Annotated in this window: 29 protein-coding genes (2 of these 29 cut by a window edge); 5 read left to right on the top strand and 24 right to left on the bottom strand. The window is 34.6% G+C overall.

Annotated elements, in window-relative coordinates:
* The 9 genes from BLV35_RS15335 to BLV35_RS19555 all read right to left on the bottom strand — a co-directional run.
* A protein-coding gene (locus BLV35_RS15335; RefSeq protein WP_091092233.1) for a glycoside hydrolase family 2 TIM barrel-domain containing protein crosses the window boundary here: on the bottom strand, positions 1-3118 show its 5' portion. The gene continues 122 nt to the left of window position 1, outside the view; only the first 3118 of its 3240 coding nucleotides appear in the window; its start codon is at positions 3116-3118; the stop codon falls past the left edge of the window.
* A gap of 335 nt (positions 3119-3453) precedes the next feature.
* Entirely contained in the window at positions 3454-4914 is a 1461-nt protein-coding gene (locus BLV35_RS15340) for a discoidin domain-containing protein (RefSeq protein WP_176980633.1), read from the bottom strand.
* Positions 4915-5454: 540 nt separating this feature from the next.
* A complete protein-coding gene (locus BLV35_RS15345; protein WP_091092237.1) occupies positions 5455-7635 on the bottom strand; it encodes a M1 family metallopeptidase in 2181 nt (726 codons plus the stop codon).
* Between the two features lie 281 nt (positions 7636-7916).
* Complete coding sequence (locus tag BLV35_RS15350) at positions 7917-10925, bottom strand: glycoside hydrolase domain-containing protein (protein WP_091092239.1); 3009 nt, start codon at positions 10923-10925, stop codon at positions 7917-7919.
* 735 nt (positions 10926-11660) lie between these two features.
* Positions 11661-12662, bottom strand: a complete 1002-nt coding sequence (locus BLV35_RS15355) for a c-type cytochrome (RefSeq protein ID WP_091092241.1) — start codon at positions 12660-12662, stop codon at positions 11661-11663.
* An 82-nt stretch (positions 12663-12744) separates the two neighbouring features.
* Positions 12745-14160, bottom strand: a complete 1416-nt coding sequence (locus BLV35_RS15360; RefSeq protein WP_091092244.1) for an aryl-sulfate sulfotransferase — start codon at positions 14158-14160, stop codon at positions 12745-12747.
* 538 nt (positions 14161-14698) lie between these two features.
* Positions 14699-16387, bottom strand: a complete 1689-nt coding sequence (locus tag BLV35_RS15365; protein WP_091092247.1) for a RagB/SusD family nutrient uptake outer membrane protein — start codon at positions 16385-16387, stop codon at positions 14699-14701.
* Positions 16388-16406: 19 nt separating this feature from the next.
* Positions 16407-19562: a SusC/RagA family TonB-linked outer membrane protein gene (locus tag BLV35_RS15370; protein WP_091092380.1), complete on the bottom strand. Its 3156-nt coding sequence runs from the start codon at positions 19560-19562 to the stop codon at positions 16407-16409.
* 1521 nt (positions 19563-21083) lie between these two features.
* Positions 21084-21302, bottom strand: a complete 219-nt coding sequence (locus tag BLV35_RS19555) for a GntR family transcriptional regulator (RefSeq protein WP_245712083.1) — start codon at positions 21300-21302, stop codon at positions 21084-21086.
* A gap of 102 nt (positions 21303-21404) precedes the next feature.
* Between BLV35_RS19555 and BLV35_RS15380 the strand changes: the two genes are divergently transcribed.
* The 5 genes from BLV35_RS15380 (at position 21405) to BLV35_RS15400 (ending at position 27641) form a co-directional block, all read left to right on the top strand.
* Entirely contained in the window at positions 21405-21728 is a 324-nt protein-coding gene (locus BLV35_RS15380; RefSeq protein WP_091092250.1) for an aldose epimerase family protein, read from the top strand.
* Between the two features lie 234 nt (positions 21729-21962).
* The gene (locus tag BLV35_RS15385) at positions 21963-22529 is read left to right on the top strand and encodes a hypothetical protein (protein WP_091092252.1); all 567 of its coding nucleotides are present in this window, start codon (positions 21963-21965) and stop codon (positions 22527-22529) included.
* Positions 22530-22626: 97 nt separating this feature from the next.
* Positions 22627-23970: an alpha-L-fucosidase gene (locus tag BLV35_RS15390; protein ID WP_091092255.1), complete on the top strand. Its 1344-nt coding sequence runs from the start codon at positions 22627-22629 to the stop codon at positions 23968-23970.
* Positions 23970-24977 (top strand): UDP-glucose 4-epimerase GalE, encoded by a 1008-nt coding sequence (gene galE, locus BLV35_RS15395; RefSeq protein WP_091092258.1) that lies wholly within the window; start codon positions 23970-23972, stop codon positions 24975-24977. The genes BLV35_RS15390 and galE overlap by 1 nt, the downstream gene beginning before the upstream one ends.
* Before the next feature lie 153 nt (positions 24978-25130).
* Positions 25131-27641, top strand: a complete 2511-nt coding sequence (locus tag BLV35_RS15400; protein ID WP_091092260.1) for a glycosyl hydrolase — start codon at positions 25131-25133, stop codon at positions 27639-27641.
* A 461-nt stretch (positions 27642-28102) separates the two neighbouring features.
* On the opposite strand, the gene BLV35_RS15405 is transcribed toward BLV35_RS15400, so the two are convergent.
* From BLV35_RS15405 to BLV35_RS15480, 15 genes are all read right to left on the bottom strand, one after another.
* A complete protein-coding gene (locus tag BLV35_RS15405; protein ID WP_091092263.1) occupies positions 28103-30130 on the bottom strand; it encodes an alpha-L-arabinofuranosidase C-terminal domain-containing protein in 2028 nt (675 codons plus the stop codon).
* Between the two features lie 128 nt (positions 30131-30258).
* A complete protein-coding gene (locus tag BLV35_RS15410) occupies positions 30259-32868 on the bottom strand; it encodes a GH116 family glycosyl-hydrolase (RefSeq protein WP_091092266.1) in 2610 nt (869 codons plus the stop codon).
* 213 nt (positions 32869-33081) lie between these two features.
* Complete coding sequence (locus BLV35_RS15415; protein WP_091092269.1) at positions 33082-33660, bottom strand: DDE-type integrase/transposase/recombinase; 579 nt, start codon at positions 33658-33660, stop codon at positions 33082-33084.
* Positions 33661-34080: 420 nt separating this feature from the next.
* Positions 34081-35076 carry a DUF3078 domain-containing protein gene (locus BLV35_RS15420; RefSeq protein ID WP_317040181.1) on the bottom strand — a complete coding sequence of 332 codons (996 nt, stop codon included), beginning with the start codon at positions 35074-35076 and terminating at the stop codon, positions 34081-34083.
* Between the two features lie 501 nt (positions 35077-35577).
* Positions 35578-37521, bottom strand: coding sequence for a sialate O-acetylesterase (locus BLV35_RS15425; protein ID WP_091092271.1), 1944 nt, complete (start codon positions 37519-37521; stop codon positions 35578-35580).
* Positions 37522-37578: 57 nt separating this feature from the next.
* Complete coding sequence (locus BLV35_RS15430) at positions 37579-38598, bottom strand: SGNH/GDSL hydrolase family protein (protein ID WP_091092273.1); 1020 nt, start codon at positions 38596-38598, stop codon at positions 37579-37581.
* 818 nt (positions 38599-39416) lie between these two features.
* On the bottom strand, positions 39417-42614 hold the full coding sequence (locus tag BLV35_RS15435) for a beta-galactosidase, LacZ type (RefSeq protein ID WP_091092276.1): 3198 nt from the start codon (positions 42612-42614) through the stop codon (positions 39417-39419).
* A 49-nt stretch (positions 42615-42663) separates the two neighbouring features.
* Positions 42664-44985, bottom strand: a complete 2322-nt coding sequence (locus BLV35_RS15440; protein WP_091092279.1) for a glycosyl hydrolase family 95 catalytic domain-containing protein — start codon at positions 44983-44985, stop codon at positions 42664-42666.
* Positions 44986-45091: 106 nt separating this feature from the next.
* Positions 45092-47581: a glycoside hydrolase family 2 TIM barrel-domain containing protein gene (locus BLV35_RS15445; protein ID WP_245712085.1), complete on the bottom strand. Its 2490-nt coding sequence runs from the start codon at positions 47579-47581 to the stop codon at positions 45092-45094.
* 154 nt (positions 47582-47735) lie between these two features.
* Positions 47736-48422 (bottom strand): SGNH/GDSL hydrolase family protein, encoded by a 687-nt coding sequence (locus BLV35_RS15450; protein ID WP_091092281.1) that lies wholly within the window; start codon positions 48420-48422, stop codon positions 47736-47738.
* A gap of 183 nt (positions 48423-48605) precedes the next feature.
* Entirely contained in the window at positions 48606-50213 is a 1608-nt protein-coding gene (locus BLV35_RS15460; protein ID WP_245712086.1) for a sulfatase, read from the bottom strand.
* Between the two features lie 201 nt (positions 50214-50414).
* Positions 50415-52058, bottom strand: a complete 1644-nt coding sequence (locus BLV35_RS15465; RefSeq protein ID WP_091092287.1) for a glycoside hydrolase — start codon at positions 52056-52058, stop codon at positions 50415-50417.
* Positions 52059-52091: 33 nt separating this feature from the next.
* On the bottom strand, positions 52092-53714 hold the full coding sequence (locus BLV35_RS15470; RefSeq protein WP_176980634.1) for a RagB/SusD family nutrient uptake outer membrane protein: 1623 nt from the start codon (positions 53712-53714) through the stop codon (positions 52092-52094).
* Positions 53715-53724: 10 nt separating this feature from the next.
* Complete coding sequence (locus BLV35_RS15475; protein WP_091092294.1) at positions 53725-56736, bottom strand: SusC/RagA family TonB-linked outer membrane protein; 3012 nt, start codon at positions 56734-56736, stop codon at positions 53725-53727.
* Between the two features lie 17 nt (positions 56737-56753).
* Positions 56754-57671 carry the 3' portion of a hypothetical protein gene (locus BLV35_RS15480; protein WP_143031868.1) on the bottom strand. The gene runs 420 nt beyond the window's last position, so only the last 918 of its 1338 coding nucleotides appear in the window; its start codon lies off the right edge, out of view — the gene reads right to left on this strand; it ends in the stop codon at positions 56754-56756.

Genomic DNA, 57671 nt, shown 5'->3' on the forward strand with positions numbered 1-57671 from the left:
GATAGATTTCGTTTCTTTTGTTCAGTTCGCCGCTATGGTATTGTTTCTTTTGGGCTTCGGGATCCAAATCATCCAGATTATATGGTAAAGCCGAAAAGCTCAATAGACTGTCAGCAAATGCAAAACGTATTTTTTTTCCTTTTGCATTAGTAAAAGTGACCCAACGCACTTCAGTTTTATTACCACTTTCCTGAGGCCTGGCGTAAGGAAAATATTGTTCTTCTACTGACTGCTGGAACTGTCCGATCAAAGTGTTTGTTTTTCTGTCCCAGTAGTTCTCGCCGGGACCGCGACCATACCAATTGATAGTATTGAAGTTTTTGTTGATTACCAAGTCATTTCCAGCTCTCAACATTAAAGGATGATTTCCTTTGATTGCAGTGAATTCATTGTCAACCTTTATACTTCCGTCTCCATAAACGGTGAAGGTTTGCTGGTGAGCCGCATCTCCGTCTAGCAATTTTGTCGTGAATTTTATTTGAATCGAACCATCATTATTTTTGGAAACAACAGCTTTCAATTCACTTCCATTATCGTACGCATTGCGCCAATATCTCAATTTGGTATTAAACCCAGCTCCAATATCATTATCTGTCGGGGCTCTCCAGAAAGAAGGCTTGGGTCCTTGCTCAATATACTGTTCCCCTTTGACCTTATACCCAGATAGAATTCCTTTTTTCAAATCGAAAACAACTTCAAAGTTATTACCTGAAACGGTGCATTGTTCCTTTGTTTCTTTTAATTGCAAAGTCTTTTTTGAACTTGGTGTAAAAACGGTTGCAGGTATCGTTTTCAATAAAAACTGATCAAAGGCAATTTCATATCCTTTAGGCAAGAAAGGCTCTTCTGTTTTTAAGTCAAAGTACACATTTAACTGGTATTCTTTATCAGCTAGCTGCTTGGTTTTGATGGCCAGTTTAAAATTATTTTCGGCTTGGGGCTGTAAAGAAATCGTATTAATCGCACCATTCTCTTTTGCAACACCATTCTCTTGAAGTACCCAACGCATCCTCACATTATCCAGATTCTTAAAGAAGAAACCGTTTTTAATGGAGAGACTGTTGTTACCCAGCCATTTTGCTTTGATGTTTTGGTACACTTTTTTCACTTCCAAAGCCATTGGAGTGAGTTCGCGGTAGGCTGTAACCACCCCTTTTACAGAAAAATTATTGTCGCTTAGATTCTCGTCAACCGGGCCTTCCAACGGGAAATCACCACCATAGGCCTTAATGCGTTTTCCGATCTTAAGGGTATCTATTGACTGATCAATCCATTCCCAAATGAACCCCCCCTGCAGTTTAGGATTGTTTTCTATTATATCCCAATAATCTTGAAAATTCCCTAAGCTGTTCCCCATAATATGGGCATACTCACTTTGGATATTAGGTAATTTGGCATCGCTTTTAGAATAACTCAACAAATCTTCGGGAGACATGTATTGCGGACAAAAAATTTCCGAAAAATGGGTGTCATTCGGTTTCTCGTAATCAATATCTCTTTCGTATTGAATTGGTAAAGTGGTTTGTCCTCTCAACCAATCATAAGCCGCATAAAAATTAGAACCGTCACCAGCCTCGTTCCCTAGGGACCAAGTAATAACCGAGGTATGGTTCTTATCCCTTTCATACATGCGCTGTATGCGTTGCATGTGCGATTCTTTCCAAAGCGATTTATTAGCCAAAGTCACATCTAAATCATAACCCAATCCATGCGATTCGATATTAGCCTCATCAACAACATACAAACCAAATTCGTCACAAAGCTCCATCCAATACGGGTCTGGAGGATAATGGGAATGACGAACGGCATTAATATTCAGTTTTTTCATCATCTCCATATCCTTGCGCATGTCTTCCTTGGTCAATGCGTGGCCTGTTTTTGGATGATGTTCATGGCGGTTAACTCCTTTCAGGAAAATCCTTTTGCCGTTTACAAAAAAATCAGCCCCTTTAATTTCTACTTTTTTGAAGCCAATACGAAGAGGAACCACTTCTTGAACCACCCCTTTTACGTCTTTTAGAGTAAGGTACAGTCGATACAAATAAGGCGTTTCTGCCGACCATTTTTGCACATTTTTTATGGTTGTTTGGAAATGGACATTGGTCTTATATTTCCCTAAAACGGTTGGATATCCATCGGTTTTATCCTGATATACCAAATTACCATTGGCATCCTCTAAACGTACTTCAACCGTCAGACTGTCTTTTTTACTGAGCATTCCATGTTCAGTCTTATAATTATTAATTTCGGCATTGATTGAAAGTAATCCGTTGGAATAACTCTCATCCAATGTGCTAATGATTTTGGTGTCGCGTACATTGAGTTTATTCGTTGTATACAAAAACACATCTCTTTCGATTCCCGAAAAACGGAACATATCCTGGCATTCCAGATAACTACCATCACTCCAACGATATACCTGAAAAGCGATTAGATTTTCTCCTTCTTTTAGAAAATTAGTGATGTCAAATTCGGCTGCCAGCTTACTGTCTTCACTATAGCCCACCTTTTTTCCGTTTACCCAAACGAACAAACAGGACTTGGCGTTGCCCACATGAATAAAAACTTGTTTTCCCTTCCAGTTGGCAGGCAAATTTATTTTTTTTCTGTAAGAACCCACAGGATTATTGTTCTCTGGAATATCAAATGGCGGATTCATTTTTTCATAACGCAGGTTGTGACCGGCAAAATCATAGGGCTGATTCACATAAATGGGCAAACCATAACCGTTTACTTCCCAACTTGCAGGAATACGAAAGTCAGTCCATTGGGTGTCATCATAAGTAAGTTCATAAAAATTTTGAGGACGTTGGTTAGGGTCTTTTACCCAATTAAATTTCCAACTGCCGTTCAATGAAAAAAAGTTGACCGACTTTTCTCTGTCATATTGCTTTGCCTTTTCCATATTTTCAAAACCGAAAGCACTGTTGCGCATGGGCATACGGTTTAGGGAAATTATTTCGGGGTTTAGCAACTCGGCAGGCAATTGTGCAAAAGCTGCAGTAGATAATAGCAACACCACCGTTGCTACTACTACTTTTTTAAGCAACCCAAATTTAGTAATTGTACCAAGTCTTTGTTGTACAGCACTCTTGCGCTGATTTGCTTTTTTAATCATTACTTCTATAGTGTTTTTAGTTTTGGTTAATCAGTTAATGCGATGGTAATTTGCTTCGTTTTTGAGAATTTGAAATTCAAAAATAAAGAAGCCATCTAAAAATTAATTCTCTGTTTCAAGGTAAATAGTTATTAATCCACTAAATCCAAGATAATATTGTAGCTTCTGGATTTCAAATATGCTCTTTCAATATTTTATCATTCAGATCTTTGCGATTAGCGAACCACTTTTATTATCTCTTCCGCAATCAGATGCTTCACTGCAAATGTATATCCCAATAATTTTGCAATGGACTGAACCAATTGCAGCAAACCAAATTTCAGAAGCCCCTTCAATTAATACATTCCTATTTCAGCAAGAGATGCAAATTGTTCTCCATCCCACGAAGAGTTAGCAATAAACTTAAAATACTTGAGTGAAACTGGTACAACAAAATCGAAATATTGTAATCCATATCTGTTTTCAAGATTAAAATAATTTATTTTTGTGAAATTAATACCATCTATACTAACCCACAGATCAAAAGTTTTTATAGCACGCTGTAGATTTACTCTTTGCGAAACGGACAGACCATTTACTGTTTTAACACTACCCATATTAATTACAAATTCATGAGGAAAAATTGCCTTCACTCCTACTGACCAATTGGAGTGCCAGTAAGTATCGAGTTTTCCATCAATAACATTTGCAACAGGTCCATTAGGTGTCGGTTCTCCAGAAGTTTCCTGTGAGCTGAAAGATGCAATAGTCCAATCCTGTTTATTTAGTTCAATACGGGTATTAAAATTAAATACAGGTAGACCGTTGAGAAAGGTATAATAGTAAATGGTTTCAGATATCGTTCCATTATCATGCACCAGAGCAACCTTTAATTCATAAGGTATATTATCCTCTTTATGTTCCAAGTCAGAAATTTCCTCTTCAATATAAAAACTGTTAACACCATTAGGTTTAGCTGACCATGCAACAGCATTATAATCACGATTTACACCTACTCCTTCATTGTTTACATTCGGATCATTAAAATATACCACATCTGTAACAGGGGTATCGGTGCTAAACGTACCTGAAACTATAATAGCTCCTTTAGCAGTATCATACTTTGCTTGGATTGTTTTTATTGATGCATTTACAGTCCCATAATACTTTTTAGTATCCACATTAAACACCTCATTTGTATTTAACTTTGCACAATCTGCTAAAGATAAGAAAGTTGGGCTTTGCCCAAAAGTATAATTTCCGGCACCCATTAATACCGTACCTAAGGTACCTACTTCACTCACTTTTGCTTGGTTGTGACTCAAATTTAACCCATGCCCCAATTCATGGGTCAAACCGCCGAACCATTTGATAAACCGTTTTCCTAATGTAGTAGTTTGTCCAATATATTTCAGATCGAAATCCGCATAATCTAATGCAAAACAAGATCTTCCATAACCAAAAAACGGACCTCCGCTAGGTTCACTTGAAGCACCATCTACATAAGTAGGAATGATTATTAAATTATGATCACTTGTTTGGTCAGCTTGATGATCGGCAAAATAGCTGTCAACCTCTTTCTGGACTGCCTCGACGCCTCCATTGTAAGGATAACTACTTTTTGGCAACTTAGCACGTATCGTGATGATCTTTACACGTTTTGTCGCAGCATTGGTAAATAATCCAAATGTTTTTTCTCCAAAACCAATTCTTTGCATTTCTGTCTTATACCAATTCTGGTCATAAAGCAATATTTCACTTAAGCGTCGCTTATAGCCTTTAATCGTATCCAGATCACTGGGTATAAAATAGATCACGTTCAAATTGTGCGTCCGGTCAGAAGTAAAGTTAACAACTGCGGGTAAAACTGGAGCTGGTCCAGGTGTTACATCCGTCGTTGAACAGGATAAAACACCAAATAATAACATTAAATAGCAAAAGCTAAGATTTTTTTTCATAATAACGAGTTCAGATTAGTTGTATTAAAAATACATATGCTTTTATTTGCTTTGGCGTGAATATTAGCTCCACCTGCATGTTGTCCCTTTTCATCGATTGCCCTTACCAACATTATTATTTTTTTAAGAATTTCCAATTTTCTAATTCCTTACTTTGACTGCAGCAAAAAGAAAGACCAATCTTAAGCATCTCTTTTGGATTATATACAGAACATCTATATATCCTAAATAAAACAACTCTTTAATATTCCAAAACTTTACACTTCTCATAGTACCCAAATTATTAGTTATCAATGTGTTATCTGATTTTTTCCTAAGCCCAAAACACGCTTTAGCATTCTCTATGATCTTTGATTATTTATAGATTCTATTTGATCCTAAAAACAAAATTTTCACTACCTATTTTTGATTATTAAATTTTTTGATTAGCGGCATTACATGTTTTTTAGTGTCTTCATCTAATGATGTAACTACTTTATCTGCGGCAACAGGATCAAATTTTGTTAATCCACATAAACCGGCTGCAATTACATTATAAGATTGATTTTTAACACTTTCTCGCATTAATTCTTTATAATTAGTATCGCCTGTAGATGCCAATTTTACAATTGCAGCGGCTCTAGCAATCGTCTTTCTATCATTTTTAGCTATGTTCAGTATCCTTTTTAATGCAGACTCTTTTATTTGACTATCCTCTAAATCAATTGCTTTAATACTAAGTGTTCGCAAATCGTATTGCTGATCTTCTAAGCCAGCTAATAAAATAAGTTGCCCATCATGACTTTTATCGTTAGCTGCAAATTTTATTGCTTCAATTCGGTTGTAATAGGATGGCGCATTTTTGTATTGATAAAGATAATCCGACACTTTTTTGTTATCTATAATTTGACCAACTAAAATTTTATCTGGATCCATATCTATAAAGTCTGGTTGAGCAGCTACATCAAAACTGAAATTTTGTTCTCTTTTATCAATTAAAATATCCTTTCTTATTTTAGTTCCATTAACATAAAAATCGACTTTTAGCGGGAGGCTAAAAGTTTGCACCGAACTTTCTTGTACTTGTTTTACAACAATTGTGACTTTTCCATTCGCATAACCATAATCAATATTTAAAATTGGATTACCTCCTTGATAATACCATTGGTTAAAGTAAGGACTCCAATCTTTTCCAGTTATCTCCTCCATGGCTAATCGTAACTGGTGAGTTTCTCCATTTTTAAGTGCATTAGTAGTCAAATAACGATTTAACGATTTAAAAAAGGCTGCGTCGCCCATTTGATTTTTTAAAGCATATAAAATTATGGAGCCTTTGGAGTAACTAATATTATCAAACATATCATCTCCTTTCTTATAATGAAAACGTGCTAAAATCGGGCTATCCCCATTTTTTTGAGAACGCAAATAATTTTGTAATTTTTCATAACGGGATCGATCCTCAGCATCTTGTCCAGCATCATGTCCATGCCAAAGAACTTCTCCAAAAGTGGCAAAAGATTCATTCATGGTCAAATTTGACCAGGATTCAGCCGTTACATAATCACCAAACCATTGATGGAAAAGTTCATGAGCAATTGTACTTTCTTGATTATCGTCAAGCAACTCTCTTTCGGTTTTCTGTACATACTCGCCATGTAAAGTAGCCGAAGTATTTTCCATTGCACCAGCAACGAAATCTCTCGCAACAATTTGAGCATACTTCACCCACGGATATTCCATTCCTAACATATTGCTATAAAAATTCATCATATCAGGCGTTTTTCCAAAAATTTGTTTGGCGTATGGCGCATACTTCGGCTCTAGGTAATAATTAACTTCTTTTCCTTTGTATGAGTCTTTAAATACTTTAAAATCTCCTACGGCCATCATAAATAAATAAGGCGAATGAGGCAAGTCCATTTTCCAGGTATCCGTACGAGTCCCGTTTTTGTTGGTTTTTTGTGCAATTAATTTCCCATTTGATAAGGTAGTATATTTAGCATCTACTGTCATTGCAATTTCAGAAGTTGTTTTTTGATTTGGTGAATCGATAGTAGGAAACCAAACAGAGGATGATTCCGTTTCCCCTTGTGTCCAAATTTGAATTGGCTTATCCTCCTTGCCTTCAGGATTTATAAAATACAATCCTTTTGTATCAGTAATAGCAGTGCCCTCTTTTGATTTTAATTCATCCGGTTTTGCTGTATAATTAATAAAAACAGTATAGTTCTCTGTGCTTTTATACTTTCTATTTAAGGTAATAAAAAGTTGCTCATTGTTATAGGTATATTTTAAAGGAATACTTTTCTTCCCTACGACTATAGAAATTTCTTTAATATCCATTCCTTTGGCATCTAAAGTAAGTGTATCCGTTTCGTAAAAATGAGGCTTTAAAGTCACCCATCCTTTCCCGTATAAGTATCGCTTACCATAATCAAATGATACTTCAAGTTTTGTATGCACTAAATCATTAACTTTTAAAGCAGTAACTCTATAAGCTGATAATTCATTTTTATTTTGGTCAATATTTTGTGCTTCTATTTTTTGGCATGCTAATAAGACAAAGCTAAAAATGGTGTATTTTAAAAAGAGATTCTTCATTTTGTTTTATTTATAATGATTGTATTTTGATAGAATTACAGCAAATTATTACGTTGTTCAAATACTTCTTTTAAAGCTTTTCTATAATTCGAACTTCATCGTCTTTTTCATCCGCAGTTAAACATTTTCCAATAATTTTGGCATTCACAAAAAAGCTTCCAAAGAGCAAAATGAACACTAATGGGTTAAGTTTTATATGGAACGATTTATCGTTTTTATTATAGTGTAGTTTGACTGCCTTTTAATTCAACTAAAAAGCAGCCAACTATATCATATTGACGTTATTCCTTAACGATAAGCAACCATCCTTTCCCTTTTGTCACAGCTACTTCATCCGTAACAAAAAAGGTTTGCGAAGGTTGAAAGTTAGTAATCGCAGGAGCGGTTATCGTAGCTTTGGCAGGATCTATTCCCAACTTCTTCCAGTCGATGTTGAGTTTTACTTTTACATCAGTATCAGCCCAACTTGCAATAGCAATTAAGGCAGTACCGTTCTTTTTATAAACAGTGGCTAACACTTTATCATTGCTTGTTTTTACAGGACAATTTTCACTCCAATATCCAATCATTTCGGTTCCTTTCATTCCAAAATCATCCCAAACTTTCCAGATCGGACGTGGATCGGCATTATCGCTCCATGGCATTCTATTAGTCATTCCATAAATCATTCCACGCCAAGGATTTCCTCCATCTTGCAACATTTCCCCCATTAACCCATAAGGAATTCCACTAACTTCGGTCAGGAAGAAATCAGGATTACTTTTTTCATAATCGAAATATTCTCCAAACCATAGCCTGTTTAGATATGGGAAATGCTCCATGTACAAATTGGCACTGTTATTAAACCCATCACTTTTGTTGTATTGGTTAGCCGAGTGTAAATCAATAATTCCGGGATGGCCATTTTGCGTAAGCACTCTTTTGATACGCTTCATGGTGATGCGATCAAAAGCTACATCGTCAAGATAAATACCATCGATACCCACTTCTTTTGTTAACCAATTCATCCCTTCTACATAATAATTATGCCAACGACTCATACCACTATTTACAATGGCTGCATCTTTTATTTCAGGAACAAACCAAGCGGCAAGATAATCATCGCCGATATGCTCTTGTAACCAACTGAAACCTCCACCTTTTCCCGGAGAATATATTTCATGACCCAAACTTCTCATTGCGAATGTTTCATAAGCCTTATTCGAAAGTTCCCTTACGGTATTATAAATCTTAACCTTTAACCCTTTACTGTGTGCCTCATCAATAAAGGTTTTCATTTTTACATGCTCTATAAAAGGATAATTGATGTACGGATTAATAGGCGTTGCATGGTGAATATTAGCTACCGTAGCTCCTGTAGCTTTGATACTGTCTATAGCATTATAACTGTGATAAAAACGAGTTTCCCACTGAAAATCAGTATCGATTGCATGGAAAGGAGTTATTAACAAGGTAAAATTATAATACAACACCTCTCCTTTTTTCATACCGCGACTACCACTATAGGCGTTCACTAAAACCGCTTTTCCTTTTTGAGAAACATTAATTCCTCCTTTATTATCATTACCCCAAGAAGTAGGCAACAACAACGGTTTTTGCAAATAGAAATTCGTATTCAACGGACGGCTGTATTTTTCATCACGAAGTGAAAATTGCAATCCTGCATTCACATTCCCAATCCAAGCTCCATCTTGATTTTTATTGGCCACATCCCATTTCCATTGTAAATTTTCAGGGCGATTCCCTCCTTTTTGCCCAAGCCCCATCAGGTACTTTGCGGCAGTAGGCTGCATGGGTAAATGAAAATTAATGTCACTAAAAACAACATCTTCAAGTGCAGTTATTTTTACAGTATACGATAAAAACCCGTCAAATTCTAAAGCCGCATTTACATCCATTTGTACAGCGTCAGAAGTACTGCTGCTTTCCCAAGCCACAGTTCCAGCATCTTTTTTCAAGAATTTTACACCGCTAATTTTCCATTTTTGACATTCTTTTCCAGAACTATCCAAAAATTTAAAATGAGCTGGTTCTATAAGAAGGTCATTTGCTTTTGTTCCAATTGAAGTCATTTCTGGAGTAAAGAATGTTTGAATTTGTTTAGGAAATCCATCTTCATTCAGTTCCATTTTTCTACCTAATAAACTTATAGTATTCTTATCTACTTCTAATGGAATGTACGGTGCAATTACAGTGTTTTCCTGTGCCAATGACGAATTCAACCATTTTAAGCGGGTTTGTTTCCAAGGCTCGCTTATACCTCCGTCAGCAGCTAATTTATCCGTTATTTTTAAATTAATTTGAATGGTTCTAGATTTTTGTCCATCGGCAGTCACCGTAGCTTGTCCTATGTAATCTCCAGCTTTGACATCCTGAGGCACATCAATACCACACCACAATGGCTGTACATCATCTTTTATTACATCTACTATTTTCTTAAACGGCTTATCATCATACGTAGTACCATCAGTGTTAATGCAAGCTATTCTTGAAACGGGAATAGTTTCCCCTGAAACTGCAGTTAATTTACTGAATATTACTTTTACATTTTTCAAGTTCTGCAAAGCATAAACTCCTAACTGATAAGCATAGTATTCTCCTTTATTTGCCTCTCCGGTAAACGACGAAGGGATTGGTTTGTTCATCCACTTCATAGGTAAATCATGTTTCATTCGTATGGAGAACATTCTATCTTCGGGTATTACAACAAAGCCAGAAGATGCTTCATTAGAAAGAAAAGTAGCCTTCTCTTTTACAGTAGCAATAAAATCCATTGGATAAAAACTGTTAAAATCATCTACCGATTGATATTCTGTCATTTGCGCTTCAGCATATGTTTTAGATGATGAAACCTGCTTCAACCAATCTGCAGACGCAGTCTCCACGGATTTTAAATAAACTCCCTTTGGGTAATTAGCACTTCCTTCATTTCTGTATAACAAATAGTACACATAATAATTTCCTGCTCCAGAAACTGGCTCAAAAAGTAATTCACCAAGTTCCCTGTTGCTATTTTGTAGAGTAACGTTTGTTATTTTTTTATTCGTTTTGGCATCAATAACTACAAGCGCTTTTGCTTCCGGATTTGTATCTTTTCTTCTCCATGGAATTATTACGTGGCTGACATTTTTGTTTTTAACCAAAGCTTGTGTCGAAACGTTTATTATAAATCGATGGTTCCCCAATACATCAGGATCCCAACCGTTATTCCCCGAAGTATAATTAATTTGTTGGCCAAAAACAGAATGCAACAAAAGAAAAAATGGCAGTATTAGAATTATTTTTTTCATAAATTATTATTATTAAAATAAATATAAATTTTTGAATGACAAGCAACTTAATCCTTTAGAAACTTCATTATTTTCAAATGAAACTATAGCTATAAAGATTTTATATCCACTTTATCTCTAAAATGTCTAAAACACTTTTTTGCTGTAATTTAATTAAATTAAATTTCTCTAAAAGACTGATTTTGTTTTAACAACACCAGCAATCCAATCATTTCAATCACGAAATTATCGATTTAAATTTTATAAAACAAGAAAATAGCAATAAAATGTGCTCGAACACAATTAATTTGCATTTTAAACAGAATTAAAAAAGACATAACTCATTTTTATAGAAAAAAAACAAAATTTAAACAAAATAGAAAGGACAATAATACCTCATCAAAATGACTAATTTACAATAGTCGAGTAAAATAAGAATAACCTTCAAAAAAAAACTTAATTCCTAAAACAACACCCTATTTCTTATCTTCAACATGAAATGAAAAATCAATAGCAACCTTTAAATCACTAAAACTCTTTCTTAATCTCAAAAAAAGCTAATAATGATATTATATGCAAAGAAATTAACATCTTCAATATTTTTTAGAAACAAATAAAAGAGAGCGTTTCTACCAGAACATCAAAAATTGAATTATAAATCATTCTCGGTCTCATTGTCAACCATGACAAAATTTAAAACTAAAAACCCCACTCTTAATACGAAAGTGGGGCTAATTGTCAATAATAAATAATAATCTAATAAACTGGCTTCCAACCTTGCTTTTTCCAATAACCAATAATTGGTTGGTAGGGTCCGTATTTATGTTGAGTCTCTGAGAAAATGTCGACAAAAGGTCCTTTGTCATAATCAATAGACTTATCCTTATTATCTGGATATACAATATCATGAGTTTTAGCGTTCGGTCTCTCGTGAATTGAATCATCATTAACATAAGCAGCTATATCCAATGCCTCTGTATCTGTAAGATATGGTTTACCAAGGGTTACTTTATCATAAGGCATATTTGCTTTTAACCATCTTGCTTGCTTGATAATTCTATGCATACTCGAACCCGGTTGATAACCAAATTCTCCCCATAGAGGTGGGTAAACATATCCTGATTTGTCAGCATTATATTGGCCTTGCCCGTCGATACCATGACAGCGAACACAATTTTCTATAAAAAGCGCTTTTCCACGCTCTGGACTTGCAGCAATATCTGGAAATGAAATCTCAATACTTTTTGCTCCATTGAACAGGCTGTCTTTTGAAACAAAACTATTTATCCATTTATAATAAGAGAGAAAAGCAACCATTTCCTTACTGTCAAGTGGTAGTGGCCTACCATTATGTGGATGCATCACACAGTTGTTTACCCTTTCTGCAAGAGTAAGTACTTTTCCTTCTCGACCTCTAAATTGAGGATAGTTGTCATTCGTAGTTATCAAATTGAATGAATAAGGCTTGGTACCCGCATCTTGATGACAATTAGTACAATTCATTTTATTTCCCAAATATTTCCCATTAATCCCATTTGGTCCAATATAATAAGCTGTCCTAAGCATTAATTCTCTTCCATAACGTACTGATTCTCCAAATTTATCATTGGGGATTTTTGAAGCATCAATAGTAATATAATAATCTGCATCAGTTGCTTGCGCAGACGCTTCAACTGACTTCGCATTAGAAGAATTACAAGAATTTAAAATAAAGATGATCAATACTGCAATCAAACTAATAATACTATTTTTTTTCATATCTCAAGTTAATTAGATCGGATTAGAAATAAATAGCACAATTAAAATATCCTATAACCCAAATCCTAAATTTTATTTTTTTTTAATTTAACAGAAACGGCTTGAGTTTCTCTTTAGGAATAAATTGAACCCGATATGGAGGGAAATTTGATTCCAATGTCCATAGAATTGTCCCTTCAGTATCAACCAAAACGGTCTTGTTTTTTTTAGAACAACAAGCCAAAATGGCACTATCCCCTATCATATAAGCACTTCCCATCCTTTCATTATATATCTTAACAGGCAATTTAATATGCAAATCTAATTTAGCCTTTTGATTTTTTTCATCAATGTTTAATGCAAAAACGGAGGATTGATGTTTATCAACACCATTATCAAAAAACATTAAATTACCTTTTGAATTAATGTGCACTGCGTGTGCTTGCGAAAAATTACAATCGGCAGGCATAGCTATTGTACCGCCTTTACCTATTTTCCAAATGACTTTTCCGTTATGGGAATCCACTTTCCAAATTTGTCCATTATTATAAAAAGAGATAATAAAATTTCCATCTTTATCATAATTTAAACTGTTCGCATGCATCCAGTCCTTTTTTGTTTTAAGTAAGTGTGGGTCTTTCATGGGATCCATCACATCAAAGACACTCCATTTCCAAAGTTTTTTTCCTTTTCTATCCAAGATAAGGATTCCATCACCTTTTATGGTATCTTTTTCTTTTCCTCCAATGGATCTTAAATCTATTATCTTTTCATCAACATATAAAGTTACTATTTCCTCCTTGCTCTTTTTAATAATTTCATGATGTATTACTTGCTGAAGATCTCCTTCTCCTTTCTTAAGATGGGTTAAAGTATCTCCTAGCAAATTAATTTCCAAAATTTCACTACCATAGCTGGCAGGATCGTCATTATTTCCAAGTATCGAAATAATACTTTGATCATCAGTAAAACGAGAAACTTTAAATCCTGTTTTATCCACGGCATGATACCATCTTAAATTACCTCTATAATCAATAATATATGCTACACCAGGTGTTTCTCTTTTGCTTAAAAGCATAAATCCTTCTTTGAACTCTTGAGGCAGTAATTTAGAATCTTTAAAGCTTACTTCAAATTGTTTTTGTATCCATTCAAGAAATTTTCCGGATTTAAAGTTATAGATTTTACTTGTCTTTTTAATACCATCTTGATAGGTAACAAGTTGATAACTATAATTTGTTAAAGGAGTAATATTAGTAATAACTATAGAGTGAGCCAATCCATTGTTAGAAATTAAAGAAGCCATTTTTCCTTTAATCCCAATACGATCTGGCCAATATTCAGCAAAAACTTCGGCCTTCTTACTTGTAACTACATCAATCTGAATTTGCAATTGATTACTACCATGTGTTCCAATACTTATTGTCTCTATGATATTGCCATCATTTCCAGAGCAACCTACTACGAGGTATATCCCAAAAATCACTGTCATTTTCTTTATTAAATTATGGATCGTCATACGTATATTATTTATTTTGAGAAATTTTTATTGGTGCGGTTGCTCCAACTCTTAGATGGTATGCATTTACAAGAACAACATATTTGTTCATCCTGATTAAATATGAACGGCGTTTTCCTTCATAGAAAAGTTCCATTATATTAGCTATTTCTATGGTTAAAAAAAAACATGAATAAAACATATTGTAAAAGCCTTAACATCACGAAATTATTGATTTAATTCCAATAAAACAAGAAAATCAATAAATAATGTGTTCGAGCACATGGAGGCAATTTTTTATATCAAGCTTTATACAATTTATACGAAATGAAAACTTCTGAAAACAATAACTATATTGAAACTTATTAAACACCTTAATACATTTTTTTTAGTTTCTCTTATACCTTTCTTTAACAATTATTAAGAAAATTTCTTTCTACATAGTTAATATGTGGGAAGGCAATTAATAAACGGATTTTTAATTTACATATATAAAACTAAAAAGCCCCATCTACAATTGTAAATGAGGCTTTTTCTACAAAAAACAAACCAAATATTGTTAATATCCTTTAGCTGCTTGTGCATCTTTTAAATTAGGATTGTGATCAATAGCACTTTGAGGATAAGGCATTTTAATAAATTTATCTTCCCAAGTTCGTTCCTGAGCCTTTCCGTTAGTAATATCATAGATTGTTTTCATAACACTACTGGCAATATTCCAACGACGAATGTCGTGAAAACGTTGTCCTTCACCTGCTAATTCAATACGCCTTTCATTGCGTATCAATTCACGTAGCTTGACTTTTGTACCATACACGATCGGATCAACTGCAGGCATTCCAGCACGGTCTCTAATGTCATTTAATGCCGCATAAATAGTAGCGTCTGGACCAGATGCTTCATTTTTAGCTTCAGCGTAAGTAAGTAAAATTTCCGCATAGCGAATAAGTTGAATATCCTGTGCACCATCCCAAGTATTACTTAAAGAAGCAGGGTCAACTACTTTCCTAAAGTTATAACCAGTTTTACTGTTGTTATTACCTCCTTTACCCCATTGAAACACATAACCTGAGTCAAAGTTATCCCAAGGATTTGACGGAAATAAAATACTAGCATATAAACGAGTATCTCTATTTTTAAACTCATCATAATATGCTGCATTAGGCGCTCCATTATTGTAATTTGAAGCACGTTGTGCCGCAGTAGGTGGAGTAAAAGGATTACCGTTTTTATCCCAGTACGCATTCACTAGCTCAACAGTTGGGGTGATAGAGCTCCATCCTCCTGTATCGTTTGGCAGAAATAAAGTATTTAATGAATTTCCAAATTCATAAGAAGAATTAGTTATTTTTTGTACAGCCAAAACAACTTCGCTGTTGTTTTCATTATTCGCCCAAAATTGTTGCTCATAACTAGCCATTCCTTTGTAGAATTTTTCTTTCTCCGCTACATTTGCAAAAGTTAAAAAATTTGAATAGTCACTTTCAACGTCTTTTGCTGATAAAGCTGAAACTCTGAATAAATTATAACCCATTCCCATCACATGTTTAGCACTGGCAGCAGCTTCAGAGTATTTTCCATATTGCAATTCTACTCTTGCTTTGATTGCCCATGCAGCACCAGTTGTAATTCGGCCTGTTTCATTATTTTTTCCACCCGCATAGTTCACTGGAAGCTGATCAGCAACACTTGTCAATTCTGACAATACAAATGCAATTACATCAGCTTCAGGTGTAGGTATTACCGCTGTTTCTATAGGGTCTGAATATAAATTTTTAAGCAAAGGTACTGCTCCAAAATTTCTCGCTAATTCAAAATAAGTCATTGCTCTTAAAACTTTTGCTTCAGCAATAAATCTTTTCTTAAGATCCTCATTCATAGGAGTCTTACCTACATTGTCCAAAAAATAATTAAACTGTCGTATTGCGGTATATCTTACTTTATATCCACGCTCTAATGATGCATTAATATTACCCGCCCCTAAATCAGTTGCAGGGCCCTCCCAAGGGTATTGAGCATAGGCATTATCAGAAGCAGCATCATCATAGGCAGTGTCATAATAGAGCGATATGCTCAAATCTATATATTTGTAGCATGCTGTCAAAGCTAAACGAGCTTCCGTTTCATTTGTCCAGAAAGTACTACTTGATATTTGATCCTGCGGTAGTTTATCTAGCGAAGCGTCAGAACATCCGCTTAGAGCTGTTATTGCTAAAATAGCAACTATTTTATATGATATATATTTCATGAAATTTAAATTTAAATTGTTATAGAGACACGTTTAATCCAAAAGAAAAGGTTTTAAGCTGTGGATAGGAAGATCTAAATGAAGCCATTTCAGGATCAAAATCTTTCATTCTTTTATCTCCTCTTATAGTGAATGGATTGTTACTCGATGCATATACTCTTATTCCTTGAACATTGATTTTTGAGGTTAAAGTCTTAGGCAAACTGTACCCAATCGATACGCTTTTAACTCTAAAATAAGACGCATTAAATAACCAAAAACTAGATTGTTGGAGATTGTGGGTGTTATCCGCTGAATTTAGTATACGAGGATAAGAAGCATTCGGATTCGGGTTATCTACAGTCCATCTGTCAAGCACATATTCTTTAGCACCCGCACCATTAAAAAAGGCTTGAGATGCTTCTTTATCAAGATATACTTTTACATCAGTAACTCCTTGTCCTAATAAAGAAAAGTCGAAATTTTTATAATTAGCTGTAATATTTAGACCATAAGTAATATAAGGCACATCGCCTCCCGTGACTACACGGTCATCCCCATCGATCTTATTATCCCCATTTTGGTCTATGTATTTGATATCCCCTGCTTTAGTTTTATTTGATTGATAAGCATGAGCAGCAACATCATCGTTAGAAGCAAATAGTCCATCAGCTTCCAACATATAAAAAGAACCTATCGGCTGTCCAACTCGGTTAATCCAATTACCGTTTATTTGATCGCCTTGATCTCCAAGATCAATAACTTTATTCCAGATTCTACTGAAATTTCCACCTACTGAAAAATTAAAATCACCAATATGATTGTTGTGTGTCAGCGACAATTCAATTCCTTTATTTTGCACTTTGGCTAAATTTACTGAAGGACTAGCTGAACTATCTAAACCGGCTTCATCTGGTAAGGATGGATTTGTTAACAATATTCCATTAGTCATTCTTTCGTATGCATCTAGCTGCAAATTCAATTTATTTCTCCATAAACTTAAATCCAGACCAACATTAGTCATATTCACTTTTTCCCAAGTAAGATTAGGATTACCTAATTTTCCTAAGAAAATCCCAGTTTGCTTGGTACCATCTAAAATAGCACCAACACCAGGACTTAGCCCATCATAGAAATCATAATCACCTACATTGCTTACACTACCAAGTTTACCCCAAGAAGCACGGATCTTAAATTCTGACACCCAGTCAACCGACTTCATGAATTCTTCTTGAGAAATACGCCAAGCTCCTGATAAAGAAGGAAAAACCCCTTTTCGATGTCCTGGAGAAAATCTTGAAGACTCATCAACTCTTAAACTAGATTCAAACAAATATTTATTGTCATAAGCATAATTAAAGCGTCCAAAAACAGATTTGAAGGAATTTCCATTAATATTACCTGTAGCAGTTGTATTCAAAGGGTCTACTGAACCCGCATTGATTGCATCCAAATTATTATTAACAAACGACTTACGATCTACCTGTATAAATCTACCTGTGTTATCTTCAAAAGATGTTCCTACTAAAATTTTACCATAATGTTTGTTTATGTTCCTCTCATAACTGGTAAGAAGTTGTGCTAGCAAATTACTTGAATTTTTCCAATTCTCAGAAAGACTATTAGGACCTACTCTCGTACTACTAATTTCTGCTCCAGTAAGAAAATTTAATACTGGATCAATCGTGTTAACAAAGTTGCTCTTGAAACTATTGTAGTAATTATAAGAAAATTGCCCAGTAATATCAAGTCCTTTTATAGGTGTCAAAGTAGCATTTACGGAACCTAAAAATCTGTTGGTATTGTATTCGGATCTACCACCCTCTTCTAATGTACGTAATGGATTTTGTCCAGCTAAAGTAGGATCTACTAAACCTCCATTAATACTTCCCCAATTGCCATCGGACTGTCGTACCGCCAATGTTGGCACCATTCTATTTAAAGCTGTAAAGTTTATATCTCCCTTACTATTATCAAAACCATCACGAATGAAAGAAAGATTAGTTCCTATTTTGAATTTATCGGATATTTTAGATTCTAGATTAGAACGGAAGGAAAAACGTTTAAGGTCTTTACCAGGAAGAAGTGAGTTTTGTTCAAAAATAGATCCACTCAAGAAATAACGAGTATCTCCACCACCAGAAACGCTTAATTGATGCTCGGACATAGATGCAGAAGCTCTCAAAACTGCCGCATACCAATCTGTATCAGCGAATAAATCAAGATTAGACTTGTCTTTTATTGTTTGCAGATCCGAAGGAGAAAACCTTAAGGACTTTCCGGCATTTGAAGCTGCCTCATTACGCAATGTGGCATAATCATAAGCTCCCAACCATTTTGGTAACACGATAGCTGACTGAGCAGCATAGTAAGTATTATAATTGATTGCCATTTTTCCTTCTTTACCTCTTTTAGTGGTTACAAGGATAACACCATAAGCAGCGCGAGAACCATAAATAGCTGAAGCTGAAGCATCTTTTAACACTGAAATACTTTCAACATCATTTGGATTGATTCTTGAAAAATCTGCAGAACCTACAAGCACACCATCCACTACATACAAAGCTTCTGAAGCACCTAGATTCCCTCTTCCTCTAAGATTAATAGACCCTAGATCAGATCCCACATCCCCAGGACGTCCAAGAATATTCACTCCTGGCACAACACCTTGCAACGCATTAGTCAAAGAAGTTACAGGACGATTAACCAATACTTTACTACTGACCGTATTTACGGCCCCCGAAAGATTCACTTTCTTTTGTTTAGCATAACCTACAACAACAATTTCATCTAGTTTTTGGCCTAGCTGCTTTAAAACAATAGTAAGTGGAGCATTACCTATAGTAACTTCTTTTGATTCCATCCCAGTGAAACTAATAACCAATTTGGTACTATTTGCTGGCATGTCTATCGCAAAGTTACCATCAAAATCGGTTAGAACAGCAACTTTAGTTCCTTTCGCCATAACAATTGCCCCTGGTAAAGGGCCTCCATTTTCGTCAACTACTTTTCCTTTAATAATTTTTTGCGCAAATTTCCAATTCTCTATTTTAGGAAAACTATCCTTTTTAGAGATTTCCGAGGCACTAACATTTAGCGTCACATTAATTAACAAAAGAGTTGTTAATTTAACAAGACTTCCAGATAAAGCATAGCACTTTAAATTTCTGGGTTTGTTTTTAGTTAATAATTTCATAGTCATTTTATAGTTTGGTTAATAATAATCCTCTTCTTTATTAAATATATTTTTCAAATAATATTATTTTTTTTGTCTGCCTTATTTTAAAATTCACAACTAATTATTTAAATAAACTTAATTGAGTTCTATATAAAAAATAAGTCTTTATGTCAACTTTAACCTTTTAAGCTTAGTCTAAAAAACAAGTATTTAACTCTTAAGAATGGCTAAACTATATATTAAATTTTAATAAAACAAGGAAAGGTAATACAAATGTGTTCGAACACATAAAATTAGTGTTGTCGAGCACATAAAAACAAGTCGAAATATTCTTTAAGTTAAAATTTAAGCTATTACAAAAAAAAAACTAAATCACTTTATTGATTAAGTATTGAACCTCAGAAACCATGAATCCAATTTAAATTAAAAATGGTTTGTCCCAAATTGGCTTATTATTTACGATTAACTCAATAGTGTTCGTTTTTTTTAACAATCGAAGAAATTTTAAAGTTTGTAAACTACAGAGCTAGACATTATGGAGGTTGAGTTTAGACGAATTAACTTCATATTACTTTGGACTCATTAATTAACAGGTCCTTTTACCTATTAAATATGACTTTATTTAGAATATAATTATATACACAATTTAAAACATCCATCTCTAGATCATATAATGGTTCCCCTTCCCTTAGCAATTTCATTGTCTCGCCAACATCTCGGTAAATAAGTATTAATCTAAACTTGAATTAAACTGCCTATTGTGTCACAAAATTTTTAATAAAAACCATCTTTAGGATTCTTAATTTGTAAAGCTTTAAAATTGCAATAACAATTCTTTTTACATTTAGGAATATCGTGGTTTTATATTAGAGTAAATTCCTAAGTATTAACACACAGTTTTTATCTATTTGCTCCTCTTTGTTTTTTAAAATCATTAGTGCCAGCATACCCCTCATTGTTTCAAAATTAGTAGAAATAGTAGTAATTCTGTTTTCAACAACTTTTTTAAGAGGCGAATCATTGTAAGAGATAATTTCCCTTTTCAATAATTTCGTTATTAGTTGTAGCGTAAGTAAAAATCAGTAGAAAACTTTTCAAATCCTTCTCGCATGCTCTATTCTATTCTAAACCAAAGAAAAATCATAATTAATTCCTTTTTTTCAAAAGTTCAGGTTTTACTTTTATTAGAGCTTCTTAGATATCGTTTGGGTATTTCTTGGTACACTGGATAAATACGTTTTTAGTTTAGGGTTTGTTTGATCTAATATTTACACTTCTTTAACTGGTAGGGTTTTTATAATTGATGAAGCTTCAGATAAATTTGTTGGCATGATGCTATATTTGATATAATTTCCATTTAAATTATTTATCACTTTCTCAAAAGTTCAATATTGGAATGACGAATAAAACATCAACCTGAACTCCTGAACATTTGCTCGTCAAAAAGGAATTGTATATAACTTCATTGAAGATCTTTAACCATCAAATAAAAAAATATTTTGTTTTATGGTAGTTTCATTACTTTTTATATAATATCCCTTACCAGGAATAGCATAGATAATTACTCCTTTTTTTAAATTCGTCATACGCCTGAAGCACAGTGTCTCTAGACAAGGACTGTTCCATACACACCTTGTTTACTGATGGTAATTTTTCTCCTTTTTTAAGATTTTCTTCCTCAATTGCCTTTTCTACTGAGTGAATAATTTGTTTGTATTTTGGAATACCCAAATTATTTTGAATCGAAATTATTTTCATAATACAGGGAATTTTATCGCAAGACACATAAACCGGTAGGTGCTGGTATGTTAAAATGTATTTTTGTTTTACTTTTGATTTTCAGCATTTAATAAAAAAAGAATGAAAACAAAACACATATCACATTTAATATCTAATTATTTAGTGAAATTCTTCGGTTTATTAGCTAACGGAGATAGCGTTCGCTCTTGTGAATTAACAAATAAAAAAGGCATGTCGCTACAGCTAATTGATTTAGGTGCTGCAGTTTCATCATTAAAAATACCTTTAAAGAATGGAGAAGTTATTGATGTCGTTTTGGGATTTGACACATTAGATGATTATGTAGCATCTTATAATTTACAAAGCGCACCTTACTTTAGTGCTACTGTAGGACGGTTTGCAGGCCGCATCAATAAAGGCCGATTTGTTTTGAATGGCAAATAAACACAATTAAATATAAACAACGGAGAGCATTCCCTTCATGGCGGCCCTAATAGCTACCCAACGCTTTTGTACAATGCCATGATAAGTCCATTGATTCCTTATGCTTTTCAAGGGGTTTTATGGTATCAAGGTGAATCGAATACGGATAGAGCATTTCAGTATAGAAAAGCATTTCCTTTAATGATTTCAGACTGGAGACAAAAATGAAATCAAGGTGATTTTCCTTTTTACTTTGTGCAGTTAGCTAGTTTTAATGCGTCCAATGGCAACAGCACCAAAGGAAGTAAGTGGGCGGAATTGCGTGAAGCGCAAACAGCAACGTTGCAATTCCCTAATACAGGTATGGCAGTAACTACTGATATTGGAAATCCTATGGACATTCATCCAACAAACAAACAGGATGTAGGGAGCCGTTTATCAGCCATTGCATTAAATACTATTTATAATAAAAAGAGAGTTTTTAGCGGACCAGTTTATAAGTCCATGAAAACAGAAGGAAATCAAGCTACATTAACCTTTGAAAATATTGGAAGTGGGTTGTCTACAAGAGATAAATACGGATTTGTTAAAGGTTTTGAAGTTGCAGGAGCAGATAAAATATTTTATTATGCCACCGCTTATATTAAGAACAACAAGGTAATTGTTTTTAGTGATAAAGTTAAAAACCCTATTGCTGTTCGTTTTGGCTGGGCAGATGATGCAAGAGATGATAATCTTTATAACAAAGAAGAGTTCCCTGCGGGACCTTTCAGAACAGATGATTGGGAAATAATAATATCAAGTGAAAAATTTAGATTGTAAGTTATAATTTGAATTGCTAGATCCTTTTACAAAGTTTCGTAACACTTGAAGTAAATTTAAAAAGGTCAACCTATATCAGTATAATACAAATTAATAAATGAATCAAGTAATCAAACTAGTCTTTATTTTCTGTTGTGCATTCCTTTCGGTTTTGCAAACACGCGCTCAAAAAAGTGAGAATAATGGGAAAGCCAGTCCTTTATATCAAAACAACCCAAAACTGGATTGGTTTCGCGATGCCAAGCTGGGCTTGTTTATGCACTGGGGACCATCCAGTGTAAAAGGAACTGAAATAAGCTGGTCGAGGCAGGATCATCCTTTCGATCATCCTGGAGAAGGACCATTTGTACCTAATGACGAATATGACAACCTATATAAAAGTTTTAATCCGCTAAAATTTGATGCTGATGAATGGATGAAACTGGCGAAAAAAGCAGGTTTTAGATACGTTGTTTTTACGACAAAACACCACGATGGATTTTCAAACTGGCACACCAAACTCAGGGATTATAACATTGCAAATACCCCATTTAAACGCGATATCTGCAAAGAGCTTTCCGATGCTGCTCATAAATATGGTTTGAAACTGGGATGGTACTATTCAACCCGAGACTGGTCGCATCCCGATTACCTGGTGGGTGATAATAAAAAATATAACGATTTTTATGAAGGACAGGTGCGTGAGCTGCTAACCAATTACGGGAAAGTAGATATTGTTTGGTTCGATCATGTGGCCGGCAACTGGGGCGATTACACCTTTCAGCAATTGTTCGATATGATGTATTCGCTTCAAGGGAAAACCCTTTTGGTAAATGACCGTGGAGCCAGATTTGTGAAAGGAGCGAAGGATGCTCCCCCAAGTGAAGAACTTCAGAAACTGGTAGAGGGCGATTTTGATACACCTGAGCAAAAAATCGGTAAGTTCCAAACCGATCAGGCATGGGAGTCGTGCATGACCATGACCAAATGTGTTGATGGGGGCGGCTGGTCGTACCGTCCTGATGGAAAAACCATGCCGTTCAAAGAAGTCATTCAAACGCTGGTTCAAACAGTAACTGGCGATGGGAACCTGCTACTCAATGTGGGTCCGCTCCCAACCGGAGAATTTCCTGCCGACCAAATTGCTATTCTTAAAAAAATAGGGAAATGGCTTCTAAAGAACGGAGAAAGCATTTATGGAACACGTGGTGGCCCGATTGCTAATGGAGAATGGGGAGGAATGACTTTCAAGGGAAATAAAATTTACTTGCATATTTTGAAATGGCCTGAAGATGGTTCGCCACTCGTATTACCAACACTTGATAAAAAAATAGTTAGCAGTAAAGGATTAAATGTGAAGAATCCTGTTGTTAAACAAACTTCAAAAGGAACTGAAATTGATTTGCATGCGAACAAGAGGGATGAAATTGATTCAATAATTGTTTTGGAAATAAATAAATAATGAAAATATTAGTAACGGGAGGCTTAGGCTTTATAGGCTCGCATGTTGTTGCAGAGCTTCAGAATGAAGGCTTTGAAGTGGTTATTATAGATAATCTTTCAAATTCAACAATAGATGTTTTAGAAGGTATAATTGCTATAACGGGTATTGAACTTGTTTTTGAAAAAATTGACTTAAGAGATAAATCATTGGTAGTCGATTTTTTTAAAAGACATCATGATATTAACGGCGTGATTCACTTTGCGGCTTCAAAAGCTGTTGGAGAAAGTGTTGAACTGCCTTTATTGTATTATGAAAACAATCTTAACACCTTGATTTATTTGCTGCAGGAACTCCAAAAGAAAGAATCTGCAAATTTCATTTTTAGTTCTTCCTGTACAGTATATGGACAGGCAGATTCGCTTCCAATAACAGAATCAGCACCCATAAAAAAAGCAGCATCGCCTTATGGAAATACAAAACAAATAGGGGAAGAAATTATTTTGGATACATGTAAAGTTGTCCCTAACTTAAATGCGATTGCTTTGCGGTATTTTAATCCGATTGGAGCTCATGAATCTATAAGAATTGGAGAGCTGCCATTGGGTACACCTCAAAACTTAGTACCATTTATTACACAGACAGCCATCGGTAAAAGAACGCAGTTATCTGTTTTTGGAGATGATTATCCGACTGAGGATGGCACCTGTGTTAGAGACTATATCCATGTAGTAGATTTAGCTAAGGCACATGTGATGGCTCTTACACGATTGATTAATGGTTCTAATAAAGACAATTTTGAAGTATTTAATATTGGGACAGGTAAAGGGAGTTCTGTACTTGAAGTAATCCATACTTTTGAAGAGGTTTCAGGTAAAAAACTGAATTACAAGATCGTTGGGCGACGAGAAGGCGATGTGATTTCAGCTTATGCCGATACCCATAAAGCAAATACTATTTTGAAATGGAATGCCAAGTTGAATTTAAAAGACGCATTGTTATCTGCCTGGAAGTGGGAGAATAAATAACATGTAAAGAAACTAAAAACTAGTTGTATTTTTTATTACTAATCAACATATACCAGTATAATACAGAAATCAAAAAACTAAAATACTTTGTTGCGTTAGAACGTTGAATCCAAGTACTCAAATACAAAACGAAGAATTATAAATAAATATCCTATGAGAAAAATTACTTTTATTATCACTTGTTTTACTGTTTTAATAGTTACTTCACTTCATGCACAAGGTTTTAATGATAGCCTTACGAGAACTATAACTGATCCGGCCAAGGCTTTTCTAAATCCACCTGAAAGCGCAAAACCAGGAGTTTTATGGATGTGGATGGGATCAAATTTGAGCAAAGAAGGCATTACGAAAGACTTGGAGGCATTGAAAAAAGCAGGATTTAACAGAACCACCATGTTTAGTCTTGCTGATATAACAACTCCATGGGCTGGCGAAATTAAAAATAGCCCAACTCCTGAATTTATTTCATGGACTGAACCCTGGTGGAAACTCGTTCGGTATGCAGCCGAAGAATCAAAGCGCTTAGGCATGGACTTTGGTATGTTCAATGGCCCGGGCTATGAATCAAGTGGTGGCCCCTGGATATCACCTGAATTATCGATGCAGGAAATTTGTTTCAGCGAAACAAAAATAACGGGCAATACTAACACTAGGATACAATTGAAAAAACCTGAAGTAAATCCAATAGGTCATACTCCTTATCCCATCTACAATGGTGACAATGGTTTGGTAGAAATTCCGGAAGTAGCGGCCAGGAAAACTTTCTATAAAGATATTTGTGTGTTGGCACTTCCTGCAACAGGCATTGTGCCTTTGGAAAGTGTTATAGATATTTCAAAATTTATGCTACCCAATGGTGAATTGGATTGGACTGCACCCCCTGGCGAATGGATTATCTATAGGTTTGGGCATACTACTACAGGCACTTATATACAACCTGCTCAATGGAAAGCCACTGGCTTGGAATGTGATAAAATGAGTGAAGCTGCAGTTTCTTTTCATATCAATCATGTTATTACAGAGATAAAAAAACATTTGGGGGATTTAATCGGCACTGGATTTACGCATGTGCATTTTGATAGTTATGAAGCAGGCGATCCTTCCTGGACGCCCAAAATGAGTGAAGAATTTTCAGAACGAAGAGGTTACAACCTTCTTCCATATCTACCCATATTTGCTGGTCGTACGATTAACAGCCATGAAGACTCAGTAAAACTCAAAGATGATTTTAATGCAACTATAAAAGACTTACATAAAGACATCTACTTTACCACGCTATCAAAAAAATTAAAAGAAAATGGCCTTACATTTTTATGTGAACCATACGGTGGCCCTTGGCGACAGAACGAAATAATGCCTTTGATACATAATGTGATGACCGAATTTTGGACAAATGATGGAGAGTACGCCCCTTATGAACTTGATCCAACCGTGGCTGCATTAAGAAAATCCGGGCAAAATATTATTGAAGCTGAAGCATTTACAGGCCAACCCAGTGATAGCAAATGGAATGAAACGCCTGAATGGCTAAAACCCATTGGTGATGCAGCCTTTTGTGCGGGCGTAAACAATTTGGTTTTACACCGCTTTGTTCATCAGGCATGGGACGATAAATACAAACCTGCAGCTACAATGGGTCGTTGGGGAACACACTTTGATCGCACTCAAACCTGGTGGGAGCCTGGTAAGGCAATGGTAAAATATTGGCAGCGGTGTCAGGCATTGTTGCAATGGGGGAGAATAGCTAAACCTGTTGAAAATGATCTGATAATTAGTACTAAGGATAGTATCACCGTAAATTCTATTCATCGGAAGGAAGGCAATACTAATATTTATTTCATTGCCAATACTTCAAGAAATACTGGAACAGCAACATGTACTTTCAAAGTGTCAGGGATGCAACCAGAACTGTGGAATCCTGTAACAGCAACCATGAAAGACCTTTTTCAATTTGTTGATAAAAATGGCTCAACTTCAGTGACAATACCATTTGATAAAGCACAAAGTTTTTTTATTGTTTTTCGAAAAAAACAGACTAGCTCTGTTTTAAGTAAAAAAAATGACTTCCCTTCAACTACACTATTAACCACATTAGAAGGAGCCTGGCAAGTGCAATTTGACAGTGCATGGGGTGGCCCAGCAAAACAAGTAGTATTTGATGATTTACAAGATTGGATAAATAATCATAACAAAGGCATTAAATATTATAGTGGAACAGCTGTTTATACCAAAACTTTCGACCTAACCGCTAAAGAATTTAAACAAACAGTTTTCCCAATATTTCTTGATTTAGGCGTTGTTAAAAATATCGCCCGTGTAATCTTGAATGGAAAAGATTTAGGAGTTGTGTGGACTGCCCCCTGGCAAATTCAACTACCGCATGAAATATTAAAAAATTCGCATAATAAATTAGTTATTGAAGTCACCAATGTATGGGCAAACCGTCTAATTGGAGATGAACAAGAGCCATCTGATTCTAATTGGTTGCCGGGTCATATTGACAATGGAAAATATTTAAAAGAATTTCCTGAATGGTTTTTAAAAAAACAACCCCGCCCATCAAAAAACAGGTATTGTTTTACAACCTGGAATTATTTTACTAAAGAATCTGAGCTGTCAAGTTCTGGTCTGTTAGGTCCGGTGCAGATAATTATGGAGGAATGAATTCAAATGAAATAAAAACTGTGTCCAACATGGCATAAATTTAATTGCGGCAGAAGCACTAATTTTAAAGGGTTGTACTTAAATTAAAAGGCGGTACGGCTTGAAAGGAAAGTGCTTCGGAATCCCCAACTAAACTCATGCATATCATTAGGCAACATTAGAAAGACTGTACTTTCCTGAAATAGGTTGACTAAAAATTATAGCTTATAAAACCCCTAAAGAAATAATGCAACATGAACTAAAAATTGTAACTTAGTAAAATCAACAAACTAAAACACTTTGTTGCGTTAGAACGTTGAATCCAATTTGTTTAAAAACTAATTTGTAAATACATCGCTCGTTTTAATAACTGTAGAAAATATAAAAAAATGATTTGGATTTATTACTAAACCAAATCATTTTTTAATACTTACACCGTTTTTGGTACAATGTCGGTTTCAATATAAGTTTTATGGTGAAACTTATATTTTTACTTTTATAACATTCATAGATTGACTTGGTAATTCAATCTTTATTTCTCCTCCTTTAATTTCAAAGTCTATTGTTTTTAACCCAATATTCTGAGGATTATCAAAAGAATTTTCTGAAGCTAAATCATCATTTTTTAAAGATGTAATAATTCCTTTTCTATTTATAGAAGCTCCTTTTAATGAAATAACTAAAGTCTGTTTTCCTTTACTTGTATTTACGGCTTTGATGATGAGTTCATTTGTATTTATATCTTTTACAGCTGATGCATATAAATCATGCTGCCCTGTTAAGGGTTTACCATCCTCGGTTATTGCTAACAAATCGGTTCCTGGATTATTTGCATATAATTTTTGAACATAATAACTTGGTGTTCCGTAAGACTGTAAATTATTAAACCAAATTAAATCTGGTGTCCATTGCCAACCATCAGCATGTGCCATTAAAGGCGCATAAGATGTTAACGTTACCACTTCTGCATTACGTTCTAAGCCTGTCATAAATGCCGCCTCAGACAAAGCACATTCCCAGTTGTTTTTATTCTCTGGGCTTGTGGTTCCTATACTTTGCGCCGCATATTCTCCAGCAAAAACTTTTGGTCCTTTTCTATCATAATTGTCATATCTAGTGGCATTTTCTCTAAACCAATTTGGTGCTGCATAGTAATGCTCATCAACAATTTCTACATTTAATTTCTTTAGTTCTTCCCAGCCATAATCAAAATAGTCACCTTCTGGGAATGGTCCACTTCCGGAAACAATTACAATTTCTGGATATCTAGACTTAATTGATTTTTCAAAAACTTTGTATCGCTCTATATAGGCTGGCCCCCATTGCTCGTTTCCAATCCCTATATATTTCATGTTAAAAGGCTCTGGGTGTCCCATACCTGCTCTTATTTTACCCCATTGACTTGTAACACTCCCGTTAGCAAATTCAATTAAATCAAGAGCGTCTTGTACATAAGGTTCTAATTGATCCAATGGGACTAATTCGCCCGTGATGAATTGACAAGCTACTCCACAACTTAGAATTGGCAAAGGAGTTGCACCTAGATCTTCAGATAATTGAAAATATTCAAAGAAACCGATACCGAAACTTTGGTAATAATCAGGAGCTGGTCTGTGTTTAAAATTGGTATTCCATAGGTTTATCAATAGTTCTCTATCTTCAATATTTCCAATTGTTTTTTTCCATTGGTATCGTTTATCCAACGCTGTACCTTCTACGATACAACCGCCCGGAAACCTTAAAAACCCTGGATTCATTCCATCCAATAACTCAACAATATCTTTACGGAGTCCTTTCTTTCTACCTTTCCAGGTGTCTTCAGGAAATAACGAAATCATATCTAAATTAATTACACCCGAGCCCTCAAAGGTAATTTTCAGTTTTGCTTTCAAAACCGTTTTTGTTGCAATTAATTGTGCTTGGTAGTTTTTCCAGCCACTATGATCTACTGAGATTGATGTTTCACCAACTACAGCTCCTGTTTCTTCTATAAATTGGAATTTTATTTTTTTAATGTTTCCACGCTGTTTTGCAGCATCTATAGTCAAGTTGTATTTGGCATCTATTTTTATACCCATACTTCTAAACCCTTCGTTAATTAACTCATATTTAGAACCATTAACTTTTACACTTGCATAGTTATGATTGCTATTCTCCTCTGAATTTTTTACAATGCTCAAAATTCCAGACTCTTTATTAAACTTATGGATGTCGCTATTTGGTTGTAGCCATCCTGTTTTTGGTTGCGGGAACTCGAATGAACGGTTCTTTATCATTTCGGCGTACAAACCACCATCAGCGGCAAAATTGATGTCCTCAAAGAATATTCCATACATAGTTGGCTGAATTTTAACTCCTGTTTCTTTAAAATCCACTACCAAACTTCTGGATTCGTTGGGTGTTAAAGCTGTTTCAGAAATTGAACTATCCTCGCCTTTATCTTTACAACTAAATAACCCAACTATAAGTAAAGCTGTTACAAGGATAAGTTTTAAATTTGATTTTCTCATTTATTTAATTAATTAATTTATTTTACAATGTCGGCTCATATATCAAAATATTTTTAATAATGACTATGCTGTACATATTAGGATGCTAATAAATAACGCTACTACGGTTACAGTTAATTTAAAATTTTTCATTTGTTCATAATTTTATACTTAAACGCTGCACTTACACCTTCACCAATTAAATTGGTCTTTTTGAAAGTATGCACTTTATACTTTCCTAATTGAAATGTATTTAATGCTACTTGTCCATGAAGCACTTCAAGGGTGACCTTATAATCATCTCCATCTTTCGTTATCTCACACATCCCCCAGGCGCTGCCATTTGACCAAAAATAGTTACCGGGTTTATCGGTGAATTTGATGGATCTATCCACTGCTGAATAAAGGAATCCACTTTCTGCAATAATCCCTGCCCAAGAAGCCATGGCACGTGCATAATGATGACCACATTCAGCTTCGTCAAAAGGATTTCTACGTTGTCCATCATAGCGATCTCTTATGTTTTTTATAGTTTCTAAACCTTTCTGTTCCATACCCTCATATAGCATACCTATTCCTGCTGTGTATTCAAAACCCGTCATAACTTCTGACCAGTACGGAAATGGGATTTTCGGGCGCCCTCCATTCGGCCAGCTGGCCATTAGCAAAGCCTTTTCATCTCCCATAGCATAGGAACGCATATTGTTAAAATGCTCAAACATGCTTTCTCTTTTGTTGTATTTTAGAATACTTTGTAAGGCAGTTTTTACGTTTTCTTCTTTTACCAAATACCCCAAGCCTAATACATGAGCCATGTATTGTCCCACTAACTGATCTACTAAGCAACCCGTTTCCAATTGGTAGTAGGGATCTTCTAAATCAAGATGTTTTAAACGATCATCTCCCACCAAGCCTTTTGCGATTGCATCTTTGCTTTCGGGTACTTGTATTTTATGTACGTAGTATTCTCCGTTAAATAGATTGGCATCTGTCCATTCAGATCCATACTCAAATAATTTTTTACATTTCTTAGCGAAGGATTTATCATTCATGTGTAAGGCCATTTTTTCAGCCGCTTTTAGGGCGCCCAAATACCACAGTTGCATTTGTGGATTTGGCCCATAATATTCCACGTCCATGGTGTTATGCTGCACACCTTCCATCACACCATCTACATTACCATCCCAACCATTTTCTATCCAGGCATAAGCCAATACAGCTTTTATTTTTGTCCAATGTTTCTTTAAGAATTCTGAATCACCCGACAATTGCCAATCACGATAAAATTTCATGATAGTTCCCATTTGTCCGTCTGCAGCAGCCAATTCAATCCCTGACATCTCTTTTTCTAAAGGAAGTTTGGTTCTAAAGCCCATATGACCATCTTCTCCTGCGGCATATTCAAATTCTACTTCGCGCATGGTTCTGGCCAATTCATTAAAAAGAAACGGGGTAGCTTGTTCATAATTCCAAACATGAGTACAAGATCCAAAACACGATCCTTTTCGATCCATTACACCTTCCCAACCAAACATTTTGCCATCTTCAATACGAAACACAGTTTGAGATCGCAAAGTACTAAGGTTAAATAGCGCGGACTCTTTTATTTCCTGTGGATAGGTACTGCTAAGCAAGGAGTTAACAAAAGTGAGCGTCTTTTCCGTTAATTCCGGAAGTCGGTCAACTTCTTTTTCAATCACATCCCAAGCATCAGTGTATTGAGTTGTATAATAGTTGCGAAGTTTCTCTGCTGACCAAGCATATCGGTTAGGAAAATGCCAAGTGAGGTAAAATGTAAAACTTTTGGTTTCGCCAGCTTTCAATGTTTTAAATACAGCTAAAGAAGCCATTGGATCTAAGTCTTTCTGTTCATCCTTTTCAATTAACAAACCATCTTCACTAAAGTCATCCCAAAAATTAAGTATTGCGTTGGACCAATCATTTTTAGTACTGCTTGTTCTATAGCTAATTTTTCCTTCTTTCTCATTTGGTGTCGAAAGCGCGAAAGTTCCCCAAGCGGCATCATCTTTATCTACACCTTCCGAGTACATATAAATGCCTTGAACTTTTTCAGTTGATTTATATTCATTTTTGTTATTTTTCTCTCCAATTGGTATAAAATCACCTTTCCAATCGGAGGTATGCTTACTGCCATCTTTCCCTATAAAATTTCGAATATTTCCTGAAATAGAAACTTCGATTTCTTCATTACTTGTGTTTTCTACTTCATATTTTAGTATTCCAATCGGAATTCCAGAAGCATCAGCATCTGCTGGAATAAAAGGATTGTATCCTACCACCTTCACGTTTACTGGCATGGTTTTATCAGATAGATTTACAATTCCAAACGGATAGGTAGATTCGAAGGAGGCATTTCTAAACCGAGGTAAACCATGATGATTGACAGATCTTCCTTCGTAGTGCTGATAGTCGGCAGGATCAATAGGACCTAAAAGTGCTTTTGTTTTGGAATGTTCATTTTTTTTCTTGGTGTATATGGCAAAAAAAGGCGCGTCGTTACCTGTGGTAACGGTACTGTATCCTTTTGCGGGAACATTCATTACTTCCCAATCTCTCAATTCACCAGAACCTCCTAAAGAAAAAGTTCCAGTTCCTATACCTCCCAAGGGCAAAGCAATTCGATGCAAATGATTTTGGTCATAACTTTTTAAAATACTGATTCTTTTACTCAGTAGATCAGTTTGTGCAAAAAGACTACTTGTAAATACTAAAATACTTGATAAAAATAGATACTTCATAATTTTTTAATTAATTTATAATTATTTTTACGATCGAAGTCTTACGTTTTTCAGATATTGCTTTCACCTCAATAACTGTAGCTTCATCTGTAGCTTGAATTAACAATAAACATTTCTCATTAAAGGCTTTGCCATAATTTTATTTAATTGCTTTTATAGTATATGTTTAAGATAAATCAACTGGCTTTATTCTAAATTCTTCGTGTGCCTAAATTAGTCGTCCCTTCTTTTACAAGCATATTGGATGCCTCTGTCAGAGTGAAAAATCAATCCTTTTTCAGGAGTTCTATCGGTAACAGCCATTTTCAATGCCGCTATTGCAGTCTCTTCAGTATTCATTCCATCACTTAAACTCCATCCTATAATTTTTCTATCATACAAATCCAGAACGGTTGTTAAATACAAAAACCCTTCTTTGGTATGGATATAAGTACTATCAGAAACCCACGCTTTTGCTGGGTCAGCGACTAAAAATGCTCTATCTAATACATTTGGAACTACCAAATAATGATGTGTTGAATTCGTTGCAATCCTAAATTTAATAGTTAATCTGATTCTCAAACCTAGTTTATTAATATATCTAACCATTGTAATCCTAAATACTTTTGTTCCTGTAAAATTTAACTCAGCCTTTTTTATAGGTCCACCATAACGCTGTTTTGATTCGAAATAAATAGAAGTTAATTTTTCTTTTATAATAATAACTCTTTGTTTTTCTCTCTCAAACACGCTGAGTTTTCCAATCATAATAACTACTTCGACCACCTTATAATACCTGACATATCTTTTCATTGTTTTTGATGAAAGTATAAATCATCGTCCGTTCTTCCAAAAGACACCTATTGCTTTTTCTAATATGTCAAGTTCTAAATCCGCATACCTAAGTTTTCTTTCAAGTTCAGCTATTTGTTCCTGTTTTGGAGTATGCTTTAGCCTGCCATTACCTGGAAAGCTTCCTGCCCCAAACTCTTGGACCTCTTTTCTATATTTGTATTACTGTGACGCAGTAATTCTTAGCTAACGAGCTAACGATGATTTATTTCTTTCATAACTCAATCATACAACTTTCTCCATAAAAGCTCGGTCGTAAACCTTGTGCATCTGTTTCATAAATTACGAACTAAGATTTTATTCTTAACTCCATCTGCGGGCTAAGTTAGCATGTCCAGCACTAGTTTTTTTGAAACTATCGCTAGAAATAAAAGGTATTAATTAGAAATCATAAACAATTCCCAATCCTAAAACTTGTTTTAACTGTAGTTTTGGACCAACGGTGACTTGCTCTCCGTTTACTTCTTCTTTGGCTTTTATGTCATCATCATAGATAATATGAATTCCAATGTTTGTTTTTACATGTTCGTTTACCACTAATTCTAATGAAAGGTCATTATCGACATCAATGTTGCCAAATTTATTTATATAATCCGAATACAAACTAATTCTGTTTTCAATAATGATGTTTTTGACGATTTCTTTTTTATAAAAACCCGTTAATAGAAAACCAAGTTCCACTTTTGACTTCTCTCCTTCAGCAATCAAGTTTCTATTCAAATCATATATTGCTTTTTTAACACCAAAAGAACCTTGATTAGCTAATATTTGATCTAATACCATTGTTGTTTTTGATGTGAAAGGCGATAGATAAAGTAATTTATGTTTGTCTTTTGTGGCATATTCCGCCCCAATTCCTAAAAAAATATAAGCGGGTGCAAATGGTCTTGATATGGACATTTCCTTATTTGGATATGCAAATCCATCAGTGAATTGAGTCCAAAAATTAAATTTTGCAGTATGGTACCAGTTCGATAATGTATCTTTACGATAGCCTAAAGTAGAATTTAGCTGCATCGCATCTTCTGTTTTTCGCAACTCAATTCCATCCTGTTTATTCAAGCCATAACGTACTATTAATTCATTTGTCCAACTGTACTTATCTTTAGTATAAGTCCTGTTAAATCTTGCCTTTATTAACCCTGAAACCGAGCTGTTTCCACCCGCATTCCAATTGACAAAAGCTATTTCAGAGATGTCAAATCCAATTCGGTTTTTTTTGACCCAATGAGAAAGAGTATCTAGCTCGACTTTTCTGGAGCCGCCTAGAGTAGTAATAATTTTTTGGGGAAACATATTCGCCGAAAATAACAATACAAAAAACGGTAAATATAAAAACAGTGCCTTCGTGATCATTTTCTTGTACTTACTGGACATAAAAAAATAAATTTATTCAGTTGAAAACTATTTATAAATGTTTAATGTAAATATTGCAATATTGTTAAAATTGTTACACAGATAAGTGCTCTATAAACTCATCAAGAACTCTAAGTAACTATATCTGTTGTATCCCCATGTTATCTCTACAAACTCTAAAATTTTACTTCTTGCCGATTCCTAAACTACAACCTATTAATTTTCCCTTTTAATAATCCAGAAATGAAGATCTTTTCACTGGCGTTCCAATTGACAAAAGTATCTGGCTCGACTTTTTTCGGGCCGTTTATAGTAGTAATAATTTTCTAAGAAAATAAATTTACAAAGAACAGTAATAGACGAGTTGCATCTTATTTAAAAATAAATTAGCTAAACAAAAAAAGGCGGCCCATAATTAAATGTAATCGCCCTTTCAAACTAACTAAACTCAAACTATACTTTTTAGATTTACTTCAAGTGTTACGAAACCTCCTATAGGAATTTAGCAATTCAAGCTCTTACTTACAATCTGTATTTTTGACTTGATGTTATTATTTCCCAATCATCTGTTCTGAAAGGTGCCGCAGGGAAGTCTTCCTTGTTATAAAGATTATCATCACTTGCATCATCTGCCCAGCCAAAACGAACAGCAACCGGGTTTTTAACTTTATCACTAAAAACAATTACTGTATTATTCTTAATATAAGCTGTTGCGTAATAAAATATTTTATCTGCTCCTGCAACTTCAAAACCTTTAATAAATCCATATTTATCTGTTGTAGACAATCCACTTCCAATATTTTCAAAGGTTAATGTCGCTTGATTTCCTTCTGTTTTCATGGACTTATAAACTGGTCCGCTAAAAACCCTCTTTTTATTATAAATAGTATTTAACGCAATGGCTGATAAACGATTCCCTACATCCTGTTTGTTTGTTGGATGAATGTCCATGGGATTTCCAATATCAGTAGTTACGGCCATACCAGTATTGGGTAATTGCAAAGTTGCCGTTTGCGCTTCACGCAATTCCGCCCATTTACTTCCTTTGGCACTATTGCCATCAAACGCATTAAAACTGGCTAACTGTACAAAGTAAAAAGGAAAATCACCTTGATTCCATTTTTGTCTCCAGTCCGAAATCAGTAAAGGAAATGCTTTTCTATACTGAAATGCTCTATCTGCATTCGATTCACCTTGATACCATAAAACCCCCTGAAAAGCATAAGGAATCAATGGACTTATCATGGCATTGTACAAAAGTGTTGGGTAACTATTAGGGCCTAAACTACTAACAACTTTAACTACTTTATATTTCCATTTTCCATCTAATGGAATGGTATTAATATCAGTAATCAATTTTAAATCTGAGCCTTCTCCGTAAATTCCTCCACCTCCAGCATTGTCAACCACTCTTACGGCTATTGTGTTTTTACCTTCTTTTAAAAGTCCTGCTGGAATGGTGTATTCTCTTTTGACATTATACATATTATTTCTACCTATTTCAACACCATTCACATAGGTAATGTCTTCGTCATCAATTTTCGCTAATTTTAAAAAAGCTCCCTTTTGTACATCAATTCCAGATAACACAATTGTTTTTCGCATCCAAACTACCCCATCTAATTGACCTACTCCTTGATTTTCCCATAAGTCAGGAACATTCATCTCTAACCAATTACTATCACTATAGGATGGTTCTAAATACTCCTTTTCATTTACTTGACTTACTTTGCCATTTTGTAATTTTTCTATTCGATCCTCTATTGACTTGCTTAGTGACTTAGCAATGGTATCTATATTAAAATAAGGCATTCCTGAAATCATTGCTTTAAATTCCGAACTATTCTCAAAAGCTTCACGACTCGTCCAAGTCTCTACCATGGTACCTCCCCAAGAACTATGAATAATTCCTATTGGAATTTTAAGTTCTTGATATAGTTTTTTAGCAAAAAAATAACCTACTCCTGTAAAATCTCCCACTGTTGATTTATTACAAACTTCCCATTTTCCAGATTTAATGTATTCTTTTGGAGTGGTACTCATATCATTCTCCACCTTAAAATGATGGATCATCGGATAATTGGCATCGTTTCTTTCAGATTCAAAATTCTGCGCTTGTTTTACTGTAAGCTCCATGTTAGATTGTCCACTGCAAATCCAAACTTCACCAACCAAAACGTTTTTGATGACAATCTTGTTTTTTCCTTTTAAAGATAATTCAAACGGTCCGCCAGCAATTTCGGCATCTAATTTCACCGACCACTTCCCGTTCTTATCCGCTTTTATAGTTTTAGTTTGTTTGTTAAAATGGATTTCAATTTTTTCATTGGCATCCGCCCAACCCCAAACAGGAATAGGTTTATTTCTTTGCAAAACCATTCCGTCAGAAAATAATAGTGGTAATCGCACATTGGCATTGGCACAAAAACTACAGATAATTAAAAGTAGCGCTAGATTTTTTTTCATAATTTGATTTATTTTTTTATACTTACTTTTATTATACTTTGATAGAAATTCATTTTACTACTTAACTAGATATTCTCTCAAAATAATCTTCAGTTTTTTTGCAATCTTTACATGACCTTCATCATTGGGATGCGTTCCATCAGGTAAATCTACGTCCTTTGATACCCATCCCTCAGTGCTGATGTAATGCATTTTAGTTTCGCCTTTGTCTATATGTTGCTTAACTGCAGTTTCAGTTTCTTCAGTATAAAACCCTCCAAAAGTCTGAAGTACAACTATTTCACAGCTTGGGAATTTGCTCCTTACATTGGCTAAAAAATCAACATACGTTTTTTGAAAAACATCATTTGGTACTCTAAGATTATGGTCATTGGTACCTAGATTGATAACTATTAATTTTGGAGTATAGGTTTTAAAATTCCAAAAAGGATTTTCTTCATTATTGGGTTGTTTTAGTAAAAAGTATTGAACACTTTGTCCATGTTTTGGTGCCCAATTAGCATCGTAACGATAACCATCTACCAATGTAATCCCTGGCTGAGATATTTGAGTATGATCAACATCTAGGGATTCCCCAGTCAGCCAAGCAAAAGAGGATAAATTATTTTTTGTTGTTGTTTGCCCAGAAGTAATAGAATTGCCTATAAATTCTATAATTTCTTTTTTGGGCTGTTTAAGTGTTTTCCCTCCTTTATCCAAAAGTAATCCCTGAAATTGAATTTCATCTCCAGTATAATTAGCTGCTACACGCAAAGTGTGGTTTTCACCTTCTAAATCACTTAAAGTAAGATTTACGATTCCATTCGCTTCAGTGTATTTCACATCCTCTTTTCCATCAATACTCACGTAAATATTTACAGCACTAGCCAATTTTATCTGAACTGTTTTCCCTGTAAATAAAACCTTAAAATAAGCTCCTCCCCAATAACTATGAAACACTGTTGCATTACTCTTGTCCCAACGACCGATATACTGAATATTTGTATCTTTTAATGAACCATCTCCAACACTAGCAATCACTGTGTTAAATGATACTATAAATAAAACTAACCAAAGAATACTTCTAGAATTTTTCATATATTACAATAAATCATATTATTATTTAACTATTTTTACTAACACTTTTACTAGATTCTTGTCGGATATTATGTAAGCATCATTCTCAAAAAAATTTCCTCAATCTATGTACGTTGTGTAAACGCTCTTTTAATTTTATCATTTAAAGATTTAAGTTAACGATCGAAAGTATATATTCCACTGATTTCATGAAATACATCTGTCAGTTAAGTTTAAGTAAACCCTATAACATTTGGGTTATCGGTTAGAACTTTTGTAAGATCTGCGATGTTATTCACAACCTTCAATACCCTTTTACCATAATCCCTTTGCCCACTATTCATGCTATTTTTTATGGCTTATTTGTGAAATAAAATTACCAATAAGCACCTCCGCATTCATCTACAAGACAAGGTCTCCATCCATACGTTAAATTATAATTTTTAACCTCTCCATATCAATTCCAACCATTCCTAAAAAATTGATTCTTATCATTGCCGATTTTAATATTTTTAACAAATTTCTTCAATTCCACAGGATCTTGTTCGTATGTATAAATACTTAATATACCTGACATTACATGCTAAAAACCACTAGCACTTTTAACGGATCTATTTTCTTCCTTATATCGTACATATCACGATCAGCTGTAACATATGCCTGATAATTATCTCTTGCGGACGACTTCCTTTTTTAAAAAATAATTTTTTTAAAACTTTATGTAAAAAACAAATTAAATCTATATAGATTCTCCACTTTACGAGAAAATTATTTAGTATAAAAACTTAAAATCAATGCCGGATATTTTTTAAACTTTATAACCTTGTCCCTTTGAAAATTTACTTAATTGGCATTATCGAATAGCTATAACTCATATCGGCTGGCTTTATCTGATAAATGTCTAATGGTTTAGCTCCCCAACTGGTATCACCACCAACACCCATTTGTCTATTATCGATATTAATGTTTACTAAATTTCTAGTTCCTATATCAGACATATGCGTTTGCATCTTTTTTTCACCTGCATCAAAATCAGAATTGTATTGATGATGCGCGCTAAAACTTACCAACTTAGAGCCTTCAATTTTAATCCCTTTTCCACTTTTATTTGTGAATGTTACCCAACGAACATCTGTTTTATAACCGTTCTCTTGCGGACGAGCATAAGCAAAATACAAATCTTTCACATCTGCCTTGTAATTCCCTATAAAAGCAGCTGAATTTCTATCTTGATAATTTTCTTGTGGTCCTCTTCCGTACCAATTTACAATGTCATACTCCTTTTTTATGATGAAATTATTTCCAAAACGAGGCATATTTGATAAATCTTTTTTAACATCAATAAGTGAATTTTCAACCATTATTTGTCCCGAAGGTTCAATTTTATAATTAATTTGGATTTTAGCAATATCATTTGGTAATTGATACAATACTTGTAGCGTCACTGCTGTGTTTTTTACCTTTAAATCCTTTTTCATTGTATTTAAATCAATATCTTTTTTACCATCATTAATTTGAATTGAAATTAATGTTCTTCCATCTGAAGCATCTTTCCATACTTTGAATTCTTGTGGCATTTTAAAACCAAAATCATTATCGGTAGTAGCTCTCCAGAAATTAGGTTGAATACCTTTAATTACTAAATTACCATCACCATAATCTAAGGTTTTTAATTCTCCAGATTTAGTATTAAAGGTAACTTCTACCGCCTTAGATTTAAATTTTAGGTTGCCGTTGTTATTTGAAACGGTAATATCCTCTTTAGAATCTGTCATAAAAACAGGTGTAAAAGTTCCTGTGATAAATTCTTCTTTGTCTAATTGAAAGCCTTTTGGAAGTAGTGGCAATCCCGTATTTGTTGAGGCAAACAATTGCAGTGCATATTCTCCGCCGTTTACATCTATTTTAGGTAGTTTAAGATCAATTGTTTTTGATGATTGTGGGTCTACATTTACTGCCCCAACATTTCCTTTGGCAATTTCATTTCCGTTTTGAAAAAGCAACCAACTGATATCGAACTTATTTAAATTAGTAAAGAAATATTCGTTGAATATGGTCACTTTTCCTGTTTGAAAGTTTACGTCTTTAAAACCAATATTTTGATATACTTTTTTAAGTTCTTCTAATCCTGGATGTGGTGTTCTATCGGCATTTATAATTCCGTTTAAACAGAAATTCTCATCATTTTGAATGTTTTTGGCTCCAAAATCGCCTCCATAGCCCCAATATTCTTTTCCGTCTTTTGTTTTTGCTAAAATACCTTGATCTACCCAATCCCAGATAAAACCACCTTGCAAGACATCATATTTACGAATTACATCCCAATAATCTTTAAAATTCCCTAGGCTATTACCCATAGCATGTGAGTATTCACATTGAATCAACGGACGTTTTGGGTTGTTTTCTGCATAATTAATCATATCAGGGATGTACATGTACATTGGTGCTTGAATATCCGTATTCGCATAATGTGTTGCTCCTTCGTATTGTACTGGTCGTGTAGCATCCTGTTCTTTTAGCCATTTGTACGTGGCAAAAAAGTTTTCACCATTTCCTGCTTCATTTCCTAAAGACCAAATCACAATAGAGGGATGATTTTTATCTCTTTCAAACATCCTAATGGTTCTATCCATGTGCATTCCTTTCCATTGCGGTAAATAGGCTGGATGGATTTTTTTTGCTTCTTCGTTGTTGTCTAAACCTTGGTTGGTTGTTCCCATACCGTGAGTTTCGATATTAACTTCGTCAATCACATAAAAACCATATTGGTCACAAAGTGCATAAAAAAACGGATTTTTTGGATAATGACTACAACGAATCGCATTCACGTTGTTTTCTTTCATTAATTTCAAATCCTTCATCGTTAATTCTTCACTCATCACGTGACCATTAATTTGATCATGATCGTGAAGGTTAACTCCTTTAATTAAAATCGGTTTACCGTTAACTAAGAATTGCGTATTTTCAATTTTAATATTTCTAAACCCTACTTTTACGGATGTTGCTTGCTCAATTTTATTTTTTAAATCACTTAATGAAATTATTGCCGTATATAAATTAGGCGTTTCTGCAGTCCAAGATTTTGCATCTTTCACTAATCCTTCAAAAGAAACAGTTGCGTTTCCAGCAGTAGCTTTTATTTTTTTAGAAAAGCTCAATACTTCCTTTTTACTGTCATCAAATAATTTCACTTCAACTGTACGATCTTGTGATTTAGTTGTAGTGTTTTTCAATGCTACATTTATTTTAAAAGCACCGTCTTTATAACTATTCACTAAATCACTTCCAATTCTAAAATCATCAATTGCAATTTTATTATCGGCTCTTAAGTACACATCGCGTTCGATACCACTTAACCTCCAAAAATCTTGGTCTTCCATATAACTGGCATCTGACCAACGCAATACTTGGACTGCGATTTGGTTTTCGCCTGTTTTTAAATATTTGGTAATATTAAATTCTGCTGGTGTTTTACTCCCTTCATTATAACCTACCATTTCACCATTTACATAAACATACATAGCACCACTTACCCCTCCAAAATGCAAATAGATGTCTTTATTTTTCCAAGAAGTGGGTACATCAAATTTTCGTTTGTAACTTCCTACATTATTCATATCGTGCGGAATGAATGGTGGATTTTTAGGAAATACATACACTATATTGGTGTAAATAGGCAAGCCAAATCCTTTGAGTTCCCAATTAGAAGGTACGCTTATAGTATCCCAACCTTTTGTACTGAAATCATTTTTATAGAAATCTGCTGGTCTTCCTTGTACATTATCTGAATAGTAAAAGTCCCAAGTACCGTTTAACGATTTATAGGAAGAGGATTTATTCCAGCTACTATTCGCAATGGCATCTGCCACTGTATTATAATTATAAAAAGTCGCTTTAGGTGATTCTCTATTGATCTGAAAAATTTCTGGATTTTCCCATTCTGGATTTTCCCAATCGTTACTCTTCATTTTATCTTGTGCTACAATTATTAAAGAAAAAATCGAGAAAATGCTTGATAAAATTGTTGTTTTTTTCATGTTTTTAAAAATCTAATTACTAAGTAAATCATTATATATTTTTAATCCACTAAAATAATGCTTCCAGTTTTTGACCTTTAGCTAAATTCACTTCATAAATTCCATCGTTAAACTGCACTCTTGTGCTGTTCCATTTTGGTTTTTGTCCTTGAAAATCATCTTTTATTCTAACGAATCCAGCGTTTTTTGCTGTAATACTGAACCAAGATGTTTTATTATTTTTTCGTGCCGCAGATACTTTATACCCACCTTCTGCTCTCAAATCTGTAAATGAAGCATCGCCCCATTTTGTGGGTACGGCAGGAAATATTCGAATAATACCTGAATTTAATTTTCCTGGTGTGGGACTCCAACTTTGCAAAAGCATTTCCTGAACTGCTTGAGAAGCCAAGAAATTCCCCTCTAAAGTGAAAGGGCGAGAGGTAGAATTAGAATAACCACTTTTAGTTTGATCTCCATTCAAATGAAAACCATTTCGCGACACAAATGCTTTTACAAAAATATCTAAATTTTTAACGGCTTCCTCTGCATTACCTACTCTGGCTTGCATGCAACTCATCCATGAAAAGCTATAACCAATCCATGCACTTGTCCCTTTTTTCTCCCAATCTTTCAAGCTAGCTTCGATAACCATTATATCTTTTTCACCGCCCTCTTTTGTAATCAAATTAAAAGGATACATTCCTATAATATTAGAAAGATGTCTGTGACTTGAAGGCAACTCGGTTATGGCATCTAACAGTAAAGTTCCATCGGCTTTAGTATGAAAATTACCCGTCGCTGTTGCTGCATCTGACCATCTTTTTACATCCGAAGTTTTACCAATAGCCGCAGCCATTTCGCTCAAGGAAAGAAATAGCATTTTTAGACTCATTAAATCGTAATTACTATTAGGTTTCAGCCAAGCTTGTGGACTAGAATCAAAAATTTCGGGAGATGAAGAAAGAGGCAACTTCAATACTCCATTTTGATCTGGTTTAAGTAAGCCCAACATACACTCACCAACTCCTGAGCTCCAAGGATATGCTTTTTCTTTGAGGAATTTATCATCGGCTGTGTACAACCAGTGTAAATAAAACAAATGTGCACTCCAAGCGCTCATCGTGGGTGACAAACTATATTGTCCCCAACCGCCCAATGGCTGACCAGAATACGACATTACTCCAGGGCAAGCTAACCCTTTTGTACCATAAAAATCTTTGGCAAAGTCTTGAAAAACTTTACGTCGATTCCATAAGTAATTAATATAAGAAGCGCCTTCTTCAAAACGACCTGATTCCTGATAGGCCATATACGTCATTTGGGTGTTTAGATCATTATGATAATCACCTTTCCATGGTGGTAATGAACCACTATCTGCGGTCCACACTCCTTGAAGAGGCATTGGTGGCGCATTAGTCCTTGAAGCAGCTCCATAGAAATATTGAACCAAATTATACTGTTTTTGTACTGCGGCATCAGGAACCCTTACACTGGATTTTTTCCAGAACTCTGTCCACCACCCTTTGTGCTTTGCTAAAACAGCATTATACCCTTGGTCTAAAGCCGATTTACAGCGTCTTTTTGCTAGATTTAGAACATCTTTGGCTTCTGTACTAGTTGCAATAGTTACCGCTACAAGTGTTTCATTTCCCACTTGCTTTGACTGTGTATAAACACAATATTCTAATCCTTCTGCAGCAGTTTGGATATACCAACTTGCATTTTTAGATTTCCCTTTTATAGCATCTGGATAGCCTAATTTTTCTGTTGTTCCTCCGCTAGATTCTTCAGAATCGACTTTCCCTTTTTTAAATACATCCATCGTACTTAAAAGATTTACCGCCGAAGGGGAAGTCCCTTTTATAGTTATAAGGACAATTGGTTTTGTAGCACTATAGATCACTTTTACAATACTCTTCGATTGAAATCTTGCAATTCCTTCAGCAGAAGCAAGATTCAATTCAAAATCTTTCAATATTTCATCTACTGGAAATTGAATTTCGACACGTCCAGCAGCTAATTTTGTTGGAGTTGTTCCGTTGTATGGTGTGTCCCACCAAGTGCTAACAACGTCATATTGTTTTTCATTTATTAATTCAACCCCCTTAGCGTAGGTGTGTTTTTTCCACCATTCAGGCTCTCCATTGGTGCGTTCGTCCCATAGATCGCCTCGGTCTAAAGATAAACGAAGCGTATTCTTTTCTCCCCATAATAATCCGCCTAGTAAGCCATTTCCTAACGGTATTGCCTCATCCCATCTATCTATAGGAGCAGTTAAAATCAAATTATCTTCTGATTTTGGAAATTCTAAAACTCCTTTTTTTTGAGCCAAAGAATTATTTAACTGCATTATTAAAACTAAAACCATGAAACATTTTAACTTCTTCATACTATAAACGATTTAAAATTATATTTCTAAGTACTATATAGTATCAAAAAGATACTATATTCAATTATGGCTGAACAAAACGATTTAAATTTGATCCTAAATAATACTATTCCAGCACATAAATTGTAGTAGATACCGACTCTAACCATGGACTGTCAAAAGTAACTTTAACGGTACCTTTTTCGCCCTTTGCTTTAATATAGGCCAAAATATGTCCGTGAAATACACGTTGTATATTATCCGTATAATCCGTCATGTCATTGTTATTTCCGGCTTCAAGACCTAAAAGTGTGCCTGGACCTTCTATCGTGCATCTCACTTCGTTATCACTCAACATCACCGCTAATCCGTCTTTGTCGACAACCTGAACCATTAACTGAGCAACTTCATTTTGTGAATCTATCGTTACATTGCTTTGATTAATCACAAGTGCATAAGGCTGATTAGATTGTATAATAGCATAACGACTTTCTTCTTTATTATTGACATCTAAACCTACAGCTTCTAATTTTCCTTTTACAAAAGGTACATCCCAATAAATTACACCTGTTTTCTCATCGTATTTTTTCTCTTCGCCAATGATTTTTCCATTTAATTCTAAACGAGCTTTTGCAGCATTAGTATAACAAACAACTCTTATAATCTTTCCTTCTTCATAATTCCAGGTTGGCCATGCATCCATAGAAAGATCATCTTCACCATTAGAAACATAGGTCCCTAGATGTATCATAGGTTTATCAGCCCAAAGCGACTGACGAAAATAACCTCTTGGCTTTATAGCTCCCGAAAAATCAACTAAACCTGAATAAAACCCTCTTGAAGGCCAGCTTCCTGATTCACCCAAATAATCAATCCCTGTCCATAAGAACTGTCCAAAAATATGATCATTATTTTTTACGGCTAACCATGCTTTTATATCATGACGCGTTTCACTCCCGTAAATCACTCGGTTTGGATATTTTTTATGATCAGATTGGTATTTACTCTCGGTATAGTTGTAACCAGTAATATCTAAAGCCCCTGGGAATGCCGTTTCATTTGACATCGTGACCCCTGCAAGTCCTGCAGTAGTAGGCCTTGATTTATCATATTTTTTAACCGCAGCTACTAACCGTTTTGCAATAACGCCAAGGCGCATAGCATCTGGAGCCTCTTTTTTATACCCTCCATAAGCAGCTTGTGAAAATCCTGAATCACCACCACCATTTAACACTGGGTGAGAGTATGGATCATTTGGATAATCTACTTCATTACCAATACTCCAAGCAAAAACAGACAGATGATTTCTATCACGACGTACCATATCTTCAAGGTCTCTCTCTGACCAATCATCAAAAATATCAGAATTACCTTCAAACCCAGGTGTTCCTACATTCCATCCTTCTAGCCATTTACGTTTTGGAAATTCCCATTCATCATAGGCTTCATTTAGAACAAGTAAACCTAACTCATCACAAAGCTCATAAAAGTCTGGTGCCTGTGGATTATGGCTTGTACGTATTGCATTTACACCTATTTCTTTTAGCGTTTTTAACCTTTCTTTCCAAACATCCCTATACATTGCCGAACCTAAAACACCGGAATCATGATGCAAACAAACCCCTTTCATTTTCGTCCATTTGCCATTAAGAGCAAAACCCTTGTTAGCATCAAAAGTAAAACTACGAAAACCTGTTTGAGTAATGGTTTTATCTATTTGTTTACCATTTTTAAAAACCGTAGTTCTTAGTTGATAAAGATTCGGATTATCTAAATCCCATAATTTAGCATTTTTTACTTCTATTTTAGTGGCAATTTTATTCTCTTTATTTGGTGCGACCACTACTTTATTAAAACTTTTAGCTACTACTTTACCATCCAAATCCAGCAATTCGTTTTTTATCTCCAAGTTTACTTTTGAAGCAGTCTCATTTTCTAATGCTACTTCTATATGTAAAATTCCCGTAGTTTTATTTAATTCTGGATTAGCATAAACGCCCCATTGTGCAATGTGTACCGGATTAGCATAAACCAACCAAACATTGCGATAAATTCCTGATCCAGTATACCAGCGAGAGTCAGCGCTCTTACTATGATCTACACGTACGGCAATCGTATTTTTTTCTCCATATTTAATATAAGGACTAGCATCATAGGCAAAAGAAATGTATCCGTTAGGACGTTTTCCTAAAGAATGACCATTAACATAAACCTCGCTCCTATTGTAAACGCCTTCAAAATATAAAAATACTTTTTCACCTCGCTTACTTTGAGGAATATTTATTGTTTTTCTATACCAGCCAATACCGCCTGGCAAAAAACCTGTACAGCTTGCCAAGGTAGGGCTTAATTGTCCTTTTACACTCCAATCATGAGGTATATCAACGGTTTGCCAATTGGTATCATTATAAGACGCATTTATAGCCTCGGGAGTATCTTGGAGAATGAACTTCCAGCTATCATTAATTTTTTGGGAATCTCCAAATGATATCTGACTAAAAGCAGATAAGCAGGATAAAATAAGAATAGGTACTAATAGTTTTTTTATATACATTACTATATAATTTTTGTTATTCATTAATTCAGTGATGATGTACGCAAACGATATCTTTTCCATGGTGAGAAATCGTTACTGTTTATTACTTTTGAATGAAAATATTAATATTTAACTGCCTTACAAAAGTGACAATTGATTTTGCGGGATTTCGACATTATCAATAATAAACAAATAAAGAATACTTTTATGGTTTACGTAAAAGCCATTTATTTTACTAATTTGATTGGTTTTTAAAATATTCGAAAATGGCATTTGCCACAAATTGATGTCCCTTTTGGTTGATATGATTATTTTGTGACATATAACCTGGCAAAGGCTCCTTTTTTGCCAATGATTTAAATAATGCGTAACTATCTACTAAGCCCACATTGTATTTTTTTGCCAAATTTCTTATTTGTTGGCTATGTTTTTCTAGTGGTGTGTCTTCATAAGTTATATCCTCTGACAAATCTGGTGTAGGTGTTAATAGTATAACTTTAGTGCCATATTTTAGCGCATCAACAATCATTTGTTCCCACGCAATCTTAGCTCGTTCTAAACCAATACTACGATCATTAAGCGCATAATCTATAAAAAGCACATCCGGTTTATGTGTAAGCACATCATCATCAATACGAATCGCACCTTGCTCTGCCTGCTCACCAGCAATAGAAGTTGTTATGATGTTAACAACAGAATACGGATAATGATCATTAATTAGCTTTAAAGTGTAGAAAGGATATGAATTTAAACGATCCGTTACATTGTTAGCCATATATCCCGTAGGTACTGAATGACCATGAAAAACCACATTAATTGTACGATTTTTAGGCCATACTACACGTAATTCTTTCTTAATAGAATCTAAGTATGTCTTGCTCGAGGCAACTTCTTGGGCATTGGTGAACCCAGAACTTAACATGACTATTAAAAGATTGAGCACTATATTTCTTTTGAAGAATAAAATCATATTATTTTTTGTTATTAACAAACCCCATCTTTCTATTTCCTTGGATTTACTTTTAATTTCAAGCAAGCTTTTTTATAAAAAAGTAAATCCAAAAAAAATATTTTTTTTAAATGAGTCTATATTTTATATTGAAAATTAATCATTGGTACCTTTACTATCATACCAACTTGCATTAGGTTGAAAGTCTTTACTCAAAAAATCTTTACGCTGCTTTTCTAAATTATGGAGCATTATGTTTTTTCTATTTGCATACTGTTCCTTAGCTAATTGATCATTATAGTCAGGATTAATCTGAGGAATTCTGGCGTTTGAATTTGCTAAAAAAGTATCTAAATCACTTCTTAGTTTTTTTACAACTGTACTATTATTTTTAGATATGTCTTGTTTTTCCCCTGGATCACTTGATAGATTATAAAGTTCATCATGTCCATCTTCCCAATAATGAATCAGTTTCCATTTTTCTAACCTAATAATACTTACTGGCTCACCACCTTGATTTCCATAATGTGGATAATGCCAAAATAAAGGCCTAATTTCTATCTTTTTTCCTTTTAGTAAAGGCACTAAACTAAGGCCGTCAATTTTTTGAGTTGGTTTATTTTGAACACCTGCTAAATCTAAAAGAGTAGGATAAAAATCTACACCAGATACTGGATAATTAATTTTTTTTGGTCCATTTTTTAAATAAGGAACCTTTATAAGATAGGGCTCTCTAATACCACCTTCCCATTGATATCCTTTTCCTCCTCTTAATGGTAAATTTGATGTGGAAAAAGCATCGCCACTAGCCACACCTCCATTATCCGAAGTGAATACAACAATCGTATTTTCATCTAAATGAAGCTCCTTCAATTTATCTAAAACCAAACCGATTGCATCATCCATACTCTCCACTAATCCTGCATAAACAGGGTTGTCTTGTACGGTTCTAATGGGTAAGACACGTTCCATTTTGTATCCAGAATCTGGAATACCTTGTGCCTCTGCTTTATTTCTATATTTAGTCCATTTCTCCTGCGTAGTTTCTATAGGACCATGTACTGCGTAAAATGACAAATAGGCGAAAAAAGGTTTGTCTTTATTTTCTGTTATAAAGTTTACCGTTTCTCGAGACAACCTCATCGTTAGGTTTTCTCCTATATATTTGTAATCTAACTTCGGATTATCCCAAGGTGCATAGTACCCTCCCTTTGGACTTCCAGCTTCCCAGCCTCCTTTATTAATATCAAAACCATTATCTTCAGGACTTGAGGCATCATCGCCTAAATGCCATTTACCTGCAAAAAAAGTTTTGTAACCGCCTACTTTCATAGCTTCTGCTAACGTTGTAGTGTTTTCTGGAATAGTATGATTGTATTCCGATGGTAACAATTTTGAATTGTTGTTTTTTGCCCATTGTGCACCAGAGTCGGCTCCAATCCAATCTGTTATGCCATGATTAGCTGTAAACTGACCTGTTAACAAACTGGCTCTAGATGGACTACATACCTGACAAGCTGCGTAGCCTTGAGTGAACTCAACACCTTCTTTTTTTATTCGATCTATATTAGGAGTCTCGTAATATTTACTTCCTCCATAACTAACATCGTTTACACCAAAATCATCTGCCAAAATAAAAACAACATTTGGTTTTTCACTAGCTACTTTTGGTTGCAATTCTTTGCTTTTACAGGCATTAAAAAAAACACCTGTAAAACAAAGAAAACAGAATAATTTGTACATTCTTATAATTCGAATATCCATAATTTAAACCTTAAAATTTCCTATATTAATTGATTTCACTTCACTTGTAACACAGTAATTACTTATTATTAAATAGAATACGTTTTAATAATAATAATATTTTAAATACTACTACTCTTGATCCATCTAATCAATTGTATTTATTAAAGATTTATTACTTTTACTTCACGATAAAGTAAACCCTTGTTGATGCATAAAAAATTAATTATATTCTCCTACGTACGTAACAATTGATCGAGCTGGAATATCAAACTTAGTAGTGTTTACATTAGCCGATTTTTTTAAATTTGAATCTTCTGAAGTCACATAAGGAGTTAGCACATTATTTTTTAAAGTAATCCCACTTAAATTAAGTTTATAGGCTCTCGAAGCATCACTATAATTAACAGCTACAATTATAAGTTTCTTTTTCGCAACATCCTTATAAGCGGTTAGCATTACATCAGTAGCCGCCGATGCAGCATTTTGATTAGGTATTTGAAGACGTATCGCTCCAGGGCGTACAAAAAGAGAGAAATTCCCAAACGCCCACAACAATTTTGAATCACGATAAAAACCATCATTTTTACAATAATCTGGAATAGGACCACTAACACCATTACTAGCACCATCATCCAAATAAACCAATCCATCCTTATAGTCATATCTACTAAGAGCGGTCCACCATTGCCATGATGAAGCATTCGCTACTGCAATGTCATTATGAATCGTTCGCGCCACAAACAATGCCGTTTTCATCCCAAGATCTCTTTTATTACCAGAGCCCCCTGGAATTTCAGCGATCCCAGGATTTTCTAATATAGAGTATTCCGTTTGCCAATACTTCAGACCAGCTATTTGTTTCACTTTAGAACTTAATTTTTCTCGATAGCTTATCATATCATTTAATGGCCAAACAGTAAAGTAACTATGGCCCGAAATCACTTTTTTTACATTAGGAAATTGTGCTATATTGTTTGCTGATGAAGGACCAAAAAAAGAATTTATTTGATCGTCTCTATTTTCCCCATTAACATTTTCATATAAATAATTAATCGTAGCAGCTTCACCAAGAACAATTTCTGTGTTAAGTGACTTTGCTTTTAGCTTATCCGATAACAACTTTGTAAAATCATACATTTCTTGATTAGTTGCAGGTGTTCCTTCTTGACTATTTTGTCCATTACTACCTGCCATCCAATCCCACTGAGGTTCATTTACTGGACTCAAATAATCAAAAGTAACTCCTTCATTACGTTGCAAATTATCTATACATTCTACCAAGAAATCAGCATAATCAGGAAGCAATCCAGGTTTAATATTCATATTGTTTTTCTGTGGTGAAAAAGCCTTTCCGTTTATTGTCATTTGCACAGGTGGACTAACTGTAAATGCCATTAGTTTTTCCACGCCACGACTTTTAGCTGCTTTTAAAAACCATCTTTGACCTGCTTGTTTAGACCAGTCATACGTTCCATTTGGATTTTGAAAGCATTCAGTTCTTCTCCATTCATCATAAATATTACTACTAGCACCTTGCTCCATACTTCCTGAACCTACATAGAATCTCCACATAGACAGACCTATACCCTTAGGATTTCCTGCTGCATCCATTTCCTTACTAAAAAGTAAATCTGCAATAGCATTTCTTTTTTCGACTGGCCAATTCTTTCCTACAAACTGAGCTCGCCAACCATCAGAAGCACCGAAGCCATCCATAGTTTGAAGTTCTTGATTTAAATCAATTTTTATTTCTCTTACATCTGAAGCTATTGGTGGCGGACCAAGATTAACATCTGATGAACAAGCAATAATTAACAAGCTTGCAAAAAACAAGCTTGTTAAAGTTCCTTTTATTAGATTCATAATTTTATAATTTTAGTAATTAATAATATACTCTTAATAATTTGGATTCTGGTTGATCATGCCTCCGCTTCTATCTATTTCAGATTGCGGTATAGGCCAAAGAAGATTTTTGTTTATGTCAAAGTTCGTCCCTTTATCTTGTAGTTCTTTCAAATTAGTTGTTTCGTTCTTATCTGTTGACAAAGTAGTATTATACAGTACGAAAGTTCCTGAAGGCCCCATAAGACTTGCTATTACAGGTTTATTAGTACCAGGGTCTATTTGGCGGCGAATATCGAACAAACGAAGTCCTTCGAAAGCAAATTCCATGCGACGTTCTTTCCAAATAGCTCTAAGAATATTATCCCCCGAAACTTTTCCTGACTTTGGTGAAAGTCCGACACGATTTCGAATAATATCAACATCAGCCATTGCTTTACCTGGTGCTAAATGGAAATTTGCCTCTGCTCTTGTTAGATACATTTCGGCCAAACGTAATACAGGAAGATTAAGCGGAGCATTCCCGAATGTGCTAACGAGTGTGCGACGAGTTGCGACCGGTATATAAAATTTACGTATAATTCGTCCTGATTTGCTTTGTCTTATATCCCATATATGAGTAGGGTTATTTGTCTCATCACCATAAGCAGCATCCCCGCTTACCGTAATCGTACTGCGACGACGAACAACATCATTTTCAGATAAATAACAGTTTTCCAAATCACTTGTTGGGGTACACCATCCCCATCCATCCATTACATCACCAGCACTAAGGCTTGGAAAATTATCTTTTGATTCACCTCTCGCTCCTGTGAATGTTGATAATATATTACCCAGTTGTTGAGCAGGATCACTACTCGTTTGAGACTCTAAAATAGATTCTACACCATTATGATTTTTAACATTCCATATGCTCAAGAAATTACTTTCCAAAGAAAACCCTCCTTCTGTGATTACCTTACTTGAATACGTTTCTGCCTCTGCCCATTTCTCTTGGAACAAAGAAACGCGCGCCATCAATGCATAACACGCCCATTTCGTAACTCTTCCTTTATCAGAACCCGCATAAGACGGTTTTAACAAATCGGCCGCCATCAAAAGATCTTTTTCAATACTTGCGTAAACCTCCTCTTTAGTAGCTCTTTCCAAATTCAAATCCCCTGTCCCTAAAGGACTTAATGCCAAGGGTACCCCTCCAAAATTATTTACTAAATCATAGTAATTATAGGCCCGAAGAAATAGGGATTCTCCTAAATATTGATTTTTCTGAACCTCACTTATAGTAGATTTCGTAATACCCTCTATTGCAACATTACATCCTCCTATGTTTTCGTAACGTGTTTTGAACAAGTCTGAGAGATACCCCATATTATTAGCAGTCATAAGATACTGAGCTGCAGGAATCATGCCTGATGCATTTTGTCCTGTATTCCCCATCCAAGCATCATCTGTAGCAGTTTCATTTGCCAATCTCCCTGGAATTAATTGATACCAGTCATAGTGCAAGAAAGCTCTCTTGTATAAATCATTGACAAAAGTTTGACACTCCTGTGTTGTTGAAAAGTAATTGTCAAGAGTTTGGGTACCTCTTTCATCATGTACTATAAAATCATCACTACAAGAACTAGATATAATACATAAAGTGATAGTGATGATTGATAAAAATATTTTTTTCATAATTTTTTATTTAAAATGTTACATTTAAGCCGAATAAAATCGTTTTTTGAACTGGATAGTTCCATCCTCCAAATCCAAATCCAAGTACATCTCCACCTACCTCAGGTTCTACACCAGAGTATTTTGTTAAAGTAAGTAGATTTTGACCTGATAATGAACATCTGATTTTATCGAATCCCATTTTATTATTGATTGTATATCCAAATTGGATATTCTTTAACCGAACGAAGGATCCATCTTCAACATAATAGGATGAAAACTTAGAGAAATTTTGATTGTTGTCTGTTTGTGACAAGCGTGGAATTGATGTAGATGTCCCTTCACCATGCCATGCCAAGTCTGACAAGCCACTTATTTTATTGTTTCTAGAAAGAGCATTATAGAGTTCGTTTTTATTTTGATTTACTAAATCATTCCCGATACTGGAATAGATGTTAGCCAAAAAGTCAAATCTTTTATAAGAAGCATTTAAATTTAGACCTACCGTGTATTTTGCCCACGGAGAGCCTATTTTTGTTCTATCATCAGCATTTAGTATACCATCGCCATTTACATCCGTAAATCGAACATCTCCTACTTTAGCGTTTGGCTGTAAAAAAACACCAACATTATTTGTGTGCGAGTTTAGCTCAAATTGATTTTGAAACAAACCATCAGCTTTATAGCCATAGAAATAACCCGGCTCATCATTTTCAACGGTTAACGTTTTTTCTCCAAATCCAAATAATTGTTCATTAGCAGCACTAAGCTTAATCATCTTTACATTTGTATTAGTAAAGTTTAAATTTGCTCCATAATTAAAATCACCGACATTATTTTTATAAGACAAACTAAACTCGAGACCTTGTGATCTCATCGAACCTACATTAGACCATATACGAGCATCATTTGGATATCCACTATAATTAGGGTATGATTTTTGGAATAACATATTCTCAGTAGTTTTTCTATATGCTTCTATGGTTCCTGACAGTTTATTGCTGAATAGTCCAAAATCTACTCCTGCATTTATATCCTCTACTGTCTCCCACTTTATGTCTTTATTTGGTACAGCACTTGGATAAGTAGTATTTACCACTTGATCTCCAAAAGTATAAAAATTTTGTCCTAGCTTAGAAAGATATACACTTGCTGGCAAGTTTTGATTTCCAACTTTTCCCCAACCTACTCTAAACTTAAGATCACTTAAAACATCTGAAACATCAGACATGAATTTTTCATTGGAAGCTCTCCATGCAAAGGAAGCAGAAGGAAAAGAAGCCCACTTATTATTTGCTAAAAATTTAGAAGATCCATCGCGTCTGTATGTTGCTGTCAAATAATATTTGCTATCAAAATTATAAGTCAAACGACTCAAATAGGACATGATGGAATTTGTATAAGACGTTCCATAAGTTTTTGGATTTAATGTCCCGGCATTTAATTCTTGTAAATTGTCATTATTATTAGGAAGAGCTTGTATAGACCCATATAAATTTGCACCATTATATTCTTCAGCCGTATTACCCACCATAAGAGAAAAATCGTGCTTTTCGCCCAATGTTTTCATATATGTTGCTGTATTTTGGATACTCCAAGAACGAGTCAAATTAGTGCTGCGTGAAAGTGAGTTAATCAATTGACTCTCATGAGCAACATCAATTATAAAATCAGGGTTAAAATTATCCGAAATATTAGAATTCAACTCAAAGGAACCTTGTGAACGAATAATTAAACCCTTTACAGGAGTTATTTGAATATACCCATTAGTAGCAAGCGCATAATTTTTGGTTTTGGATTTAAATCTTTTAACCAATGCCACTGGATTCCATACATAAGAAGGCGATCTGGCATAGATACTAAATTCATTCTCATCTCCCGTCAATTGATCCGCAGGTTTGTAAATTGGAGTGATAGGGTCAATTCTATCAAAATCAGCCCAATTTCCCGGATTGCCATAGGATTCATATCTGGGGTTAAGTGAGTAACCTGCTGATATCTTTTTTGAAAATTTATAATCTGATGAAATACGTGAAGTGAATTTTTCCCATCCTCCTTTTTCGTAAAAAGAATCTTGTTTGTAATAGTTTAAACTTACAGCAAAAGTATGCTTCTCAGTCCCGCCTTGCAGCCCAAAACTTATATTTCTAACAGCTGCTCTTTCTCTAATTCCTGCATTCCACCAATCTGTAGACTTCCCTCTATAACTAGCAGGGTCACCAAACTCAGCAGGAAGTCCAGAGGCTACCGCTGCAGTATTAAAAATAGTTGCATACTCCTCAGCATCTGCCATATGGTATGGGTTTTTCATAAACTGAATCCCGTAGCTCGTGTCAAAATTAAAAGTAGTTTCTCCCTTTTTACCTCGCTTAGTAGTAATTAGAATCACACCATTTGAAGCTCTACTTCCGTAAATTGCACTTGCAGAGGCATCCTTAAGTATCTCCATACTCTCTATTTCATTCGTATTTAAAAAATTAATATTGGTTCCCATTGGTATACCATCTATTACATAAAGAGGATCTGTACTTAAATTAATAGTTGAAATTCCTCGAATAAGCACTTTTGGCACGGAGCCAGGCCCTCCACTATTCACAACCTGTATCCCTGCTGCTTTTCCTTGCAAAGATTCAGCTGCATTACCTACTGTCATTGTTTTTAATTCCTTTCCTTTCACTGTTGCGATAGAGCTGGTTAGATCACTCTTCTTTACAGAAGCAAAACCAATTACGACTATCTCATCTAAGTTGTTATCAGAGCTTTCAAGCACAACATTAATAATAGTATTTGCTTCTACTTTCACTAATTTAGTATTGAACCCAATATAAGAAAATTCAATTTCTGCTTGTTTATTAGGTACATTAAGTGAATAATTACCGTTAATATCTGTAATTGAACCAATCGTTGTTCCTTTTAGAATAACATTTACGCCAACAAGAGGTTCTTTTTTTGAGTCTGACACCTTACCTTTTACAGTGATCTGACCTATGGCCATTACACTAAACAAAAGAGTTGTAACAAACCATATAGTTTTTAGTTTCATATTAATTTTCTTTTAAATTATTTTTTTATTAAAGTAGCTCTTTCTAATTCCGTGTCAAGCGTAAAAATATAAGTGCCCGCAGCTACTCCACTGTATGTAGCATTTCCTCCTCCTAGGTAGGGAGTTACACCAAAAGTATCTAGTCTCCAAAATGGATACCAATTATTACCTGTAATGGTCATTTGTACACCTGTTCCATCTAATGTTATTTCTCTTGATAATCTATATGGATTTGACGGATCAGCTGAAAGTGCAAGAGCTGTAGAATTAGGATTCCAACCTCCATTTGCCATACCACCACCAGCTATAGTTATAGGCGTAGTACTCAAATTTATTGGAGCAGAAGTTGGTGTATAAGATGTTACTGTATAAACTAAATCAATTGGATTAACTGTAATTTGATAATATCCTTTTGTAGGCAGGATAACTGGTTTAGAAGTTATACTATTTTGAAATGATCCTGTAGAAGACAATCCAAAAGTGTGAGGCTCATATGAGGTATCTTGTCCTAGAAAAAAGATTTCCTTATTATCTGAATTTGCATAATATTTAAAAGTAAATACATTACCTACTTTCTTATGAAACAACATTGGCACTCCAAACGCATCACTAGTCAAATTTGAATTAACAGGAAGATCCGTTAAAAACATAGAGGTCAATCCATCTGCAACAGCAAAATTGACTTTAGTAGTTTCTTGATTTGGAGTAAGAAAATTATCTTTAACCGTTATTGATATATCATAAGATTGAAGAACTCCTGGAATAGAAAAGGTTTTACTATAATTATATGATTTTACTCCTCCTACAGCAACAACATCATTAATTCCCAAACTTGGAGAACTTACAATTATGTTGTCAATCCCCGTGTAATCTTGAGCATTGAAACTAATAGTAACTTTTGTGTCACTTGATTTAAAAACCACACTATTATTTAC

The organism is Flavobacterium gillisiae (assembly GCF_900107635.1).
GTDB classification, from domain to species: domain Bacteria; phylum Bacteroidota; class Bacteroidia; order Flavobacteriales; family Flavobacteriaceae; genus Flavobacterium; species Flavobacterium gillisiae.

What these genes read in the sequence shown, in the direction of transcription:
- BLV35_RS15345 (WP_091092237.1), bottom strand. Translation starts at nt 7,635, where the DNA reads ATGAAGAATCTCTTTTTAAAATACACCATTTTTAGCTTTGTCTTATTA.
- BLV35_RS15350 (WP_091092239.1), bottom strand. Translation starts at nt 10,925, where the DNA reads ATGAAAAAAATAATTCTAATACTGCCATTTTTTCTTTTGTTGCATTCT.
- BLV35_RS15355 (WP_091092241.1), bottom strand. Translation starts at nt 12,662, where the DNA reads ATGAAAAAAAATAGTATTATTAGTTTGATTGCAGTATTGATCATCTTT.
- BLV35_RS15360 (WP_091092244.1), bottom strand. Translation starts at nt 14,160, where the DNA reads ATGACGATCCATAATTTAATAAAGAAAATGACAGTGATTTTTGGGATA.
- BLV35_RS15365 (WP_091092247.1), bottom strand. Translation starts at nt 16,387, where the DNA reads ATGAAATATATATCATATAAAATAGTTGCTATTTTAGCAATAACAGCT.
- BLV35_RS15370 (WP_091092380.1), bottom strand. Translation starts at nt 19,562, where the DNA reads ATGAAATTATTAACTAAAAACAAACCCAGAAATTTAAAGTGCTATGCT.
- BLV35_RS19555 (WP_245712083.1), bottom strand. Translation starts at nt 21,302, where the DNA reads ATGAAAATAATTTCGATTCAAAATAATTTGGGTATTCCAAAATACAAA.
- BLV35_RS15380 (WP_091092250.1), top strand. Translation starts at nt 21,405, where the DNA reads ATGAAAACAAAACACATATCACATTTAATATCTAATTATTTAGTGAAA.
- BLV35_RS15390 (WP_091092255.1), top strand. Translation starts at nt 22,627, where the DNA reads ATGAATCAAGTAATCAAACTAGTCTTTATTTTCTGTTGTGCATTCCTT.
- galE (WP_091092258.1), top strand. Translation starts at nt 23,970, where the DNA reads ATGAAAATATTAGTAACGGGAGGCTTAGGCTTTATAGGCTCGCATGTT.
- BLV35_RS15400 (WP_091092260.1), top strand. Translation starts at nt 25,131, where the DNA reads ATGAGAAAAATTACTTTTATTATCACTTGTTTTACTGTTTTAATAGTT.
- BLV35_RS15405 (WP_091092263.1), bottom strand. Translation starts at nt 30,130, where the DNA reads ATGAGAAAATCAAATTTAAAACTTATCCTTGTAACAGCTTTACTTATA.
- BLV35_RS15410 (WP_091092266.1), bottom strand. Translation starts at nt 32,868, where the DNA reads ATGAAGTATCTATTTTTATCAAGTATTTTAGTATTTACAAGTAGTCTT.
- BLV35_RS15415 (WP_091092269.1), bottom strand. Translation starts at nt 33,660, where the DNA reads ATGAAAAGATATGTCAGGTATTATAAGGTGGTCGAAGTAGTTATTATG.
- BLV35_RS15420 (WP_317040181.1), bottom strand. Translation starts at nt 35,076, where the DNA reads ATGTCCAGTAAGTACAAGAAAATGATCACGAAGGCACTGTTTTTATAT.
- BLV35_RS15425 (WP_091092271.1), bottom strand. Translation starts at nt 37,521, where the DNA reads ATGAAAAAAAATCTAGCGCTACTTTTAATTATCTGTAGTTTTTGTGCC.
- BLV35_RS15430 (WP_091092273.1), bottom strand. Translation starts at nt 38,598, where the DNA reads ATGAAAAATTCTAGAAGTATTCTTTGGTTAGTTTTATTTATAGTATCA.
- BLV35_RS15435 (WP_091092276.1), bottom strand. Translation starts at nt 42,614, where the DNA reads ATGAAAAAAACAACAATTTTATCAAGCATTTTCTCGATTTTTTCTTTA.
- BLV35_RS15440 (WP_091092279.1), bottom strand. Translation starts at nt 44,985, where the DNA reads ATGAAGAAGTTAAAATGTTTCATGGTTTTAGTTTTAATAATGCAGTTA.
- BLV35_RS15445 (WP_245712085.1), bottom strand. Translation starts at nt 47,581, where the DNA reads ATGGAAAAGATATCGTTTGCGTACATCATCACTGAATTAATGAATAAC.
- BLV35_RS15450 (WP_091092281.1), bottom strand. Translation starts at nt 48,422, where the DNA reads ATGTTAAGTTCTGGGTTCACCAATGCCCAAGAAGTTGCCTCGAGCAAG.
- BLV35_RS15460 (WP_245712086.1), bottom strand. Translation starts at nt 50,213, where the DNA reads ATGGATATTCGAATTATAAGAATGTACAAATTATTCTGTTTTCTTTGT.
- BLV35_RS15465 (WP_091092287.1), bottom strand. Translation starts at nt 52,058, where the DNA reads ATGAATCTAATAAAAGGAACTTTAACAAGCTTGTTTTTTGCAAGCTTG.
- BLV35_RS15470 (WP_176980634.1), bottom strand. Translation starts at nt 53,714, where the DNA reads ATGAAAAAAATATTTTTATCAATCATCACTATCACTTTATGTATTATA.
- BLV35_RS15475 (WP_091092294.1), bottom strand. Translation starts at nt 56,736, where the DNA reads ATGAAACTAAAAACTATATGGTTTGTTACAACTCTTTTGTTTAGTGTA.